Annotated in this window: 46 protein-coding genes and 2 pseudogenes (1 of these 48 running past the window's edge); 28 read left to right on the forward strand and 20 right to left on the reverse strand. The window is 46.9% G+C overall.

Annotated elements, in window-relative coordinates; genetic code table 11:
* Positions 1–277: 277 nt before the first annotated feature.
* Positions 278–943 carry a dual OB domain-containing protein gene (locus AAIG11_RS14020; protein WP_343186859.1) on the reverse strand — a complete coding sequence of 222 codons (666 nt, stop codon included), beginning with the start codon at positions 941–943 and terminating at the stop codon, positions 278–280.
* Between the two features lie 256 nt (positions 944–1,199).
* Between AAIG11_RS14020 and AAIG11_RS14025 the strand changes: the two are divergent.
* Positions 1,200–2,609: pseudogene (locus AAIG11_RS14025) on the forward strand (IS5 family transposase).
* A 77-nt stretch (positions 2,610–2,686) separates the two neighbouring features.
* Here the strand turns inward: AAIG11_RS14025 and AAIG11_RS14030 are convergent.
* Both AAIG11_RS14030 and AAIG11_RS14035 read right to left on the reverse strand, forming a co-directional pair.
* A complete protein-coding gene (locus AAIG11_RS14030) occupies positions 2,687–3,130 on the reverse strand; it encodes a DUF488 domain-containing protein (RefSeq protein WP_343186860.1) in 444 nt (147 codons plus the stop codon).
* Complete coding sequence (locus tag AAIG11_RS14035; RefSeq protein ID WP_343186861.1) at positions 3,127–3,759, reverse strand: DUF488 domain-containing protein; 633 nt, start codon at positions 3,757–3,759, stop codon at positions 3,127–3,129. Before AAIG11_RS14035 ends, AAIG11_RS14030 begins: the two co-directional genes overlap by 4 nt.
* Positions 3,760–3,944: 185 nt before the next feature.
* Between AAIG11_RS14035 and AAIG11_RS14040 the strand changes: the two genes are divergently transcribed.
* Together AAIG11_RS14040 and AAIG11_RS18195 are read left to right on the forward strand one after the other, a co-directional pair.
* Positions 3,945–4,472, forward strand: a complete 528-nt coding sequence (locus tag AAIG11_RS14040) for a transposase (protein WP_484477163.1) — start codon at positions 3,945–3,947, stop codon at positions 4,470–4,472.
* Positions 4,420–4,545: pseudogene (locus AAIG11_RS18195) on the forward strand (hypothetical protein); the annotation flags it as partial. The gene AAIG11_RS14040 and the pseudogene AAIG11_RS18195, both read left to right, overlap by 53 nt.
* 113 nt (positions 4,546–4,658) lie before the next feature.
* Here the strand turns inward: AAIG11_RS18195 and AAIG11_RS14045 are convergent.
* The 5 genes from AAIG11_RS14045 to AAIG11_RS14065 all read right to left on the reverse strand — a co-directional run bounded on the left by AAIG11_RS14045 (position 4,659) and on the right by AAIG11_RS14065 (position 12,202).
* A complete protein-coding gene (locus AAIG11_RS14045) occupies positions 4,659–5,543 on the reverse strand; it encodes a phospholipase D-like domain-containing protein (protein WP_343186863.1) in 885 nt (294 codons plus the stop codon).
* Between the two features lie 236 nt (positions 5,544–5,779).
* Complete coding sequence (locus tag AAIG11_RS14050; protein WP_343186864.1) at positions 5,780–6,589, reverse strand: Shedu anti-phage system protein SduA domain-containing protein; 810 nt, start codon at positions 6,587–6,589, stop codon at positions 5,780–5,782.
* Positions 6,590–6,758: 169 nt separating this feature from the next.
* The gene (locus AAIG11_RS14055) at positions 6,759–8,423 is read right to left on the reverse strand and encodes an IS1634 family transposase (protein WP_343186865.1); all 1,665 of its coding nucleotides are present in this window, start codon (positions 8,421–8,423) and stop codon (positions 6,759–6,761) included.
* Between the two features lie 539 nt (positions 8,424–8,962).
* Positions 8,963–10,552 carry an ABC-F family ATP-binding cassette domain-containing protein gene (locus tag AAIG11_RS14060; protein ID WP_343186866.1) on the reverse strand — a complete coding sequence of 530 codons (1,590 nt, stop codon included), beginning with the start codon at positions 10,550–10,552 and terminating at the stop codon, positions 8,963–8,965.
* A 93-nt stretch (positions 10,553–10,645) separates the two neighbouring features.
* Positions 10,646–12,202 carry an ABC-F family ATP-binding cassette domain-containing protein gene (locus AAIG11_RS14065; protein ID WP_343186867.1) on the reverse strand — a complete coding sequence of 519 codons (1,557 nt, stop codon included), beginning with the start codon at positions 12,200–12,202 and terminating at the stop codon, positions 10,646–10,648.
* A gap of 553 nt (positions 12,203–12,755) precedes the next feature.
* Between AAIG11_RS14065 and AAIG11_RS14070 the strand changes: the two genes are divergently transcribed.
* Together AAIG11_RS14070 and AAIG11_RS14075 are read left to right on the forward strand one after the other, a co-directional pair.
* On the forward strand, positions 12,756–14,360 hold the full coding sequence (locus tag AAIG11_RS14070) for a transporter substrate-binding domain-containing protein (protein WP_343186868.1): 1,605 nt from the start codon (positions 12,756–12,758) through the stop codon (positions 14,358–14,360).
* Positions 14,350–15,693, forward strand: a complete 1,344-nt coding sequence (locus AAIG11_RS14075; protein ID WP_343186869.1) for a sigma-54-dependent transcriptional regulator — start codon at positions 14,350–14,352, stop codon at positions 15,691–15,693. The genes AAIG11_RS14070 and AAIG11_RS14075 overlap by 11 nt, the downstream gene beginning before the upstream one ends.
* Positions 15,694–15,773: 80 nt before the next feature.
* On the opposite strand, the gene AAIG11_RS14080 is transcribed toward AAIG11_RS14075, so the two are convergent.
* Positions 15,774–15,917 (reverse strand): hypothetical protein, encoded by a 144-nt coding sequence (locus AAIG11_RS14080; RefSeq protein ID WP_343186870.1) that lies wholly within the window; start codon positions 15,915–15,917, stop codon positions 15,774–15,776.
* A gap of 198 nt (positions 15,918–16,115) precedes the next feature.
* Between AAIG11_RS14080 and gltS the strand changes: the two genes are divergently transcribed.
* From gltS to AAIG11_RS14100, 4 genes are all read left to right on the forward strand, one after another.
* Entirely contained in the window at positions 16,116–17,354 is a 1,239-nt protein-coding gene (gene gltS / locus AAIG11_RS14085) for a sodium/glutamate symporter (protein WP_343186871.1), read from the forward strand.
* 17 nt (positions 17,355–17,371) lie between these two features.
* Complete coding sequence (gene ftcD, locus AAIG11_RS14090) at positions 17,372–18,271, forward strand: glutamate formimidoyltransferase (RefSeq protein WP_343186872.1); 900 nt, start codon at positions 17,372–17,374, stop codon at positions 18,269–18,271.
* 18 nt (positions 18,272–18,289) lie between these two features.
* Positions 18,290–18,853 carry a cyclodeaminase/cyclohydrolase family protein gene (locus AAIG11_RS14095; protein ID WP_343186873.1) on the forward strand — a complete coding sequence of 188 codons (564 nt, stop codon included), beginning with the start codon at positions 18,290–18,292 and terminating at the stop codon, positions 18,851–18,853.
* 67 nt (positions 18,854–18,920) lie between these two features.
* The gene (locus AAIG11_RS14100) at positions 18,921–19,496 is read left to right on the forward strand and encodes a HutD family protein (protein ID WP_343186874.1); all 576 of its coding nucleotides are present in this window, start codon (positions 18,921–18,923) and stop codon (positions 19,494–19,496) included.
* A gap of 191 nt (positions 19,497–19,687) precedes the next feature.
* Here the strand turns inward: AAIG11_RS14100 and AAIG11_RS14105 are convergent, their stop codons facing one another.
* Positions 19,688–22,468 (reverse strand): bifunctional diguanylate cyclase/phosphodiesterase, encoded by a 2,781-nt coding sequence (locus AAIG11_RS14105; RefSeq protein ID WP_343186875.1) that lies wholly within the window; start codon positions 22,466–22,468, stop codon positions 19,688–19,690.
* A gap of 886 nt (positions 22,469–23,354) precedes the next feature.
* Between AAIG11_RS14105 and AAIG11_RS14110 the strand changes: the two genes are divergently transcribed.
* Entirely contained in the window at positions 23,355–24,389 is a 1,035-nt protein-coding gene (locus tag AAIG11_RS14110; protein WP_343186876.1) for a GGDEF domain-containing protein, read from the forward strand.
* Positions 24,390–24,466: 77 nt separating this feature from the next.
* Here AAIG11_RS14110 and AAIG11_RS14115 read toward each other — a convergent pair whose 3' ends face one another.
* From AAIG11_RS14115 to AAIG11_RS14125, 3 genes are read right to left on the reverse strand one after another with little or no spacing between them, the layout of a single operon-like run.
* Complete coding sequence (locus tag AAIG11_RS14115; RefSeq protein ID WP_343186877.1) at positions 24,467–26,197, reverse strand: ABC transporter ATP-binding protein; 1,731 nt, start codon at positions 26,195–26,197, stop codon at positions 24,467–24,469.
* Positions 26,190–27,923, reverse strand: coding sequence for an ABC transporter ATP-binding protein (locus AAIG11_RS14120; RefSeq protein ID WP_343186878.1), 1,734 nt, complete (start codon positions 27,921–27,923; stop codon positions 26,190–26,192). The genes AAIG11_RS14115 and AAIG11_RS14120 overlap by 8 nt, the downstream gene beginning before the upstream one ends.
* Positions 27,920–28,555: a TetR/AcrR family transcriptional regulator gene (locus tag AAIG11_RS14125; RefSeq protein ID WP_343186879.1), complete on the reverse strand. Its 636-nt coding sequence runs from the start codon at positions 28,553–28,555 to the stop codon at positions 27,920–27,922. Before AAIG11_RS14125 ends, AAIG11_RS14120 begins: the two co-directional genes overlap by 4 nt.
* Before the next feature lie 597 nt (positions 28,556–29,152).
* Between AAIG11_RS14125 and AAIG11_RS14130 the strand changes: the two genes are divergently transcribed.
* From AAIG11_RS14130 to AAIG11_RS14165, 8 genes are all read left to right on the forward strand, one after another.
* A complete protein-coding gene (locus tag AAIG11_RS14130; RefSeq protein WP_343186880.1) occupies positions 29,153–30,601 on the forward strand; it encodes an alanine/glycine:cation symporter family protein in 1,449 nt (482 codons plus the stop codon).
* Between the two features lie 149 nt (positions 30,602–30,750).
* Positions 30,751–32,367 (forward strand): amidohydrolase, encoded by a 1,617-nt coding sequence (locus AAIG11_RS14135; protein WP_343186881.1) that lies wholly within the window; start codon positions 30,751–30,753, stop codon positions 32,365–32,367.
* Positions 32,368–32,787: 420 nt separating this feature from the next.
* The gene (locus AAIG11_RS14140; protein ID WP_343186882.1) at positions 32,788–34,164 is read left to right on the forward strand and encodes a sigma-54-dependent transcriptional regulator; all 1,377 of its coding nucleotides are present in this window, start codon (positions 32,788–32,790) and stop codon (positions 34,162–34,164) included.
* Between the two features lie 108 nt (positions 34,165–34,272).
* Positions 34,273–36,222: an ATP-binding protein gene (locus tag AAIG11_RS14145; protein ID WP_343186883.1), complete on the forward strand. Its 1,950-nt coding sequence runs from the start codon at positions 34,273–34,275 to the stop codon at positions 36,220–36,222.
* A gap of 235 nt (positions 36,223–36,457) precedes the next feature.
* Entirely contained in the window at positions 36,458–37,489 is a 1,032-nt protein-coding gene (locus AAIG11_RS14150; RefSeq protein ID WP_343186884.1) for a TRAP transporter substrate-binding protein, read from the forward strand.
* A 129-nt stretch (positions 37,490–37,618) separates the two neighbouring features.
* A complete protein-coding gene (locus AAIG11_RS14155) occupies positions 37,619–38,119 on the forward strand; it encodes a TRAP transporter small permease (protein WP_343186885.1) in 501 nt (166 codons plus the stop codon).
* The gene (locus AAIG11_RS14160) at positions 38,119–39,435 is read left to right on the forward strand and encodes a TRAP transporter large permease (RefSeq protein WP_343186886.1); all 1,317 of its coding nucleotides are present in this window, start codon (positions 38,119–38,121) and stop codon (positions 39,433–39,435) included. Before AAIG11_RS14155 ends, AAIG11_RS14160 begins: the two co-directional genes overlap by 1 nt.
* Positions 39,436–39,987: 552 nt before the next feature.
* A complete protein-coding gene (locus AAIG11_RS14165) occupies positions 39,988–41,985 on the forward strand; it encodes a methyl-accepting chemotaxis protein (RefSeq protein WP_343186887.1) in 1,998 nt (665 codons plus the stop codon).
* A gap of 162 nt (positions 41,986–42,147) precedes the next feature.
* Here the strand turns inward: AAIG11_RS14165 and AAIG11_RS14170 are convergent, their stop codons facing one another.
* Positions 42,148–42,528 carry a YbaN family protein gene (locus AAIG11_RS14170; protein ID WP_343186888.1) on the reverse strand — a complete coding sequence of 127 codons (381 nt, stop codon included), beginning with the start codon at positions 42,526–42,528 and terminating at the stop codon, positions 42,148–42,150.
* A gap of 423 nt (positions 42,529–42,951) precedes the next feature.
* Between AAIG11_RS14170 and hcp the strand changes: the two genes are divergently transcribed.
* The gene (gene hcp, locus AAIG11_RS14175; RefSeq protein ID WP_343186889.1) at positions 42,952–44,598 is read left to right on the forward strand and encodes a hydroxylamine reductase; all 1,647 of its coding nucleotides are present in this window, start codon (positions 42,952–42,954) and stop codon (positions 44,596–44,598) included.
* A 135-nt stretch (positions 44,599–44,733) separates the two neighbouring features.
* On the opposite strand, the gene AAIG11_RS14180 is transcribed toward hcp, so the two are convergent.
* Together AAIG11_RS14180 and AAIG11_RS14185 are read right to left on the reverse strand one after the other, a co-directional pair.
* Positions 44,734–45,069, reverse strand: coding sequence for a cupin domain-containing protein (locus AAIG11_RS14180; RefSeq protein WP_343186890.1), 336 nt, complete (start codon positions 45,067–45,069; stop codon positions 44,734–44,736).
* 58 nt (positions 45,070–45,127) lie between these two features.
* A complete protein-coding gene (locus AAIG11_RS14185) occupies positions 45,128–45,844 on the reverse strand; it encodes a 4Fe-4S binding protein (protein ID WP_343186891.1) in 717 nt (238 codons plus the stop codon).
* Between the two features lie 88 nt (positions 45,845–45,932).
* On the opposite strand from AAIG11_RS14185, the gene AAIG11_RS14190 reads away from it, so the two are divergent.
* Positions 45,933–46,610 (forward strand): Crp/Fnr family transcriptional regulator, encoded by a 678-nt coding sequence (locus AAIG11_RS14190; RefSeq protein WP_343186892.1) that lies wholly within the window; start codon positions 45,933–45,935, stop codon positions 46,608–46,610.
* A 201-nt stretch (positions 46,611–46,811) separates the two neighbouring features.
* Here AAIG11_RS14190 and AAIG11_RS14195 read toward each other — a convergent pair whose 3' ends face one another.
* Complete coding sequence (locus AAIG11_RS14195) at positions 46,812–48,008, reverse strand: ammonia-forming cytochrome c nitrite reductase subunit c552 (protein WP_343186893.1); 1,197 nt, start codon at positions 48,006–48,008, stop codon at positions 46,812–46,814.
* Between the two features lie 444 nt (positions 48,009–48,452).
* On the opposite strand from AAIG11_RS14195, the gene AAIG11_RS14200 reads away from it, so the two are divergent.
* Positions 48,453–50,153, forward strand: coding sequence for a methyl-accepting chemotaxis protein (locus AAIG11_RS14200; protein WP_343186894.1), 1,701 nt, complete (start codon positions 48,453–48,455; stop codon positions 50,151–50,153).
* 119 nt (positions 50,154–50,272) lie between these two features.
* Here the strand turns inward: AAIG11_RS14200 and AAIG11_RS14205 are convergent, their stop codons facing one another.
* Positions 50,273–50,962 carry a hypothetical protein gene (locus tag AAIG11_RS14205; RefSeq protein WP_343186895.1) on the reverse strand — a complete coding sequence of 230 codons (690 nt, stop codon included), beginning with the start codon at positions 50,960–50,962 and terminating at the stop codon, positions 50,273–50,275.
* Between the two features lie 5 nt (positions 50,963–50,967).
* On the opposite strand from AAIG11_RS14205, the gene AAIG11_RS14210 reads away from it, so the two are divergent.
* Entirely contained in the window at positions 50,968–51,135 is a 168-nt protein-coding gene (locus tag AAIG11_RS14210) for a hypothetical protein (RefSeq protein ID WP_343186896.1), read from the forward strand.
* Between the two features lie 2 nt (positions 51,136–51,137).
* Here AAIG11_RS14210 and AAIG11_RS14215 read toward each other — a convergent pair whose 3' ends face one another.
* Entirely contained in the window at positions 51,138–51,698 is a 561-nt protein-coding gene (locus tag AAIG11_RS14215) for a DUF2703 domain-containing protein (protein WP_343186897.1), read from the reverse strand.
* A 562-nt stretch (positions 51,699–52,260) separates the two neighbouring features.
* Between AAIG11_RS14215 and AAIG11_RS14220 the strand changes: the two genes are divergently transcribed.
* The 6 genes from AAIG11_RS14220 (at position 52,261) to AAIG11_RS14245 (ending at position 56,953) form a co-directional block, all read left to right on the forward strand.
* On the forward strand, positions 52,261–53,163 hold the full coding sequence (locus AAIG11_RS14220; protein WP_343186898.1) for a M23 family metallopeptidase: 903 nt from the start codon (positions 52,261–52,263) through the stop codon (positions 53,161–53,163).
* A 94-nt stretch (positions 53,164–53,257) separates the two neighbouring features.
* The gene (locus tag AAIG11_RS14225; RefSeq protein WP_343186899.1) at positions 53,258–54,034 is read left to right on the forward strand and encodes an AAA family ATPase; all 777 of its coding nucleotides are present in this window, start codon (positions 53,258–53,260) and stop codon (positions 54,032–54,034) included.
* Between the two features lie 319 nt (positions 54,035–54,353).
* Positions 54,354–54,764: a DUF3795 domain-containing protein gene (locus AAIG11_RS14230; RefSeq protein ID WP_343186900.1), complete on the forward strand. Its 411-nt coding sequence runs from the start codon at positions 54,354–54,356 to the stop codon at positions 54,762–54,764.
* 136 nt (positions 54,765–54,900) lie between these two features.
* Positions 54,901–55,620 carry a flavodoxin family protein gene (locus AAIG11_RS14235; protein ID WP_343186901.1) on the forward strand — a complete coding sequence of 240 codons (720 nt, stop codon included), beginning with the start codon at positions 54,901–54,903 and terminating at the stop codon, positions 55,618–55,620.
* Between the two features lie 149 nt (positions 55,621–55,769).
* On the forward strand, positions 55,770–56,402 hold the full coding sequence (locus tag AAIG11_RS14240; RefSeq protein ID WP_343186902.1) for a CPBP family intramembrane glutamic endopeptidase: 633 nt from the start codon (positions 55,770–55,772) through the stop codon (positions 56,400–56,402).
* Between the two features lie 59 nt (positions 56,403–56,461).
* Positions 56,462–56,953, forward strand: coding sequence for a hypothetical protein (locus AAIG11_RS14245; protein WP_343186903.1), 492 nt, complete (start codon positions 56,462–56,464; stop codon positions 56,951–56,953).
* Between the two features lie 139 nt (positions 56,954–57,092).
* Here the strand turns inward: AAIG11_RS14245 and AAIG11_RS14250 are convergent, their stop codons facing one another.
* On the reverse strand, positions 57,093–57,671 hold the 3' end of the coding sequence (locus AAIG11_RS14250; RefSeq protein ID WP_343186904.1) for an S-layer homology domain-containing protein. 3,345 nt of this gene lie beyond the right edge of the window; only the last 579 of its 3,924 coding nucleotides appear in the window; the start codon falls outside the window, past its right edge — the gene reads right to left on this strand; the stop codon is at positions 57,093–57,095.

Here is a 57,671-nt window from a genome sequence, read left to right on the forward strand (position 1 = left end):
AGATTTCGTAACCACTTTCTTCTCTGTAGTATTTAATTGTCTCTAATAGTTTGATGGAATCCTCCCGATCTTCAAATATGATTTGGCCGTTGATTCCCCTTAGCATGACATGGTATATTCCTGTATGCCTTTTCTTTCGTTCTTTTCTTGGCAAAATGATCACCTCATGTTCATCTTAGCATGAAGCGAGAGTTAACTTAACACAAAAGAACCGTCCCCTCGTGTCTTTTTGTCTCATTTTCAATGGGTTTAGTGTTTTTCAGTAGACCCTAATATATTATGTTAATACTGATGCTATCAATTTATAATGACATTTATCTCTCTCGTACATTTCTCCTAAACTCATAATTAATATTGGATTATAATGCAAGGAATAATTTCCATCTATTTTAGTTCTGTGCTGATTGTTGAATATTTCGTCCGTTATAGGTATGTATCTGTATCTATTACTGTTATACTCAAAGTTCATTGTAATTTTCTTTTCTTCATCATGTGACCACTGCTTGACAATTATTTCAACGTTAGTTGGACAAATCAGCATTAATGAATATATATCATCACTATTTATAGTCTTTAAATAATCGCTTGCGACCTTTTTGTTTGTATCATAGAATATAAAATTTCTATTTTCACATGGTTTAATTGCAAGTACATCATTTATAGTTGCTTTCCCAATCTTTTCCCAGTAGTAAGCATTATCAAAAATATAGTTCTCGCTTTGATAATAACTTTTTCTATCTTTTTCGCACTCAATTGCAATAATATCAAATATTTCAGCTTCTTCATTATTTTCATACATTATATCTTCTTGTTTTACAGCATAATGAATATTAGTATCATTAGATACTATTCTAACCCACTCACCGTTATTTATATCTATTCCAGCAATACAATAATTTCTATACTTTTTTGATTTTGTTAACAGAATAATTGATTTTTTCAAATGATTATTCCCCCTTTTTTCGTACTACATCGCACACTCCGCAAAATCAAACAACCATTAATCAATAATCTGAACTTTTCACAAAAGTTACACTAACTTCCCCAACCGCATTATTACTGGGTTTTCTCAAATCGTTAGTGTAACTGAGTTGCACTGATGAAAATGATAGGAACATCTAGTTTCAATGGTTACGGGTTTTTAGTGTAACAAAGGTGCAAAGTTCAGGATGTACCGAAAACCTGACCTATAACATTCCATTTATGAGTTTGTTTCACCCTTCGGCAAAGGACTGGATGAAAACAATCGATGGATCAAATTAGGTAAATTGATTCCCTGGGATACCGTTGAAAAAGAATACGCAGCCAACTTTGGAGAGGAAGGCGCACCAGCCAAGCCATCCCGCATGGCCTTTGGTGCCCTGGTGATCAAAGCACGGCTGAACACCACCGACGAAGAAACCGTCGCACAGATCACCGAAAACCCCTATCTGCAGTGGTTCATCGGATTAAAAGAGTTCCAGACAACACCGCCTTTTGACCCCTCACTGATGACACACTTTCGAAAGCGAATCAACCTGGATCTTGTGGATAGTATCAACGAAGAAACCCTGCGCCCGAAGAAAAAAGACGATGACGAACCACCAGGCAGCGGCACAGGGTCAGCATCAACCAAACCCCCATCAGAAAACAAAGGCCGCCTGATCATGGACGCCACCTGCATCCCTGCCGACATCAAATACCCCACCGATCGAAAGCCGGGACAAACTGGATGAACTCATTGATCACCTCCACAAACCACTGGTTGGAAAAGAGAAACGACCACGCACCTATCGCAACCAGACGAGAAAAGACTTTCGAACATATCAAAGTCCAGGAAACCCGGTAAAAAGAAAGTGCGTAACGGTATTCGCAAACAGTTGGCCTATGTGAAAAGAAACCTGACCGCAGTTGAAAAACTTCAGGAACATCCAGCAGCGCAGCCATTAACCGCCAGACAGGAAACCATCCTTGCAATCATCAGGAAAGTGTACGACCAACAGTACACCATGTACCAAACCAAAAGCCATAGCGTTCCTGACAGAATCGTCAGTATCAGTCAACCCCACGTCAGGCCCATTGTCCGGGGAAAGGTAAACAACCCCTCAGAGTTTGGTGCCAAGCTATCCATCAGCTTGGTGGACGGTTACACCACCATCGAAAGACTCAGCTGGGACAGCTTCAATGAAAGTGCAGATTTGATTCCAGCCATTGAACGATTCAGAGAACGTCACGGTCACTACCCAGAAGCTGTCATTGTTGACAAGATCTACCGCAACCGCACCAACATTGCCTATTGCCAAGCCCGAGGCATCCGCATCAGTGGTCCAAAACTGGGCCGGCCAAGGAAGGCCATCCAGAAAATGCTGTGTCAGGTTGAAAGAGCTGATGCCTCCATTCGAAACGCTGTGGAAGGAAAATTCGGTGAAGGCAAACGAAAATACGGCCTCTCCCGACTCAGGACCAAACTTAAAGAAACCTGTGAAACAAGTATTGGGATTGCTCTCTATGTGATGAACCTGGAGCGCAAGCTCCGGGATCTTTTGCCCTCTTTTTCAAATTGGCTCTGGAAGAGTCTGAAAAAGAGTCTATACAGGTTCTGTTTGTTGAAAGAGTGTTATGTTGTTTGATAACATAGGGGTTTATTCAGCAGACCCTATGTTAGATTTTTAGTGAATTGTGCGGAGTGTGTGCTACATGAAATGTTTTAAATATGAATAATGTTTATATCTAAATCAGGGTAATTTTGTTTAACAAAATTAGCTACTAATGTTCTATGACAATTACTTGGATATGCTTCACTACACAAAAAACACACATTGTCAAGTTTGTTTTTTTCTATTAAAGTATTCTTATTGCTTCTTTCTTTTAATAAGTTAGTAAATTGGCGTTCATATTCACTCCATTCTATTTTTTTATTTTTATAGTCGCTAAGTATTTCTTTTGTTGGTGCCAACTTGACGTTATGCTCATAAGGTATTTTTAGAATCATATCTAAAAAAAATTTTAGGTCATTGCCTTTAGTAAAACCTGCTAACTGTGATGAGTTATTTAATCGGATATCAACCACTCTTTTTACTTCATTCTCTTTTAGTTTGGAAAAAAATTCTTCAGCCGATTTCTTTGTAAATCCTATTGTAAATATTTTCAACTGTTCTCACCTTCTTTCTCGCTATCTCTAATATGTCCAATTTCTTTGTTCCTTAATAAGTATGCTTCATTAATTAAATCCTCCATATCTTTTCTATCACTTATCAACTCAAAAATAGTAACTTGATCTCTATTAGGAAAATATTCATCTAATAATCTTTTTTCTATTTCCTTTTGAGTTTCTACAATCCCATTTGCAAGAATATTGTGAATATCATAACCTAATTTGTAAAACTCTCTAGCAACTAATATATTTCTATGGCAATCAAGTGGATCTTTCTCTGTACACATTAACGCAATAGTATACCCCCTTTCAATTCCTTCTTTTACTCGCTCTAACCCTTTTAAAAACAAGGGATTTTTGCTTGTTTTCTCAAAGTCTAGGTATCCTTCTTTTGTATATAGACTTATATCTTTTCTTCTTGCTCCTAACTCATTACCCATAAAAATATAGTAAATTCCATTCTTATTTAACTCACTCTTGATTTCATTTGAACTAAATTGTGGGGAAAACCTAGAGTATGGAGTACTTCTTACATCAATCACACAATTAATTTGATATTTTCTTAATAATAAAATAAACTCGTCAATTTTATGATTTGAGTGTCCGATTGTGTATAGCTTAGTCATTAATATTGCTCCTTAGTCTGATGAATATATTTACTAAATTTTACTACATGAGTAAATTTCAAATTACTAAAAACCTTGAAAAATGAACAACTTTTTTCATAATCAAAAAGGGGTTCACCCCTCCTCTGTCGAAGTATATAAGTGCGAACCAACACACCTCACAGAGAAAGGAATGAACCCTCACTGTGTATATTCGACAAGAAATCCTATTATCCTTCGAAGAAATTGAAAAATTTTCGCCACCTACGAAGTTGGAACTGATTCTTTCACAGATTGACCTAAGTGATGTCATGTCTAAGCTTGAGTCCCAGGATGTTCGCACTGGGCCAAGAGGTTACTGCAAAAGAGCCATGCTCTACGCTGTCATTGCCCGGATTGTTGAGAAAATCCCTACCATCAAAGCACTCTGTGATCGGTTGCGAGATGATGCAAGGTTTAGGTACAACTGTGGCTTTGATCCTTACCAGCCACCACCTTCCCAAGCGACTTTCACACGATTTATGAAACAACTGGAGGAAGCGGGCATTGCAGAATTATTGTTCCAGCAACAAAGGGATAAAGCCATGGCACTGGGCTTGATTCAAAAAGAAAATGTTTCGGTTGATGCCACTCATGTGAAGGCCTATGAAAAAGCTGTGGCACGGTCAAAGTGTAAGAAGGATGACAGCTCTCCCAGCTGTGAACACCGAGGGCAACAAGTTTTATTGGTATAGCTGGAAAGTACATGTGGTCTGTGATACTTTTTCCGGTTTGCCGGTAGTGATCATGGAAGCACCAGCCCATATCCATGATTCTCAAATGGCCATCCATTTGATCAGTCAGATCCCCTATGACTCCAAAGCTTACATCGCTTCCTGCACCCTTGTGGGAATGGCTTGTTACACGAAGTGTATTTGCTCTCACTTCTTATATTTGAAACGTTTTCCATCCATACTAATTCTGTGCCGCCAATTAAACCGCAAATCGCTTTTTCTGACTTCAAAAAGATATCGACCTCGGTCATCACAGGAAGCCACCGGAAGTATATTCTTTTTTAGATAATCGTATGGGATTGCAATGATTTTGGGATCATTTGCATCTGCATCTCCGACAATAACTATATTGAATTTACCTCTTTGTGAATATTCCTCTAGTCTGGTTTTGTATATCTGATATTGCCATTGATTTGTGTTTACTTTATTTCTCGAAACTATATAGTTTTTCGTATCATCCATCAACTCGTTATAGGATGGCAGTGATGGGTCTTCAATTTCCTGGTCTTCTTTGAAACCAATATCCGTAATCTTTACATTTTTGTTTCTCTTGAGTTCTTTCATCAATGTGTCATCCAGCAATCTCGAATCGAGAGATTGCCATAAACGATTGAATTCATTGATTATATCATCACAATTAAATTCATTTGAATCAAACGACATATTCCATTCTATGCCTTCAATCAGTGCACTACTTGATATGTTCGATGACCCAATTATAACATGTGCAAGTGTATCAGTTCTAAAAATGTACCCCTTTGAATGAAAAACCTTTTCTCCCTGATAACACTTCAACTCTGCACCGATTTCTTGTAGGGCATTAACTGCCTTCCACTCTGTAATGCCAAATCCCGAGCTGAAAAGCACCTTTACTTGCCCTCCTTTTTTAATCATTTCCTCCAAATCATCGATAATAATGTTGACGCCACTATACCTCAAGAAAGCTACTGAAATTAGCACTTCTCTTGATTTTTTAATTAGTATTTTTACTTCATGTGCCATTTTTATTTGATTGTTTTCAACGAACTTCATATTAATTCTCCTTTTTTAAATTTTTCAGTATGCATTTCGCATAACGCTCCGCCTTGCCGAAACTTTTGAGCCGGACAGGAGTATTTCGACCCCAAAGAGGGACTTCCGGGTGTGGTGCCGGGCGACCTCCGGAACCAACCCAAATCGGCCTGAAACCCTTGCTACATAGGCATTGTTAGCTGGTTCCTGGCGGCTTCCAGTTCAGAGCGCGCCATGGAGGGCGCACTCTTCAACAATCAATATGTTGATTTTCCAATAAGCTCTTTTGCGACATCAAACAAGTTGTCGTAATGTAATACGCTGATTTTTTCTCTATCGAATTTGGATCTTTTAATTCTATATGTCTTTTCAGTGAAATCATCTCGTCGACCTGCCACGACGACAAAGTGAATTCTCGTTTTGTCATATTTCAGGAATTCTCCATCCCGTTGAATTTCAGGATGTTTATACTTGGAAAACACTTCATACAAAGACGAATAATTCGAGTCCAACCACGTATCCCAGTCTTGAACTTGATTTAATCCTTTTCGGAATACTTCTCCTAGTTCTCCATCACCATTGGTAATTCGACCTCTTGGTTTTTCAAATTCAACAAATACAAATTCATAACCCCCAGAATTTTTGCCTATTAGCAAATAGTCAACTTTATATGAAACACCTAACATGAATTCAGGTATTATGTATGCATCGTGATGTCCAAAATTGAAATATCCTCTTAGTATCGCACCTACTAAAAAATAGGCCTTTTTCTCTTTTATAAAGTTCAATATTGCTCTTTCATCAGTTTGTGCTCCATCAAGTAGTTCTAAAAAAAGATCCAAAAAGGGAATCAGTTTTTCAGACTCTTCAAGTTCATTGATATCAAGATAATTGTTTGGAAATAATGAAATATAATGTCTTGCTGCTTTTGGATACTCTCTAAAAAGGTTTTTTCTAAAAAGTAATTTCTTCCCGTCTTTTGTAATGCTCTCTTTTTCCTTTATTCGTTCCCATTCATCCAGTTCTTCATCCGTTAAGATGGTATAGTCTCTTTCGTAGATTTTCATATTATCACCTATGTATTTGTTTTTCCGTGCAGGACGCACGGTGTATTTCCGCCATGTTTCACATAACGTCTTATTCCCGCCACTCAGCACACACTCCGCACAATACATTAAAAACCTAACACAATTTAAAGCTACACGTACTCGAAAATCCTTTAAATCTCTGAAAAAGCTATGCTGACCCCCTTGTAAACGTATCTTCCGGGATGCCAAGGTGTTTAAGCACCGTCTTCACATTGTCAAAAAGAGGATGAGCTAACCGTCTTTCAATGCGCCCGTTGTGCTCATACAAGTTCACCCGAACAGAATAGAAAATGGTGTAAATGGCAAACAGGGTGGGGTTGAATACCTCCCGTTTGCCCAGGCCAACAATTTTTTCGCCGGTTTTCTTCATCTCCCGGCGTACCACATACTCAGCCACGGACAGGAGTAAGATGACCATCAGCATCAGATAGGCAAAGGCTTCGATCCGCTGGGGACTGTCCAGGAACATGGCGTTGACAAAATGGGGACTTTTAAGTTGTTGGAACTTTTTCTCCGTTTGGCTCTGGGTTTTGTATTCCTGCAGCAGTTGGGTGGCTGAGAAGTCTGTACGGTTACTGGCCAGGATAAAGGTGCATTCCCGGATCAGATGGGCCGTAATGGCTTTTTCGTCCTCTGTGATGTGGGGCACCAGCTGGTACACCCACTGGGGATCTTTGCCCTTAGCAGGTCGACCGGGCTTTCGTTTGGGAACTTCTTTGATGTCAAACTGCACCTGGTGGAACTTCAGTTTCTGGATGTCTTTGGAAAGCTTCTGGATTTCCAGCCGGGCATCTTCTTCACAGGCAAAGGTGCGTTTTTGGAAGGGGTTAAGTTTTTTTGCCAGTTCTTCCCCCTCTTTGGCAATTTTCTTCTGCTGGCTCTTTTCTTTCTGTTCTTTCATGGAAGCAGAATAGCAGATTCCGCAGGCAAGGGGGTATCCTTTGTACTGGATGATTTCGCTGCGTACCCGGTAGGGTACAACCTGATCTTTGGCATTGGTCAATGTTAAGGGTTCAAGGGTATCAAAGGCTTCCACGGCCAGTTGCAGCAGCTCTTTAGCTTCGGTGACGTTGTCAGGCATCCGAGTGATGAGGGTAATGCCTTTTTGGGCAGCTTTCTTCAGGTTTTCTTCTGAAAAAAGGGCGCTGTCGGCGATGTAGCAGAAGGTATCTTTGTTGATGTGAAGGGAAGACAGGACGTCTTCCACCAGTTCAAGGTTTTCGTTGTTCCAGGTTTTGTCATCTTTGTTGCCGGAGAAGACCTGGCCATCCACCACGATACCTTCAGCGGTGCCAATGCCCAGTTTGATTTGTTTTTTATCGGGTCGCTTTTGTTTGCTGTGGCCAAAGTCGATTTCTATCTCGCCCAGTTTCCCATCCTCGGTTTCGTAGGTGCCCCACATGACTTTGGAGGTAGTGTCATAGTTAATGTGCTGAACCTGTATGTCGTAACGTAAGAAGGCATTGGCGGCCAGACGGCTGAAAATTTCCCGGGGTCCTGCTTCCTGTAACCGGTCTAAAAAGTGACCAAACCGGTCGTCGTTGATCTGTTCATGCCGGATGGGATAGTGGAAGAGTCCCTCCAGGTCTTTCATGGCGTAGTAGTCATCCAATCGCCAAAGGGGATGGTGGTCATCGCACATGTTCACCATCATCATCTGGGCCATGACGCCGTTGGGAATGTCTTCCGGTCTCCCTCGGTCAGAAGACAGCTTCTTGTTAAACAGTTCCACCAGTCCCATTTCTTCTGACAAACCTACGATCAGACCGGCTTTACCAGGGCTGTGCGCGTCGATCATGGTTCCCTGACTCATGGCATCCCACACTCCTTCAATCGAATTTGTGTAGGTATTCGACACCAGCGCTGCAATATCCTTTTTGCAGAATATTGCGACTATATTCAGATTCTTCTCACTTTAATTGTTGGTTAACGGTTGTTTGATTATGCGGAGTCTGCGACTCAGTTCGTTTTACCTCCCATTTCAGTAGGTATTTGCGAACCTTGGTTCGGTAATATCGACTTCTTTCTGTAACAATGCAGAGTCCCTTTTCTTTATTCTTCCAACAACCTATCCAACGGACTCTGAATTTTTCCAAGACTCTTAATGCTCACTTCCTGGACCGTCTTCTTAAACTCTTATGACCACTGCTTTTATTATGCCTTAGTTATACCTGCAAATCCAGCAAATTTTGTATAAAATTCTGCATTTTATCCTACTTATGAGATTTTCTGCTCATTCTTCTCTCCCATCTTTTTTGCCACACACAAAAGCACCCCTTCACGCTGTCTGAATAACACAGATGCGCAGGGGTGCTTGTTGATCGCTGAGGGCTTTTTGAGCCTCTTATTGCTTTATGCGGTTTTGGTTTCCAAATATTCGTCGTAGGTTTTGCGGTAGTCCAGTACGCCGTTGGGGGTGATTTCGATGATACGGTTGGCGATGGTCTGGATGAACTGGTGGTCGTGGGAGGTGAACAGCACGTTGCTGCTGTAGTCTCGCAGGCCGTTGTTCAGGGCGGTGATGGATTCCAGATCAAGGTGGTTGGTGGGCTGATCCAGAAGCAGCACGTTGGCTTCGGTGAGCAGCATGCGGGAAAGCATGCAGCGCACTCGCTCGCCGCCGGAGAGCACGTCCACCTGTTTCAGGGCTTCTTCGCCGGAGAAGAGCATTTTGCCCAGGTATCCCCGAATGTAGATTTCTGACTTTTCTTCAGAGAACTGGCGCAGCCAGTCGATGAGGGTCAGCTTCACATCGTTGAAATAGGTGGAGTTGTCTTTGGGCAGGGAGGCCACAGCAGTGGTGATGCCCCATTTAAAGGTGCCGCTGTCTGGTTCCATTTCGCCTGCCAGAATTTTCATCAGGGTGGAATTGGCCAGCTCGTTTTCTCCCACAAAGGCAATTTTATCGCCTTTGCCCACCATGAAGCTCACTTTGTCCAGCACTTTTTCGCCGTTGATGGTTTTGCTCAGGTCTTCCACCATAAGGATGTCGTTGCCCACTTCCCGATGGGGCTTGAAGCCCACGAAGGGGTAGCGGCGGGTGGAGGGCTGGATGTCGTCCAGGGTGATTTTTTCCAGCACTTTTTTACGGGAGGTGGCCTGTTTTGATTTGGAGGCGTTGGCGCTGAACCGGGCAACGAACTCCTGAAGCTGCTTGATTTTTTCTTCCTTTTTCCGGTTCTGGTCTTTCATCATTTGCAGGGCCAGTTGGCTGGACTCATACCAGAAGTCGTAGTTACCGGTGAAAATTTTAATTTTGCCAAAGTCTACATCCACCATGTGGGTGCAGGTTTTATTGAGAAAGTACCGGTCATGGGAGACGAAGATGACGATGCCGTCGAAGTTCATGAGAAATTCTTCCAGCCAGTGGATGGACTGAATATCCAGATGGTTGGTGGGCTCGTCCAGCACCAGAATATCCGGGTGGCCGAAAAGGGCCTGGGCCAGGAGCACTTTCACTTTTTGGGCGCCTTTCAGGTCGGCCATGCGGTGGCCGTGGAGGCTGGTGCCAATGCCCAGCCCCTGAAGCAGGGATGAAGCTTCGGCTTCGGCTTCCCACCCGTTGAGTTCGCTGAACTCGGCTTCCAGGTCGGCGGCTTTCATGCCGTCTTCATCGCTGAAGTCTTCTTTGGCGTAGAGGGCGTCTTTTTCTTTCATGATTTGGTGAAGCCGGGGGTTGCCCATGATGACGGTTTCCATGACTTCTTCGGCGTCGTACTGAAAATGGTCTTGCTTGAGAACCGACATGCGCAGGTTGGGGCCTACGTGCACTTCTCCTTTGTTGGCTTCCACGTCTCCTGCCAGCACTCTCAAAAAGGTGCTTTTGCCGGCTCCGTTGGCGCCAATGACCCCGTAGCAGTTGCCGGGGGTAAACCGGAGGTTCACATCTTCAAACAGTTTTTGTCCGCCAAAGCTGACGGCCAGATTGGTTACATTAATCACGTTTTCTTCGTTCCCTTCTCTCGATCCTCGCGCATTGATATGTTGACACAAGTTTTGATAGGTGTTGATATATTGACGCTGGTGTTGATATGTTTACACGATTTTGGTGGTCCAGTCTTCGCAGTTCCAGATTTCTGTCACCACTTCCCGGTAGAACTCGGGTTCGTGGCTGATGAGAAGAATGCTTCCCTTGTAGGCTTTCAGGGCTCTTTTCAGCTCTTCTTTGGCGTCCACATCCAGATGGTTGGTGGGTTCGTCCAGCACCAGCAGGTTGGTTTCTTTATTGATGAGCTTGCACAGGCGCACCTTTGCCTGTTCGCCGCCGCTGAGCACCCGCACCTGGCTTTCAATGTGCTTGGTGGTGAGACCGCATTTGGCCAGGATGCCCCGCACTTCTCCCTGGTTCAGGGCGGGGAAGGCTTCCCAGACTTCTTCGATGCAGGTGCGCTGGTTTTCTTCTTTAATCTCCTGTTCAAAGTAGCCGATGTGCAGGTAATCGCCTTCTTCCACCACGCCTTCAATGGGGGTGATTTCTCCCAGCAGGCTGCGGAGCAGGGTGGTTTTGCCCAGGCCGTTGGCTCCCACCAGGGCGATTTTCTGGCCCCGTTCCATTTTCAGGTTCAGGGGACGGGAAAGGGGTTCATCGTAGCCGATGACCAGCTCCTGGGTTTGAAAAATCAGCTTGCCGGAGGTGCGGGCGACTTTGAAATTGAACTCTGGCTTGGGTTTTTCCCTGGCCAGTTCAATGACATCCATTTTATCCAGTTTTTTCTGCCGCGACATGGCCATGTTCCGGGTGGCCACCCGGGCTTTGTTGCGAGCCACGAAATCTTTCAGCTCGCCGATTTCCTGCTGCTGCCGCTTGTAGGCGGATTCCAACTGGGATTTTTTCACTTCGTACACCTGGAGAAAGTTCTCGTATGTGCCGGTGTAGCGATCAAGCTTCTGGTTTTCCATGTGATAAATCACATTCACCACGCTGTCGAGAAAGGGCATGTCGTGGGTGATGAGGATAAAGGCGTTTTCGTAGGCCTGGAAGTACCGGCGCAACCACTCGATGTGGGTTTCGTCCAGGTAGTTGGTGGGTTCGTCCAGCAACAGGATTTCCGGTTTTTCCAGCAGGAGTTTTGCCAGCAGAATTTTGCTGCGCTGGCCGCCGCTGAGGTCGTTGACTTCTTTGTCCAGCCCGATATCTGTCAGCCCCAGGCCCCGGGCCACTTCTTCCACCTTGGCGTCGATGATGTAGAAGTCGTTGTGGTCCAGCATGTCCTGTATCACGCCCACTTCTTCCAGCATGGCGTTCAGCTGGTTTTCATCCACGTCTCCCATTTTTTCGTAAAGGCTGTTCATTTCTGCTTCCATATCAAAGAGGTATTTGAAAGCACTTTTCAGTACGTCCCGAATGGTCATGCCTTTTTCCAGCACGGTGTGCTGGTCCAGGTAGCCCACCCGCACCCGTTTGGACCACTCCACCGTGCCGGCGTCTGGCTCCAGCTTGCCGGTGATGATGTTCATGAAGGTGGATTTGCCTTCGCCGTTGGCACCAATAAGGCCCACGTGCTCTCCCTTCAGCAGCCGGAAAGACACATCGTCGAAGATGGCCCGGTCGCCAAAGCCGTGGCTCAGGTTTTTAACCGTTAACAAACTCATGATTGCTGTTCTCCTTTTTCCCTGGTTCACTGTTGATGACATGTTTCATGCTGTTGTCATGCCGTTGTCAGACTGTGGTTATACTGTTGTCAGACTGTCTTGATCCTGTTATGGTTATCATCTGACGACATGTGAGGATGATCATCTACTCACACGAAAACACGCTGCCTGTGCCGGTGAAGCGCGGCATCCTGCAGCGTGTGCCCGATTCAAATCCCATTTGCCGGCAGCAAAAGAACCTCATGGGTCTTCCTGCCCGGCTCTTGCGAGTTTCCTGTTGGTCTTGTCGATATTTACACAGCGGTTCCTTTGAAACGCTTGCCATTGTCGCGTATATTATAGCACACAATCATCATTCGTTAAAGGTACTTTCTTTTTTATCACCACTGCCGGTGAAAAGACCTTTTCTGAGAGTATACCGCGATCACCTGGTATTGGGGTATAATGAAGTAGCTGAACCAGCCGAATCGACTGAACCGACTGAACCGACTAAAAAATCTTCCTTTAACGGTGGTGCTCATGGAATGGTGATGTTTATGAAATGGTGGTACTTATGAAAAAGCGAATCTATTGGCTGCTCTTGTTCTGTTTGCTCAGTTTGTCTTTTTTGCTCTGTGCCCTTTTTTCCACCCCCGTTTATGCCGCCGCTGAAGTATACCGGGTGGCGGGAGACAGGGATTTCCCCCCCTACGAATATGTGGATGCCGACGGGAATTTCAAAGGCTTTAATGTGGATTTGCTGAAAGCCATCAGCCTTGTCACCGGAATGGAGTTTGAGTTTATCCCCATGAAATGGGAGCATGCGTATGTGTCGGTGCATCAGGGCCAGGCTGATTTAATACAGGGAATGAAGGAATCGGAACAGCGGAAAAGCATTTTCTTGTTTTCAGAATCACTCCTCACCAGTTCTCAGTCCATCTTTGTCTTGGATCAAAACAACACTGTTCGAAATGAAAGTGATTTGAAGGGAAAAACCATCGCTCTGAACAAAGAAGATATCAGTTATCGGGAAATCAGTGAAATTGAAAATGTCATCATCGCTGAGTATGATTCCCTGGGGGAAGCGCTTCAGGGTTTATTGGACGGGGAGGTGGATGCCTTAATCGGCAATACCCTCACTGTCAACTATTTATCCAAAGAAAAAAATGCCATCGACCTTGTGAAGATTGTCGGCAGGTCGATGAACGAACAGAAATACGCCATCGCCGTTCATCGAAGCAACCCGGAGCTGCTGAAGAAGCTGAATGATGGTATTCTGGAGATTCAAAACAACGGCATGTATGATTCATTATATCGAAAATGGTTTGGTGCACCCATTAAAAATGCCACCTCCAATTACGAAGTTCTTTGGAAATATACCCTGGGCATTATCGGCGCACTGGTTGCCTTGGTGACCATGATTAAAAGCGCCAACAACAAGTTGAAACGGATGATCGCCGTCAAAACCGAAGAACAGAAAGCCCTGATGCATGAGCTTCGGCATTATGATAAGCTGCAGTTCATGAACAAAATCATTTCGTCCATCGCTCATGAAATTCGAAATCCGCTGACCTCCATTAAAATATATACCAATCAGATGCCCCAAAAAATCGACAACCGCGCCTTTCTGCTGGCCGCCTCTGAAGATATTCCCCAGGAAATTGACCGGGTTGACCGCCTGCTGAAAGAATTTATGGAGTATGCCTCTCCCAAAAAACCTGTTATTGCCACCATCAACTTATATGATGAGTTGATGAGCGCCATCAAGCTGGCAAAATTTCACATGGATCACATGCGCATTCGGGTGTCGGTGGACAGGCAGCTGTTCGTAACCTTTGATGTCTCCCAGTTTAAACAGGTTGTCTTGAACTTGCTGCTGAACAGTCACGAGGCCCTGCGAAACGCCGATGATGCTGTCGTTGAAATAACGGCCCAGGAAAAGGGCCATGAAATTGTGCTCACTTTTCAGGATAACGGCTGCGGCATGAGCCGGGAAAACCTGCCCCATATCTTTGAACCTTTTTACACCACCAAGGAGTTCGGCAACGGGGTGGGCATGTTTGTGGTGAAACAGATCATTGATGACAACGGCGGCCGGATCACCGCCGAAAGTGACGGTCCCCACCAGGGAATGCGCATTCACATGAGCCTTAAAAGGGGTGATGAAGATGAAGCATAAACTATTGATTGTAGATGACGAACCTAAAATACTCAGATCTCTCACATTTTTGCTGGAGGAGCACTTCGAGGTTTACACCAGCGATAACTCAAAAGATGCCCTTGCCATTTTCAAAAAAGAAGCCATTTTCCTCATGCTCCTGGATTTAAGGCTGAATGACGAAAGCGGCCTGCAGCTCATGAACCAGTGTCTCAATCACCAGCCAAAGGCCTGCATTATCATGATGACGGCCTATTCCACCCTGGAAAACTCCATTAACGCCATTAAATCGGGGGCTTATTATTTCATTCCCAAGCCCATTAACAATGACCAGCTGCTGCTACTGCTGAACACCGCCACTGAAAAGCTGGAAATGTTCAGGAAAATTGACCACCTTGAAGGTCACCTGAAAAAGGAACTCATTGGCAGCTCCCCCTGTATTCAGAAAATCACCGAGATGATCGACAAGGTGAAAGATACCGATGCCACCATTCTCATCACGGGTGAGAGCGGTACGGGAAAAGAACTCATCGCCCATCAGATTCACCGGTCCAGTAATCGCTCTGCCTACCCTTACGTGGCCATTAACTGTGCCGCCATGCCGGGAGAACTGCTGGAAAGCGAGCTTTTCGGCTACCGTAAGGGGGCCTTTACCGGCGCCCAGAGAGATGAAATGGGCATTATCAGAAGGGCCCACAAAGGCACTCTTCTTTTGGATGAAATCGGAGAAATGGATTTGCGCCTGCAGTCTAAACTGCTGCGGTTTCTCCAGGATAAAGAGGTGCGGCACATTGGCGATGCCCAGACACACCAGGTTGATGTGAGAATCATTGGCATCACCAACCGGGACCTGACCAGGGAAGTGGAAAAGGGCACCTTCAGGGAAGACCTCTATTATCGCATCAACGTGATCAACATTGTGTCGCCCCCTTTAAGGGAACGCATTGATGATTTGCCCCACCTGACAACCCATTTCATCGACAAATACAACATTGCCTACAACAAAAACGTTGCAGGCTTTTCAGATGAGGCCTTTGAAACACTTCGAAAAAACCCCTTTAAGGGCAATGTGCGGGAGCTGGAAAACATTGTGCAGCGAGCGGTGCTGCTGAACACAGGGGATTTCATCGAACCCCATGTGCTGCATATCGGCCAGCCCAAAGAAGCCCTGACGGCCAGCCAGGCGTCAGACCCCCATTTGACGATTTTTGAGGGGGAGACCATGAAAGAAATTGAGAAAAAAGTGATTGCCTTTGCCCTGAAGAACAACGATCACAACAGAAAATGGACTGCCGACAGCCTGGGCATCAGCGAAAGAACCCTGCGGTACAAGATAAAAGAGTATCACTTATAGTACAGCCCTGATCCCACGGCCATCGACCGATACAAACAACGCGTGACCGGCAGCACAACCCTCCCCAGACGATCAAACCATCATTCAGCAACCCTGCAGATTTTGCACCGTGCAAATTTTGCAGGGTTGTTTTCTGCCTGAACCGCATTGCCATCTTTTCGCCGCGCCCCGCATGCCTTGCCATTGGGGCGTTGTTTGATGGGGTGATCCTTGGCATGAATCATGCAATAGATCACCTAAGAAGCGGCTGCCATAAAGAGGGAATGAAGGAATACGGGAGGGGGAAGAGAACAGGGAGGGGGAAGAGAACAGGTAGAAAGAACGTATTTGCCGGAAATTGCCGGGATGGGTGACCACAGAAAATGATGCTACCGGCGATGTTAGCAATGATGTTACCAATGATATTACTAAGGAGGATACCGATGAGCTTTGAACTAATTGATGGTCTTTCAATGATCAATGTGAATTCCACTGTTACGTTGGCGTTTGCCGCAATCTTATTACTTTTAGGGTATTATACAAAAGACAAAGTGAAGCTGCTGGACAAATATTGTATCCCTGCACCCGTTATCGGCGGCTTCATCTTCATGTTTGTCACCTGGGTTGGTCACCTGACAGGCTCTTTTGCCTTCACCTTTGACAACATGTTTCAAAACACCTTTATGCTGGCCTTCTTTACCACAGTGGGCCTTGGCGCCAGCTACAAACTGCTTGTAAAAGGCGGCAAGCTCCTGATTGTCTACTGGCTCATCGCCGGCGTGGTTTCCATCTTTCAAAACACCCTGGGCGTTACCCTTGCCAAAATCATTGGACTGGAAACCCCTTATGCTTTGCTGGCCAGTGCCATTTCCATGATCGGCGGCCACGGTGCAGCCCTTTCCTACGGAACCACTTTCGGTGAAATGGGCTATGAAGTGGCCCCCTTGGTGGGAGCAGCTGCCGCCACCTTTGGTCTGATTTCTGCCGTGCTTGTGGGCGGCCCCCTGGGAAGAAGATTGATTGAAAAGCACAATCTGAAACCCGATGAAGATGCAGCGTTCGATACCTCTGTCACTGATATTAACGTGGGTCTGGCTGAAAAACTCAGTTCCCTTGATGTCATTAAGAATGTGTCTGTCATCCTTATCAGCATGGCCCTGGGAACCATTGTTTCCGGCTGGATCAGCAACATCATCAACATGGGCTTTCCTTCCTATGTTGGCGCCATGTTTGTGGCGGTTATACTCCGAAACCTCAATGAAAAGCTTCACTTCTACCGATTTGACTTTGCCCTGGTTGATGAAATTGGCAATGTGATGCTGACCCTGTATCTCTCTTTAGCACTGATGACGCTGAAACTTTGGGAACTCTCCGGCCTGATTGGCGGGGTCTTCATTGTTGTCATGGCCCAGGTGTTATTGGTTTCACTGCTGGCGTACTTTGTCGTATTCAGAATCCTTGGCAAAAATTACGATGCTGCCGTGATGTGCGCCGGTTTATGTGGCCACGGTCTGGGAGCCACTCCCTCAGCCATTGTGAACATGACAGCCGTCAATGAAAAATACGGCATGAGCCGTAAAGCCATGATGATTGTTCCCATCGTCGGCGCCTTTTTAGTGGATGTGATTTACCAGCCCCAAACCATTTGGTTTATTAAAACCTTTGTGCAAAACCTAAAATAGAGGAGGCTTACGTACCAATGAAAAAGCTAATGGAATGTGTTCCCAATTTCAGTGAAGGCAGAGACCTGGCCCTGGTGGAGCAGATTATTGATGAGGTTCGAAAAATTGAAGGCATCACCATTTTAGACTATTCGTCTGACAAAGATCACAACCGCACCGTGCTCACCATGATCGGCTCACCGGAGCAAATCACGAAGGCGGCCATTGATTCCGCCAAAAAAGCCGCTGAACTGATTGACATGACCAAGCACGAGGGGGCTCATCCCCGCATGGGCGCCACCGATGTGATTCCCTTTACGCCGGTTTCCAACGTGACCATTGACGAGTGCATTCAGGTGGCCAAAGAAGTGGGTGCCGCATTGGGAAGCTGGGGAATTCCCGTCTACCTCTATGAAGATGCAGCTTCAAAGCCTGAGCGCACCAACCTGGCCCAGGTACGCAAGGGGCAGTATGAAGGTTTTTTTGAAAAAATCAGTGACGAAGCCTGGAAGCCTGATTTCGGCCCCCAGGAAATGAATGCCAAAAGCGGTTGCACTGCCGTTGGCGCTCGAGTACCACTGGTGGCCTTCAACATTAATCTGGATACCCCCGATGTGGAAATTGCCGATAAGATCGCCAAAAAGGTGCGGCACATTGGCGGCGGCCTGCGCTTTGTGAAGGGCATCGGTTTAAAGCTGGAGGAACGCAACCAGACACAAGTTTCCATGAACCTGGTGAATTTCGAGAAGTCATCCGTCTATCAGGCTTTTGAGATGGTGAGAATCGAAGCAAAAAGATACGGCGTCAATATCGTTGGCAGTGAAGTGATCGGCACCATTCCCATGAAGTCGCTTTTGGATGCCGCTGAGTATTATTTGCAGATTGAGAACTTCAATCTTGATCAGATATTGGAAAAAAGACTACTGGATGAAAAGTAGATCAGACGGAGGTATATCATGAACTATATTGATGTGTTGGATTTGATTTTGGACACCGACGACGTGACTGTGGGAGGCGGCAGTGCTTCTGCTTTGGCAGGCGCAACCGCCTGCGGACTTATTGGCATGGTCTGCAAGCTGTCCACTAAAAAAGATTACGGAGTTGCACCAGAGGCTCAATTGGCATATGCTGTTGAGTTGGAAGAGCTGCGGGAGCAGCTGCTTGCCGGCGTGGTCACCGATGCCAACGCTTACGGTGTTATCAGAGATGCTTATAAGCTGCCCAAGGAAACCGATGAAGAGAAGGCAGCTCGGGCCCAGGCCATTGCCCATGCAGGAATCGTTGGCGCAACCGCCCCCATGGAAAACGCCAGGCTTTGCCACCGAGTGTATCACATCGGTCTTGCACTGGTGAATCAGTCCAACCCCAACTGCCATTCCGACCTGATCATTGGCTGCGAGTTGGCTAAAATTGGCGCCAATGGCTGCGTGATGAACATTGAAGCGAATTTGTCTCTGGTAAAGGATCAAGAAAAAATCAACGCCTTTAACGCGGCCATTACCGAATTAAAAATCAGTTAACATGCGGTGATCCGCCGACAGCGGTCTCCCGAAATTCCAACTTGACTGAAGGGGAAGGTGCTTTCTCATGAAGGAAACCAGTGTTCATCGTGACGCATTCGTCACCACTCAGTGGGCTGGGGGCGAAACCACCCAGCTGGCCATCTATCCTGATAATGCCCTTTTTTCTGAAAGAGATTTTTTATGGCGGATTTCGTCGGCCACCTTCACCACCACCCAGTCTGCTTTCTCTGATTTCAGCGGTTACCAGCGGTACCTGCTGCCTCTGAGGGGAACCCTGCGGCTCTCACATGAAAGATTGTTTGCCCGGGAGCTGGCGGCCTATGAACCGGCGTACTTTGACGGCGCCTGGCCGACGGCTTCGGAGAATACCCCTGACTGCATCGACTACAATTTCATCGTAAAGAATGGCACCACAGCGTTGTTACAAGTGCTGCAGGAGGGAGATACGCACCTGGTTAAAACCGCTGCCATGGTCACCTGCTTTTCAGTTGACGATATGGTCATTCATCTGGAAAAGGCTGGTATTCAAAGGGAAGTCAGCGGATTTTCCCTGTATATGCTGGAAACGGAAGCCGGAGAAAGTGTGTCTGTTGCCAGGGCCAGCGCCCCGGTGATTCTCACCCAGTGTGCCCTGAAATAGCGGTCTCTCCCTTGATCAACCTTTTGAGAGGGGCCTTTCCTGTAATTGGAAGAACAAGAGCGCTGCTATCAAATCTTTGAGTTGATGCAGCGCTCCTTGTAATTGTATTGTAGATGTCAAATTCATACGTCATCGTTGCGGTACCCCCCACCGCCAAATTTTACTGTAAATACATTGCCGACCTGTTGCAGCTAAGTTGAAGAAACCGCTCCTAACAATTCATCGCATTTATCAGCGCTTAAAGGTCTGCTAAAATAATACCCCTGAATAGTATCACAATCGAAATCACAAAGAATATCATATTGTTCCTTTGATTCTACGCCTTCAGCTATAATTTTCAACTCCATCACTTGTTGTGCTATTTCAATAATTTGTTTAAGCAAATGCTTATCTTTAAAATTAAAGGCGATTTGGTCGATAAAGCATTTATCCACTTTCAAATAATCAATTGGCAATTTGTTTAAATAGTTGAAAGACGAATATCCAGTTCCAAAGTCATCAATTGCTATTTCAAAACCCATTTCTCTTAATATCTGCAAATCTGAAATTGTCTGATCCATCGCATTCATCATAACTGATTCTGTTATTTCAAAGCAAATTCCCCGGGGATTTATTCCATATTTTTTAGTAATGCGTTTGACAGCATCAAGAAACCCCTTTTGATTGAGCTGTACACTCGAAACATTAAGAGATATTTTTTCAACAACGTACCCCTTTGCTATCCATTCTACTTGCTTTTTAAAAACATATTCCAACGCCCACTCTCCTAATTCCAATATATCCCCAGTTTCCTCAGCTACATGTATAAAGTCACTTGGTGGAATAAAATGACCATTTTCTAGTTGAATTCTCATTAACGCCTCAAAACCTACGAGTTTTTTGCTCTTTGTTGCATACAAAGGTTGGAAATGCATTGATATCAGGCCATCCTGAACCGCTCTTTTCAAAATGCCTTCTATTTCTGCTTTCTTTACTATTTTTTCAGTCATTAGACTGTCAAAAAAAGAATAATTTGACTTGCCCAGAGACTTTGCATGGTACAATGCTGTATCAGCATTCTGAATCAACTCAGTTGCACTGTTCCCGTTTTCTGGGTATCTACTAATACCGATATAAGCAGAAATTTCAAAAGTTCTATTTTGAATAAGCATCGGAGTATGAATCATACTAAAAATATGGATAATTTCTTTAACAATAAAGTCTTCCTCTGGTTCATCCACAATCAAAACTGCAAACTCATCACCTGAAAGATGATAACAATCTGAATATTGACTGTGTAATCGATTGGCTAATTCTTTTAAAATTTGATCGCCAACATCATGCCCAAATAAATTATTTATTTGCTTAAGGTTATATATATCAATAATTAAAACCAAGAATTTTTTAAGTGACCCATTTGAATCCGATTTAATTGACTCAATTCGTTCTATAAACGCAAGTTTGTTTGGAACATTCGTAATTTGATTGGTGTATGCCAAACGCCATATTTTTTCTTCTGATTGTTTTTTTAATGTATTGTCAACGAGAGTTCCAGATATCTTGATAGTTTCCCCCTTTTCTTTTAGAATGCTCGCTTTAATTGTAAACCATTTTTTTTGGCCATTATCCATTTGATATTCAAAATCCATTATTAGTAACTCTATTTCATCTTTGAGCAACTGGTTGACCAGTTGGCTAATTCTTTTTTTATCTAAATCTGTTAAGATCTCTTCGAACACAATTTGATCAACTTCTTCTTTAAAAGATTTCTTTCCTGTTAGTTTAGTCCAATTTTCAGATGCAAAAAAATGATTTTTTGAGTAATCCCACTCCCAAATAATGTCTCTTGAATTATTAATGGCCAAGCTATACTTTTCCTGAATATCTTTCAATTCATTTTGACTTGTTTCTAATTTGTTCAACATAAAATTTAAATCCATTGACAACTGTCCTAATTCATTCGAACTTATATATGTTGATCGTGCTGATAAATCTCCATTTGTAGCACTTTTCATTACATCCGCTAACTGAGTTAACGGACGTGTTATCCCATAAGTAAAGCGAATCGCAACCGTAAAAGCAATTGTTAGCAGCACAAGACTTAAAACAACCATATACCCAAGCGATCTATATGCCGAAGCAGTAATGATGCCCATATCTTGTTCAATCACCAGTTTCCAATCTGTATTATTAATGCTTTTATAGGTGAAAAACATTTTCTGAGTGCCTTCACTAATTAACATAGAACCCTCAGATGTTTTCATCCCGTCAGAAAGAAAATATTCTCTTATACCATCGTTGCTTGGCAAGCTTCCTATAAGGTTCTTATCTGTATGAAAAACAATTTCACTCTTATTATTGATCAAATATGCATCACCAATGCCGGGATCAATCAGTTGTCTTAGTTGATCTGATTTGATTTTCATATCAATGATTTCGGCCATAACGCCAATGACTTCATCGGACTCAGTACGCTTAACAGGAGTTGCAATAAAAATAACACTTTCGTTGCGAATTCGATCTACAAGCAAATTGCTAATTGTGGTTATACCATTCATTGCATCTAAAAAATATTGTCGGTCTGACAAATCAATCCACAGACTCTCCGGAGCTGTGCTAGATAAAACCATGCCATACGGAGATAACACAAACAAATCTCTAATATACTGTTGATTTTCATTTACTTCATTAAAGAATGCATTCAATTGCACGTTGTCCATCCTGAAGTTTATGCTATCATTCTCTTCTAATAGATCGTATCGATAAAAAAGTTCTTGTACCAGTTCATTTTTTGACAAATAAACAACTTCCTGCTTTCGTTCAGCAAAGAATGACTCGTAGTTGGAAACTGTAATGTCTAGTACTTGCTTCATTCTCTCTTTATTTGAATTAATCAATTCATCCGAAATGTACAAATAATACAATGTCGTTAGAAAAAAAACAGGCAGTGATACAAGCAACAATACAATTATTGGCATTTTTTTTCTTATCATCTCATCGTCCTCCAAATGTTATATTGAAGCTTAGCGGAGACGCTTCAATATGGAACTCGATGTATCGAAATGTGCCACATTAGTACTTGGATTATCCGTATTAATGCTGTGCCAAATCTCAAATTCTAAAAACAACACTTGCCAATTTCTTAATCCTGTTTACCATGGGAAGAAGAGATCCTCAGCTTCTATGGCAAACATCGGGATATTGAAGTATTCTTATTATTATACTGTACACCAGGCTGGAAATGCAGGTCAGGTAAACCAAGGATCACAGAAATGTGTACACGCTGTTTCATCAGCTAAAAAGAAGAAAAGAAAGACCTTGTTTTATTGCAATCCCTGCTACGCAGTTAATGCGAAAGTCAAGATAATATTGTGAATATACCCTGTTAGTCAGCATCGCAACACTATTTCTCAGTCATTCTACAAGCCACAGTAATTGTTGTGTCAGATATTTCACCTTGGATGAACTTTATATCATTTATCAGCACAGCTGTAGCCATTTTTCATTCATTCCCTGAAAAGAAAATTTTTCAAACAATTTCATAATGACAAACCGATCTGTTTTGATAATCTTCTTAGCGAGAAATCTCCATTTCAAGAGCCTTGATACATTTTCAGGCTTTTTATAATAATAACCGGTTCTGTGATGGGAACCATAAAAAGCACTGCCTCAGTCCATAGGGATGAAGCAGTGCTTTTTTTGTGGCTTAGGATACAGTAACGCTAAGAAGCTGTGGATCATGTAATTGAAGCTGAAATGCAGCCAAAATCGGCTTTGCGCGGAATTTTTTATTGAACGTTTTTACATATTTTTGGTACGCTTCCCTAGGTCTGGGGTATTAACTAATAGCTGGACACTCATTCGGGAGGCGATGCAGCCATGGGGTTTCGATGGCACCACACACATAACAATCAGCTGGAGGAAATGAAAAACAGCATCGTTGCGGCGGTACTGGGCATTAGTGTACTGGTGTTCGCCGCAACAGTGATCATTAATCTGATGAATCATCGCCCCTGGGAAAATGTGGTGTTTCCCCTGGTGGCATCTGTCATCATGGGGGGGATTTACCGCCTCTACCGGCAAAACCGGTATCGCCGTTCCATCAAGACTTTTTTTCTGGCTTTTCTTTGCTTTCTCTATCTTCCCGTGGCCTGGCTTACTTCTCCCGGTTCATACAGCGCCATGTCTTTTTACGGCATGACCATTCTTTTTATCAGTATCATCGTGGCCAGCGAGTGGTGGGAGTACTTGTTCCCCCTGGGAACCGCCCTGATCACCGTTCTTCTTCTTGTCTATGAACCCACCCGGCCCCATCAGTACACCCTGTATGCCGACCCTTCCCTCCGGGCCATTGATCTATCCATCAATTATCTCATTGCCGCCGCCACTTTTTTTGTGGTGATCATGGTGATGAACCGGTCTTTCACCAGTGAGCACCAACGTATTTTTGATGCCTCCATTACCGACACGCTGACAGGACTCTACAACCGGCGTTACCTGTATCACTTACTGGGAACCCTTACTAGTGAAAATGTCGCTCCACACTCAGCCTTTACCCTGCTGATGATGGATCTGAATCATTTTAAAAAAATCAACGACACCTTCGGCCATTCAGAGGGAGATGTCGTCTTAAAGGCCTTTGGGGAGGTGCTGCGCCAGGCTTCCCGTAAAAGCGACATTGCCATTCGTTATGGTGGTGATGAGTTTATTTTGCTGCTCATGGGCACCGCCGATACCGACGCCGCTCAGGTGGAAGAACGGGTTGCCCAGCTTTTTCAGCCCATCTGTGACCAGTACCCTGCCATCGGTCTTTCTGTCAGTTTTGGCCGGGCGGGCAGCGAAGCGGGAACAGCCGATGAGATTATCAAGCTGGCGGATGACCTGCTTTATCAGCATAAAAGCAGCAGGTCGTAGAGGCCAATGGCATTGTCAATGTTATCTTTTCATGCCCGCCTGCCAGCTGGCATCCGTTCCGTACCATGTGATGCGCCTTAAGCAATCACCCATTCCTTCGCCTGAATCATGGAGCGGTACATATGCTCGTAGGTACCCTGCTGTTTCATCAACTCTTCGTGGGAACCCTTCTCCAAAATTTCTCCTTCATCAAAAACAATAATCTGCTCGGCGTCCTGTATGGTGTGAAGTCGATGGGCGATGACCACCACGGTTTTGTTGCTGGTGAGGGCCCGAATGGCCTGTTGTATTTCGTGCTCGTTGTCGGCATCCAGAGATGCCGTGGCTTCGTCCAGCAGAATAATGGGAGCATCTTTCAGCAAGGCTCGGGCAATGGAAACCCGCTGCTTTTCACCGCCGGAAAGGGTGCTTCCCCCTTCGTGAATCACCGTGTTGTAGCCATCAGGCAGGGCCTGTATGAAGGTGTGGCAGTGAGCCAGCCGGGCCGCCCGATACACATCTTCTTCGGTGGCCCGGGGATTGCCCATGCGAATGTTTTCGTAAATGGTGTCCCGAATCAGATACACATCCTGAAACACCATGCTGATTTGCCCCATGAGGCTGTCGGGAGCCACTTGGCGAATGTCGGTGCCGCCAATGGTGATGCGGCCTGCCCCTGGGTCCCAGAACCGGGCAATGAGATTCATCACGGTGGATTTTCCACTGCCGCTGGCACCCACCAGGGCTGTCATTTCATGGCGCCTGGCGGTGAAGGAGATATTTTTCAGCACTTCCTTGTCGTCCCCATAGGCGAAGGTAACACCCTGAAAATGAATGTCATGATGGGCCGGCTGAAAATCGTCAATGGTATAGGTCATGGGCTGGGCGTCCACCACCGCCAGCAGCTTGTCAATGGAAAGGGTGTAATACCGGGTTTCCACATACAGCTGGGAAAAGCCCTTGCCCACTGTGGTGAGGGCCAGGGAAACCACCACCAGCATCACCAGTCGCTGGGCGTCGATGGCTCCGGCGGCATGCTCCAGATAGCTGAGGTACAGCACCACCGGCAGCGACAGACCAATGAGAATTTGCATGGGGGCAATAAAAGGCACCCCGGCCAGCTCCACCCGAATGGATTCCCGCTTCAGTTCATCCACCGACCGGCGCATTTTGGGGAAGCGGCCTCCCAGCATATGGTAGGATTTGAACACTTCAATGCCGGCGGCATATTCGATGATGCGGGAAAGCATCTGCGCCCGAATGGTTTTGGCTTTTCGGCCTGCAGCCTTCACCCGTTTACCGGCAAAATAGCCCAGTGGAATGCAGGACAGCAGCAAAATTACCTGAATCAGCCCGATGCGGGGGTACAGGGACACCATCACCACAGAGAGGTACACGCTGAGAATGGCGTGCTTGGCAATGCCGGGAATCATGTGGGTGATCAGCTGTTCAAAATCTCTGAGATCGTTGGTCATGATGTTGGTGAGTTCGCCTATGTTGTTCTGGTTGAAGTAGCCCATGTGGAGGGTGCGCACCTTGTCACCCATGCGAATGCGCAGGTCGGCAATGATCTTGGCTCCTTCCACTTGAAGACCGGTGTAGCCTTTGTTCAACACCAGAAAACGAATCACACTGGCGACCACCATGATGAGGGTGTAGTTCCGCAGCTTTTCAAAGGTGACGGCATCTGTCACCAGGTCCAGCAGGGCGAAAAACAGCATGCTATACACAAAGGCATGGAACACGGCATCCAACAGCACCTGGTATACGTGGGTACGAAACTTTCGATAATGTTCAGGACTTGTCAATCGCTGTACTTTTTTAAGCACTGCGCACCCCTCCTTCTCCCCTGTGCCACAGGGCGTGGTATTTGCGTCGTTTGGCCAGCAGAAGCTCATGGGTGCCTGTTTCCATTACCCGGCCTTCTTCCAGCACCACAATTTGATCCACATTTTTAATGGTGTACAGGCGGTGGGCGATGATCACTGCCGTCCGGTTTTTCAGCAGTGTCTGCATGGCTTGCTGAATGCGGGCCTCGTTGTCGATGTCGGAGTATGAGGTGATTTCATCCAGCACCACAATGGGAGCGTCTTTCAAAAACACCCGGGCGATGGAGATTCGCTGTTTTTCACCACCGGAAAGCTTAATGCCGGTGCCTTCCCCCAGCACGGTGTCATACCCCTGCTCCAGCGACATGATGAAGTCGTGAATCTGGGCTTTGCGGGCGGCGGCTTCCACTTCTTCCCGGCTTTTTTCCATGCCCAGCTTGATGTTGTTGTAAATGGTGTCATTGAGCATGAACACATCCTGAAAAACAAAGGCGGTTTGATCCATCAGGGTTTTCACCGGAATCTTTTCAATGGGAATGCCATCAATGGTGATGGCGCCGGGAGGCGCATCGTAAAAACGTCCCAGCAGCAGTCCCAGGGTGGTTTTACCGGAGCCGGAGGGCCCCACCAGGGCCGCGGAGGAACCGGCGGGAATTTGCAGGTTGACCTGCTGCAGCACGTCTTCTTCCTGGTAGGCAAAGCTGAGATCGTTGATGACAATGTCCCCCTTCAGCTGGTGTACACCCCCCTGAAGCAGGTCTGCCTGGGGTTCTGTTTCCAGAATGCCTCTGATCTGATCTGCCCCTGCCAATAGCATGGACAGGTTCATTCCCAGCTCCAGCAGCTTTTTAAAGGACTGGAGAAACACAGATGACAGGAGGAGAAACATCACATACCCGGCACTGCTGAGGCTCCCTCTTAGGAAGAGAATGCCCCCGGCGGGAATGGTGAAAATCAGGCCGGAATCAATGAGAATCAGGCTGACGGTGTAATAGGACATGGTGTCGTAGGTGCAGTTGATCCAGAACTCCAGGTATTTTTTGGTGGTTTCGGTGTATTGGTGAAAAGATCTGGCAGTTAAGTTAAATGCCTTAAAGACGGCAATGCCCCGTATGTATTCCACAATGGTGCTGTGCAGCCTTCCCTGCAGGGTGGTGTACTGCCGCATCATTTCCGCTCGTCCCTGGTACATCCACGCTTGGGTTAAAAAGCTGAAGATGAGGGGCACCAGCAAAAACAGGGCCATGGGCCAGTGGAGGGAGATGAGGTAGACAATCACCACCAGGGGGGTCACCACCGCCTCTGCCAGGTCTGGCACCTGATGGGCAATGAAGAGCTCCAGTTTCTCCACGTCTTCGTCAATGGCTTTTTTGATGTGGCCGGTGCTGTGCTTGCGGAAAAACCCCAGGGGCAGCTTTCCCAGATGGTCCATGGCCTTCACCCTGATTTCGTGGAGAATGGAAAAGGCCGCCATATGGGAAAAGGCCAGGGATAGAATAAGAAAGACCATGTGGAACACTGCCGCCAGTGCAGTGAAAACCACCAGGCGACCCACTTGGCCATTGGCACCGCCCCCGGCCATGAGGGTTTCCAGTATTTTGTAAATGAGCATGAAGGGCACCAGATTCATCAGCGCTGTGAGCACGCTGAACACCACCGAGGCATACATTTTGTACTTCTGCCGGCCAGCGTGGGATAAGATAAAGGATAAGTTGGATGATTTCATAAGTCGCTCCTTTCATCACTTGCTGTGGTGACAGCTGATTCTAATCCAGAAAACAATACCTGCAGCTGCTGTCTAATAAGCTGACGCACCACCTCCCGGCGCTCAGAAAGCAGTTCTGGGTGGGGCAGCAGGTTTTGAAACAGGGTAAAGCCATTGATGGTGCGGCTGATAAAGCAAAGCTGCGGATATTCCCGGGGGTCCCCCTGAATCCCCAGCCGGTGGCACAGCCCCTTTAAAAAATAATCCTCCAGCTTGAGAAACACCGCTTCCATTTCCGGGTCATGTGCCATTTGCGCCATGAAGATGGCGAAGAGCTTTCGATCGGGAGTGGTGGTGCACATTTTTTCCACAATGGTATCCAGCATCAGCTCTTGTTGTTCCTCGGGGGTCACCTCCTTTTCAAAAATGCCTTGTTCGATATTGATGGCCAGGTAGGTTTCGTTATGGAACCAAAGAATGTCAAAAAGGATATCTTTGGTGCGGCTGTAATAGTGGTACATGCCCCCCTTCGAAAGACTGGTTCTGGCAATGATGTCTTCCATGGTGGCTTTTTCGTATCCTTTTTCCAGAAAAACCCCTTTGGCCGCCTGCCAGATTTCTTTTTTGCGTTCTTCACTGCTTTTTCGCGGCATTGAACCCCTCCTTTTCTGCTTTTGGCCTGCCAACGGGCGGTGCTTAAACCGACGCATGCGTCGGTTTAAGCTTAAATAAAAAGGCCTTTCGGCTGCTGGTTTGAGAATGAATCTCATGTTCATTCTATTTCCTCTTTTGATGGTTGTCAATCTTTTTTTCCTGCCCCTGATAGCAGCTACGAGTCTCCTTCGGCAGATTACTCTTCCAGCGATCCATCTCCCGTATTTTTTCAGTCTATTCAGTTATTTGGTTTTAATCGACACTCATGTTTCGTTTTAGGTCGTACTCGTCAGCTACTCTTCCACTTCTCTTTCATGATCTAATCTTGAATGCCACATTCTTTTTGGTGATTTTTAAAAATATGATTGAAAATTCGATATGATGCTTCTGATACTGTATCAACAGTGCTATACAGCTTTTTTTATGCCTGTGCTTGAATTGCACCCGATTCAAAATATTGTTGATTCTGCACACAATTTTTTCATTTCGGATAATTCCGGGAATATTTTCCACTCTTTACAACCATCTCTTTTGGGATTACTGTTGAAGTGTTAAGCTGTCAGAAGATTTTAACTCATTTAAAGGAGGCATCATCAATGGAATTCTTGGAAAAGTTGGTTGGGTGGTTGTGGGGCCTACCCCTCATCGTCACGATTCTCGGCACAGGGATTTATTTCACAGTGGCAACCGGTTTTTTTCAATTTCTCAAGTTTGGACACATCTGGCAGCAAACCTTCGGAAAGCTGTTGAAGCGACATGAAGGCGAAGGAACAGATGGACTTTTATCTCCTTTTGAAGCGGTATCCACCGCCATCGGCGGTTCAGTGGGCGTAGGGAACATAGGCGGCGTCGCCACTGCCATTGCTGTTGGAGGCCCTGGCGCTGTTTTTTGGATGTGGATCGCCGCACTGGTGGGCATGGTCATTAAAATGGCGGAAGTCACCCTGGCCGTTTACTACCGCTCCAAGGATGAAGTGGGCAACCCTTACGGCGGCCCCACTTTCTATATGGAAAAAGGCCTGGGTATTGAAAAACATTTCAAGGGCTGGCCTATTCTTGCCTTCATCTTCGGCGCCGGCATTTTTTCCACCTTTTTCATCACCATGCAAAACTACACCGTTTCTGAAGCCGTCGGAAACACCTTCGGCATTCCCCTGCTGGCGGTTTCAGTCGCCTACATTGCCCTGGTGTATCTGATCATCAGCGGCGGCATTCCCAGCCTGGGCAAGGTGGCAGGCCGGCTGGTGCCTTTCATGACAGTCTTTTATGTTCTCGCGGGCCTCTTTATCATCATTAAAGACATTGCCAACCTTCCTGGCGCTCTGGCTCAAATTGTCACCGGCGCCTTCACCGGTACCGCCGCCGTGGGCGGCTTTGCCGGGGCTGCCATGGCCAGGGCCATTCAGATGGGCATGGCCAGAAGCGTCTATTCCAATGAGGCCGGCTGGGGTACTTCTCCCATGATCCATTCCACCGCCCGCACCGACCACCCGGTTCGTCAGGGATTGTGGGGCGCCTTCGAGGTATTCGTAGATACCATCATTGTATGTACCATCACTTCGCTGGTAATCGTTATGACCGGTGCATGGACATCCGGCGCTTCCGGTGCCACCCTGACCCTTACAGCATTTGAGATGGAAATTGGCACCCTGGGCCGTTATCTCATTGCGGTTTCCGTCTTCCTGTTTGGTCTCACCACCACCACCGGCTGGTATGCTTACTACGAGATTCTGCTGCGCCACCTGTTCCGTAACAATGTGAGCGCCAAGGACAACATCCTGAAGATCTACCGCTGGACTTATCCGGTTCCCGGTATTATCATGGTGTTGTTGGCAGTTTACGGCGAGCTTCCCGGCGCCACCCTCTGGCTGTTTGCTGATTTAACCTCAGCCATTCCCACCTTTATCAACGTGCTGGTGATCCTCGTACTCAGCCCCACTTTCATTCATCTGGTGAAGGATTACCGGGGCCGACACCTGGGTGATGGTGATTTTGACCGCAACTTCCACGTTTTTTATGAAGATGACCCGGCCAAACGTTCTTAACACCATTCCATAAACATTCCATTCCGACGCTTTGATGCTGTCAAGGTGCATCATCAGAATGCTCTGACTCACCATTCGTATTGTCAATGCGGCCAGAAGGGTTCAACACGTCTGGCCGCTCTCATTTATTATTTACAGGAGGTGTTTTCATGGACTTGCTATTGATCAACGGACGCATTCATACCATGAACCCCCGGCAGCCACAGGTGGAAGCACTGGGGATTCGCGGGCAGCGCATCGCCGCCCTGGGCAGCACAGCAGCACTTCTGGCTGAAAAAACCAGCCAGACCCAGGTAATTGATCTGAAGGGTCAGGCAGTTTTTCCCGGTTTCAATGACAGCCACATGCACCTGCTCAGCTACGGCTATTCCCTCACCATGGCCAACCTTGCCGGCACCGATTCCCTGAACGCCCTGCTGAACCGGGTGCGGGATTTCATGGATCAGCAGGTGATTTCTCCCGGCACTTGGGTGCGGGGCCGGGGATGGAATCAGGATCATTTTTCCGACGAGAAGGTCTTTCCCACCCGTTACGACCTTGACCACATTTCTACCCAGCACCCCATTTGCCTCACCCGCACCTGCGGGCATGTGCTGGTGGTGAACTCCAAAGCCCTGGAAATTCTGGGCATCACCCGGGAAACGCCCCAGTTTTCAGGCGGCCACTTTGATGTGGATGCCAACGGAGAACCTCTGGGGATTTTTCGGGAAGACGCCATGCGGGTGGTGTACAATGCCATTCCCGCTCCCTCCATGGAAGAAATCAAGGCCATGCTTGTGACGGCCTCCAAAGCACTGAATGCCTGCGGCATCACCTCGGTGGGCAGTGATGACTTTGAAGCCCTTCCCCAAAGCGACTATGAAAAAGTGATTGCCGCTTACCAAGAACTGGCAGCCGACGGCCAGTGCACTCTTCGGGTGTATGAGCAGTGCCTGCTTTCCGAGAAAAGCCGACTGCAAGGTTTCATCGACAAGGGTTATGTCACCGGTTGGGGAGACGCTTATTTTAAAATAGGCCCGTTGAAACTGCTCATTGACGGCTCTCTGGGAGCGCGAACCGCAGCACTTCACCAGCCCTATAGCGACGACCCCGACAACCGGGGCATTACCACCGCCAGCCAGGAAACCCTGAATGAACTGGTGGCCATGGCCCATGATGCCGGCTTTCAGACAGCCATTCACGGCATCGGCGACCGGGGCATGTCAATGGCCTTCGAAGCCATCGAAAAAGCTCTCACGGAGAATCCCCGGGCCGACCACCGTCACGGCATTGTGCATGCCCAGATCACCAACGAAACCCTGCTGGATCAGTTTGTTTCTCTGAAGGCTTTGGCTTATATTCAACCGATTTTTCTGGATTATGACTGGACCATCGTGCGGGACCGGGTGGGAGAAGAACGGGAACAGACCTCCTACAACTGGAAGGAAATGGTGCGCCGGGGCATCCATGCGCCCTGCGGCTCCGACGCCCCCGTGGAAACCTTCAATGTGATACAGGGAATTTACGAAGCTGTCACACGAAAAGACCTGCAGGGAAACCCGGCAGGCGGATGGCTGCCCCAACAGGCGTTGACACCTCAAGAGGCTGTTTATGGCTATACCATGGAAGGGGCCTTCGCCACCTTCGAGGAGTCTGAAAAGGGCTCTTTGGAGGTGGGCAAACTGGCAGACATGGCAGTGGTTGACCAAGATCCCTTTGAAGTGGCCCCCGACGAAATCAAGGACATTCAGGTGGTCATGACCATTTTTGACGGCAGGGTATTGTAATGAAAAGGAGGCGCCCTTATGGGTACCTCCTGAAGTTGAAGACAAAGGGATTTAGCCAGGGTAGCTGACTCCAATCTTGTGTGTTTTTAGTCGAAAGTCTCGAAAACAGCGCCTGAACTCGCTGCGCTCAAACAGCAGGCGCTGGCGGTTTTCTCATCTTTTCGAAAAAACACTGACAAGATTTCCAAGGCTCCCCTTTACCAAATCCCTTGTCTTCATCATATTTTGTCTACAGTCTGAGGAGGCACCCCAACGGGTGCCTCCTTCTCTTATGCTGCCGCTTCAGCCCCTGTCAGTTCAACCGCCCACGGCTTTTCTTTGTTGGACAGATATGAAGCTATCGTGTATTCTAAGGTAGTGAGCCTGTCTCACAAGATTCAGCCAATACATCCCTACTTAAGGGCCGCAGGGAGTGATCCGATGAAAAATTTATACAAAATCCTCATCGTCGATGATGAAGTTGAATATCAGCATGTGCTGTCTCTGATTCTGTCGGATGTGGGCTATAAAACAGCCACCTGCTCCAACGGCCAGGACGCTTTGAATTACATGGAGGAACAGGCTGTTAATCTGGTGATCACCGATCTGAAAATGCCTGTCATGGACGGGATGACATTGATTCGCGAAATCAAAAAGAAACATCCTGCCGTTGATGTGATTGTGATGACCGCTTTTGGAAGCATTGAAAGCGCCGTTGATGCCATCAAATATGGGGCGGTTGATTATTATGTCAAGAGCGGCGACATGGATGATCTGGTGATAAAAGTGAACCGTTTGGCAAAACTCAACAGGCTGGAGTTCAAAAATACCGTTCTGCTGAAAAACCAGAACGATCAGTCTTTCTTTCTCGAGTCACTAAGCCCTCTTTACCTGCATCTTCTTGAACTCTGCCAGCGTGCTGCCGATACAGGGATCAGCATTCTCCTACTGGGTGAATCAGGTGTTGGCAAAGAGGTCATTGCCAACTATATTCACCGTTTAAGCAGCCGGCAGCATGAACCCTTTGTTCCCATTAATTGCCAGGTTTTTCCCGAAGGTGTTATCGATTCAGAACTTTTTGGTCATGAAAAGGGATCTTTTACCGGTGCCATTGATTGCAGGGCCGGGAAGTTTGAACAGGCTAATCTGGGAACCCTGTTTATGGATGAAATTGGTGATTTACCCCTCTCAACTCAGGGAAAACTTCTCAGGGCCATCGAAAGCAGAAAAATCCAGCGTTTGGGCAGTAACAAGTCCTTGTCACTGGATATACGCTTCATCTCAGCCACCAATAAACACCTGAATCAATTAATTGCCGAAGGCACTTTTCGAGAAGATCTGCTTCACCGCATCAATACCTTAACCCTCACCATTCCACCTTTGCGGGAACGAAAAGAAGATTTGCCCAGTCTGATCCAGTTTTTCATTCAAAAGATTGAACAGGAACAGAAAAAGAAAGTGTCTCATGTGGATCAAAATGTGATGGATTTTTTACTTTCATATGACTACCCCGGAAACATAAGGGAACTGAAGAACATCATTGAAAGAATGATTGCCCTCAGTAAAGACGGTCGCCTCACCTCCAGTGAAATCCTTCTCCCTGCCGGCAATAGCTGTGCTTCCCCTGTTCAGCAGGATGACATCTTGCACCCATTGAAAGAAGCCCGGGCATTTTTCGAGAAAAACTATATCCGAAAGGCACTTGAACGTCATGGGGGAAATGTGGCCAAAACATCCAAAACTCTTGATATCAGCACTCGTCAGCTATGGAACAAACTGAACCAGTACCACCTCCACGAAAACACCCGGGACAAATAGCTCCCATCAAGCCTCGTCTGCCATTCGGCAGCCTTCATGAAGTTTGGAGCTTTTGGGTCACTAATCATTGTCCGGGGTATATCCTGCCCCAGAGAAAAGGAGGATCTGATGAAGCACTTAAAGCGCTTGGTCATCCTTATGCTGTTAATCCTGTTGTTTTTGATCCTTCGAACCATCGATTTGCACTTTCGTTATAATATGAACCTGAGGGATTACTACACCATTCAACACAGTGCCATCCCAAGGGATGCCTGGCCCGGCGAAAGACCTCTCATTGTGGGCATCAGCAATCATCCACCCCTTGCCTATCTTAATGAAAATAATAACACCAGCACTGGCATTGGTGTGGATTATCTTTCTCAGCTGGCTATTGAAATGGGAACCCCCCTTCATCTGAAAATTTTATCAGCAGACCATTTGGAGCAAGCCCTTCATGATCAGGAAGTGGACATGGTCTTCATCGAAAGAAAACCTGTTTCAGAGAAGCTGATAGCTTACAGCCAGCCCCTCTGCGTGCTTCATGGAAGAGTGTTGGTGACGCGTCGCTCACAGATTCAACAACTGGACCAGCTCTGTGACGCGTTGCTGGTAACACTGGAAAAGGACCATATTAAAGCACCCTTTTCATTCCTGCTGGAAAGTTGTCATGCGCCGCCGCCAATGGAAGTGGAGAATCTTTATCAGGCATTTGCATTGCTTCGAAACAGTCAGGCCGTCGGACTCATTGGAAATGACATGGAAATTGCCCATTTCCTTCACGTTACCAACAGAGGTTCGGCGTATACTTTTCTGGATCAACACCTTTACGAAAAGGAAATCTGCATTGGGGTGCTTCCCGGCAATGAAGCTCTTCTGATGGCCGTTGACAAAGGCATTCTGGAGATGAAGAAAAAAGACCTGATCTCCCTGACTCAGCAAAAGTGGCTGGGTGATTTTAAGAGCAGCCGGTTTGATAAAAAGCAGATTGAAAGAGCCTACCAAGTCATCATTGGAGCCACCATTCTCATTGCTTTCTTTTCAATCTGGAACTACACCATTTCTCAGAAAGTCAGCTCACGCACCCGGGAGTTAAGCCAAAGTAAATCAGAGTTGCGCCTCATCATCGACTCTCTGCAACGGGGAATTATGCTGATTGATGCCAACGATCTCATTGTGGAATGCAATGACGCCATCACTGAACTGATTAACACCAGTAAAGAAAACCTCCTGGGCCATTCTTACCTTCAAGTGCCTTCGTTGCGCCTTTTTCTTCAAAAGTCCCAGCAACAGCATGTTTTCCAGCTTGGAAAAAAGCACTTTACCATGACCAGTCAATTGCTTCCAAATAAGCGGAAGCTGATAATTCTGGAAGACTATACCGAAAAGTTCGTTTCCGAGAGAAGGGCACGCCAGGAATCCAAAATGATTGCCATCGGCCAGCTATCAGCCGGCCTGGCCCACGAAATCCGAAATCCGCTGGGGCTGATCAAGAGCTATGTGTATGTGCTTGAAAAACAGAGCGCCGCCTCTGTCAAGAATCATGCCCTGTCCGTGATCAATGATTCTGTCACTCGCATTAATACACTGATTCAAAATCTGTTGCGGTTTTCCAGGCTGTCCAGTGATGATAAGCGCCCCGTCAATATTCAGGGGCTTGTCGATATGATTCTTGCCCTTGAAGAGAACAGGCTTGCCGAGAAAAATGTTGACGTCACCCTGGAACTGCCGCCACCTTCTGCTCCCGTCATCATGAATGAAGATGTGCTGAAACTCATTTTTCATAATTTGCTCAGTAACAGCACTGATGCGTTTATTGATTCGCAACAGCAAAACCAGATTCACATCCATGCCGTACTGCAGGGGGGCAACCTGGTGATCAAGTTCAGAGATAATGGTCAGGGCATCGATGCTTCCTGCCTGGAATCTGTCTTTAACCCTTTTTTTTCCACCAAAGAGAGCGGCACTGGGCTGGGATTATATATTCTAAGTACCGAAATCTCCAAATGCGAAGGCAGCATTTCAGTGGACAGCTCTCCTGACGCAGGAACTGAGTTCACCATTATTCTTCCTGTTGATTAGAATGCCACTAATGAACTCAGCCCGCTGAGTGAAATTTATTTCACAGCAAAGCACCAAAACCGCGAACTAAAATGCACGCTTTTGGTGCTTTTTTGCGTTCTTTTCTCATCCGAATCTGGACCTCCGTCATTTCAACCCTTTCAAGAACCGAAGAGCTTGGCATGGTTATTGCTATTAATATAGCTGGCTGGAGCTGTTGCTTCGCCAAAATACATCATGTGGAAGGAATGGTATTGTGAAAAAAGCAACATTAGCCTTACTTTTAATCCTGGTACTTCTGGCAGGTTCACTGGCAGGATGCGGCACCAGCTCGACAGACTCATCAGCAGGCAGTTCCGATGATGGTCCCATCAAAATCAACATTGGCCACACTGATTCTTCTCAACGCTCCACTCACTTATGGAGTGAAGCCCTGGCTGAGTATCTGGAAGAAAATGCTCCCGGGCGTTTTGAGGTAGTTGTATTTCCCGACGGACAGCTTGGCGATACACCTGACCTGGTTTCAGGCATCAAAACCGGAAATGTCACCATGATGTTTGACCTGTCATCCGTGATCACTTCTGCCTCTGGTCCAGCGTCAACCAGTATCGATCTGCCTTACCTCTACCCTTCATTTGATGCTTGGGAAAAAGGCATGTTTGAAAACGGCGGCTTGGAATTGTTCAATGAAACCATTGCCGATGCTGGTTACTACTGCATTGATATGTACTATAACGGCATGCGCCAGGTGATCAGCCGGGACAAAATCTATGATTCTTCTGATGCCTTGAGCGGCCAACGTGTACGCATTGCACAAAACGATCTTAATATCGAAATCTGGCGTGCCATGGGTGCCAATCCCACCCCCATGGCCTGGGGAGAAGTTGTCACCTCTCTTTCTCAGGGCCAAATCAATGCACTGGATCATTCTCTGGGTGTTTTCAATGACTTTAACCTCCATGAAATTGCTCCTTATGTTACCTTAACCAATCATGCCAGTTCTCCCTTCCCCATCATTTGCTCAAAAGAGTGGATCGAAGCCCTTGATCCTGCTGACAGAGAAGTGTTGGAAGCAGGGGTGAAAATGGTGGCCGCTGAACAGCGCGCGGAAGAGTATGCCAAAGAACAGACCTACATTGATCGCTTTGTTGCAGAAGGTGCCACCGTGTACGAGTTGACTTCTGAGGAAATCGCCGCTTTCGAAGCATCTGTTCAACCCGTTTACGACTATCAAAGAGGCATTGTCGGCGACGAAATGGTGCAGCGGTGGTTAGATACCAGACCTTAATCAAATTTTAGCAGTCAGCGATGAGAGGGTGCTACAGTGTCCTCTCATCACTGACTTCAAAGAGTATTTCCCTTGCAAGTAATCGATTGAGAGGAGGTCATTACTTCTGTCAGAGAAGTAATGAATGCCATGATCAAACACGGAATTCGAAAGTTGGAAAAAATGGAGGATATTGTTCTAATGCTTATGTTTGCAGTGATGGTAGGGGTTATTTTCATGCAGATCATCATGCGCTATGTGTTCAACAACTCTTTATCATGGTCTGAAGAACTGGGAAAATTTCTTTTTGTCTGGCTATCCTGGCTGGGAATCAGCATTGGTCATCGGCGCAGAGAGCATATTCGGATCACCCTGCTGGTGGACCGGCTGCCTCTTCAGTGGAATAAAATAGCAGAAGCCGTTTCCGAACTCATTCTTGTCATCATCTGCGGAATTACTCTCTTCTACAGCATTAAAATGATGCAGCTGCAAGTCAACATCCCCTACGCAGGTATCAAAATCAGCACTGCCTGGGGGTACTTATCCGTCGCTTTAGGTTGTTTCTTTATGATGCTTCGCGCTGCCTTCTATCTATACGAAGCCCTTATGGTGATCTTCAAGGGTCGACTTCATGCAAAGGAGGGGCTGTAGTGGCTGTACCCATTCTTTTTGCTGCCTTATTTGTCTTTTTGATGATTGGTGTTCCTGTGGGATTTGCCATCGGCGGCGCCACCATGCTTTCAATGGCAATGGCTTCAAATCTTAAAATGATCATTAATGCACAGTACTGCTACAGTGGCATCTTCTCCTTCACCGTCATGGCCATCCCCTTCTTTATGCTTGCGGGCATTATCATGTCCACCGGGGGCATTGCCAGAAGAATTGTGAATTTCGCATCAGCTCTTATCAGTTTTGTCAACGGTGCCATCGGGTGTGTCACCATTATTGCCTGCATGTTTTTTGGCGCCCTCTCTGGTTCTGGCATGGCAACCACTTCTGCCATTGGCGGCATGATGATTCCTGAAATGAAAAAGCGGGGATATGATCCCGCTTATGCTGCAACCATCGTTTGCTTTGGCGGAATCGTCGGCCCCATCATTCCTCCCAGCTTATCTTTTGTACTATATGGGGCGGCAACAGGAGTCTCCATCTCCCGCCTTTTTCTGGCTGGAATCATTCCAGGTATTATCATGGGACTGCTGTTTTTAGTTGCTAATATCGTTATTTGCACCATGAAAGGTGTCGACCTGAAACACAACAGTCACAATGATTCAGATGAAAAAGTGCCTTTGCGGGAAGCCATGGCTTATCGCTTTTCTGAAATTCTGAAAAGCATCAAAGATGGATTTTGGGCACTCTTATCACCGGTCATTATTCTTGGCGGCATCTACTCAGGTGTTTTTACGCCCACCGAAGCAGCCTGTGTTTCTGTGGTCTACTCCATCATTATCAGCATGTTTGTCTATCAAGACCTTGACTTTGCCGGACTGAAGCAGGTGTTCCTTGATACTGCGGTTCTCAATGGCATCACTTCATTCTTATTGGGCTTTTCGACGGTCTTTTCCACCTTTATGACCTATGAACGGGTTCCTCAAATGATTACACAGTTTCTAACAACCGTTTCTGACAACCCCGCTGTTGTGCTCATTTTTATTAACCTGATTCTGCTGTGTGTGGGATTGTTTCTGGACACTGTCCCCGCCATCATCGTGATGGCTCCCATGCTGATGCCCACTGTAAATGCCCTGGGAATCAACCCCATTCATTTTGGCGTGGTCATGGCGGTTAATCTGGCCCTGGGATTATGCACACCGCCTTATGGTTGTAATCTGTTTGTCGGCGCTGCTGTTGCTAAAGTAAAAATGGAAGATATGTTTCCCTATATTTTACCACTCTTCATGGTGGGGCTTGTTGGGCTGGCGCTCATATCCTTCGTGCCCTGGTTCTCTTTGGTCTTCATCAACTGAATGAACCAGGCTTTTGATTCTCTGCTGCCAAAAATCTCCCCGGAGAACCCGTGTGCACCTGTGCGGGTTCTCTTTTTGTGCGGGTTCTTTGTCATGTAAGTGCCCGTTCTTATTTTTCAGTAACACTTCCGCTTTCCTCGACAACTCATGGCCTTCCTTTTGCAATGCCAGAATTTTGAACCCTCATGCTCAACCGCTGTCAACTCGAGACTAATTATCAATCTCATCCATGACATTTCGTGAGCTTTTGTCATATTATGTGAAGTTTTGGGTATTATCACTGATAACACGCACTATTCCTCCATAAGTATCCGAAGAACATGGCCTGCAGTCACAGATGGATGCCTTACCCTTCTGTGATCCAGTGGTGTAACAGGCAGCTTTTTTACGTCCAGTCCGCTGCCTTTCTTTAGCATCTCTATGACTCTCTCCCACATAGGCTTTTCCTGTTTCCAATACTCTTCTGAAAGGAGTCGATAGCCCTCTTCTGATTCAAAGAATCACGTTCTTGCCAGCGTGGTTCCCGCCTTAGTCAAGTGAAGGAGGTATTTTATGTCGATTAAACAAAAAATTCCCTTGATCGTCATTGGTATTCTGTTGGCAAGTTTTCTAACCCTAGGGTTACTGACCGCTTCTCTGGTTCGCACCATGGTGACTGAAAGACAGTTTTCCAGCACTGAAGGTCTGGCTTCCTCCATCACCATTGACATCAATGATTTTATTGCTCAGCAGATGGTGTTCATGGATGAAACTGCTCAAACAGCACTCATCCTTGAACAGAACGACCTTAATTTGCTTCCATACATGGAACAACAGACCAACCGCAATCCCCATATGAAGACGGTCTATTTTGGCTATGATAATAAATCTGCCTTTCTCTCCGGTGACGGATGGGTACCCGACGCAACCTGGGACTGGACCGGTCGTCCCTGGTACATTGCTGCCACCCAAACTGAGGAAACCATCTTCACCTCACCCTATATCGATGCTCAAACAGGCGATATGGTCATCAGCGCCGCCAGGGCGGTTCGCACGCCTCAAGGCAGCCTGTTGGGTGTCGTCGGCTCTGACATCACCATTAATACCGTCACCGATATTATTCAGGAAGCCAACACTTCTGATTTTATGACAGTCTTTCTGTCAGAAAGCAACGGTCAGCTGGTGGCCCACCCCGATGCCACTCTCATCACCGAAGACCATGTGGCCAATGTCTCTGACATCTATGGCGGTGAGCTGAATGAAATCATCAGCAGTGATGCCCAATTAACTTTCGTTGAAGAAGACGGTGACCGCCGCTTTGTCATCGCCAACCCAATCAACCACATTGACTGGCAGGTGGTCACCACCGTCAGTCAGTCCATCATAGGCCAGGCAGTTACCCGCGCTTTGACCTCCCTCGTCATGGTGTTGGTTGTCATTTTTCTGGTTGCCGCCATCATCGCTTTCTTCCTCGGCAAATCCATCGCCACTCCCGTCGTGGCTTTGTCAGACACGATTCAGCGATTATCGCAGTATGACCTGACCACCCAGGAGAGTGATCTTGCCAGTCGATATGTGAATCGAAAAGATGAAATTGGCATTATTTCCCGGTCGCTTTCAACAATGCAAGAGAACTTTATACGCTTAATCCGGAGCATTTCCGACAGTTCTCAACAGGTTGCCGCTTCATCGGAAGAGTTGACTGCCACCACAGAACAGTCTGCCACCGCCGCCATGGAAGTGGCCAAAACCATTGAAGAAATTGCCCGGGGTGCCTCTGACCAGGCACAGGACACAGAATCCGGCGTCAATCTTATTACTGATTTGGGTAAGATCATTGAACAGGATCAGCAGCATATGAATTCGCTGAATGATTCAACCAATCATGTGGTCATTCTCAAAGAAGAAGGCCTTGAAAACCTGAATCTTGTGGTAACAAAATCACGTCAAAATCAGGAAGCCTCAAAGGAAGTAACGGAGATTGTCAAAACCACCAACGAAAGCGCCCATCAAATTCAGTCTGCCAGTGCCATGATCAAAAGCATCGCTGAGCAAACCAACCTGCTGGCCCTGAATGCTGCCATAGAGTCTGCCCGGGCAGGGGAAGCAGGCAGAGGCTTTGCCGTCGTGGCAGACGAAATTCGCAAGCTGGCAGAGCAGTCCAGCGCATTCACCAAAGAAATTGACACCATCATCAACGTCCTCACCGACAAAACTGCCCACGCCGTCACCACCATGCAAGAGGTGGAATCCATGGCAAATGAGCAGAATGACAGTGTTCGAAAAACCCACGAGAAGTTCCTTGGCATTAGTGATGCCATCGCTCATATGCAGCAAGTCATTGGCGATCTCAACAACGCCAGTCATCAGATGGCCGACAAGAAAGATGAGATCATTGCCGTCATGGAAAACCTGTCGGCAATTTCTGAAGAGAATGCTGCAGGAACCCAGGAAGCTTCGGCATCCGTTGAAGAACAGACTGCTGCCATGGACGATATTTCACGGGCCAGCGAAACCCTGGCTGAACTTGCTGAAGAAATGCAGCATCATATCAAACAGTTCAGGTTATAGGCAATCCGTAAACCTTCCAAAACACTCCACCATCACGCTTATGAAAAGAACCGGGTTATGTTCCCGGTTCTTTTATTGGAATCAGCTGTCCTTTACCAAACCCCTTGTCTTCATCTTATTCTGGCTACAGTCTGAGAACCGGGTTATGTTCCCGGTTCTTTTTCAGCAACTCTCCCTGTAAGTTTTCAACGAAAGAATGTGCCAGGTGACGGCACTGCCGATGATCACCAGCATGACGGCCACCCAGGGTTTGCCCACAATATACATGGAAAACAGCAGCGACGGCCATAGCAATGCAATGGCCGTTATTTTGGCGCTTTTTTTCACCGCCCGGTACTTCAGGTAATGGTAAATGTAACGACCAAAGAGGGGATGATGCAGCAGCCAGTGGTGAAGCCGTTCCGAGCTGCGGAGAAAGCAGTAAGAGGACAGCAGTAAAAACGGCGTGGTGGGCAGCACCGGCACTAAAATGCCAATGGTACCCAGCGCCAGCGAAAGAAGGCCCGCCGCAATGAGCAGGCCCCTTTTAAATCCAGTCATCATGTTGAGTTTTCGTCCTTTCCAACAATGCACGCATTCATGCCATTTTATCATTTTTCACCCGTTCATGGGTTATTGAAGCATTTCGTTACTATTATACCTTTTTTAGGACTTTTTAACCAGATTCTTTTCTGATGCAGATGGTATTTAACTCTATTATCATTGATCACGCACCACTTTCTTCCAGCGAACCCCATCTGTGCCTCGCTGTGTTGTCAGCATATTATTCTATATTCATCTTATTGGTGTTGTTTTTTTCCTGTGCTGGGTATGATGTGAATGTATTTAAGTATTTGAGTGATGATTTGCTGTATCGCTTTCAATTATGTACAGGAGGTGGGTTCAGGCAGACGAAAGACACCCGTGAACAAAACACACACGTAACGGTACCCTTTTCACGAGAACCGAAAAAGGAGGATTTCATTCATGAGTATGTTCTGTTATCAGTGTCAGGAAACCGTCAACAATACCGGATGTACCAAGGTGGGGGTCTGTGGAAAAAAACCGGATGTGGCCAACATTCAGGACCTAATGATCCACACCATCAAAGGCATTTCCCTCTACAGCAACGAGTTGAACAAGCTGGGCCACCGGTCTGAAGAAGTGGACCACTTTGTTCTCTATGGCCTTTTTGCCACCATCACCAATGCCAACTTTGACAAGTTCGTCTTTATGGACAAAATCCGCAAGGGGCTGACCATGCGGGACAACCTGAAGCAACAACTGGCGAAAGTGGCTCCTGACATTCAGGTGCCTCAACGGGATGAGGCCACCTGGTTCGCCGATACCGAAGACGCCATGGAAGCCAAGGCAGTCACGGTGGGCGTGCTGGCCATGGAGCCGGAAGACATCCGGTCCCTGAAACAGATGATCATTTACGGTTTAAAGGGAATGGCCGCCTATACCCACCATGCCAACAATTTGAATTATGAAGATCCCCAGGTGGATGACTTCATGCAGGAGACCCTGGCCAAACTGACAGATAACACCCTGACAGTGGATGATCTGGTGGCCCTCACCCTGGAGACAGGACGCGTGGGCGTGCAGGCCATGAAACTGCTGGATGATGCCAATACCGGTTCTTACGGTCATCCCGAGATCACCAAAGTCAACCTGGGCGTTCGAGATAACCCGGGAATTCTCATCAGCGGCCATGATTTGAAAGACATGGAAGAACTGCTGGCGCAGACCAAGGGCACCGGAGTAGATGTGTACACCCACAGCGAAATGCTGCCAGCCAACTCCTACCCTGCTTTTAAGAAGTATGACCATTTTGTGGGTAACTACGGCGGTTCCTGGTGGCATCAGAATGTGGAGTTTGAAAAGTTTAACGGCCCCATTCTGTTGACATCCAACTGCCTGGTACCACCCCGTGACAGCTACAAAGACCGGGTTTACAATACCAATGCCGTGGGCTTCCCCGGTTGCGCCTTTATCCCCGACAGAGTGGACGGCCAGCCCAAGGATTTCTCAGCCCTCATTGAACACGCGAAAAAATGTGACCCGCCGGAAGAGCTGGAAACCGGGGAAATCTACGGCGGCTTTGCCCATCATCAGGTGCTGCAGCTGGCAGACAAAGTGATTGACGCCGTGAAGAGCGGTGCCATCAAGCGTTTCTTTGTCATGGGGGGCTGCGATGCCCGCCAGAATCCCCGTAAATACTATACTGACTTTGCTGCGGCTCTTCCGAAGGATACTGTGATCCTCACCGCCGGCTGTGCCAAGTACCGTTACAACAAGCTGGATCTGGGCGACATTGGTGGTATTCCACGTGTACTGGATGCCGGCCAGTGCAACGATTCTTACTCTCTGGTGCAAATTGCTTTGGCGCTGAAAGATGCCTTTGGGCTGGAAGATGTCAATGACCTGCCCATTTCCTACAACATCGCCTGGTATGAGCAGAAGGCGGTGCTGGTGTTGCTGGCCCTGCTGTCTCTGGGCATCAAAAACATTCACCTGGGACCCACCCTGCCCGGCTTCCTGTCACCCAATGTGGCGCAGGTGATCGTGGACAACTTCGACCTGGCACCCATCGGTACTGTTGATGAAGATTTGCAAGCCTTCATGCAGTAAGGCCGTCTATGGCTCAGCACATTGCTACGGTAGCCGGTGAAAACCTGGCACGATTTTTGGCACTGGCTTCAGCGACTATCTCATTAAAAAACTGCCCGACATGGGCAGTTTTTTAGTGGCACTTTCATAAATTGGTTAGATCTGCTTCACCGGCGGCATGTCTTTTGGATTGGGAGACTTCACCACGTAGAACTCCAACACCTCTTCATGCTGGTTGGTCACTTCCATCTTGGTGTTGAAGGGAATGGCTAAAATTTCGCCTGCCTGGTACAGGTTGGCGGGTTCATCGTCCAGGCCAATGGTCATGGCACCTCTAACAATCACCATATATACGTTGGAATTGGATACATGCACAGGCAAGCCTGTGTCTTTGATCAGCACCATGTGATTGATGTTCACATGCTCGTCATCTACAATCTTTTCGATGATTTTATCATTAGTGACAGTATACCGGTACACTTTTTCTATCACTGATCATCACCTCTCTTTCCTCTTTTGACATTGCTTCTTAAGTAAATTCTACCAGAATCTACAACACTCTGTAATCAATCGCCTCAGGTGGACAAATGCGTGCACAGGCGGTACAGGCAAGGCACTGAGAATCTTTGATAACCGCTTTGCCGCTTTCTGCTTCGACAGCAACTGCCTCTGCCGGGCAGATTCTCACACATGCACCACACCCTGTACAGGACTCAGGGATTACCTGCCATTTTTTCCGTGCCCAAGTTCCCGGCAGGCTGAGCAGTGTTCCATATGGGCAGAGATACCGGTGCCAGAATGCCGGCACAAAACGCAGAGACAACAGCACCCCCATCAGTGTTAATACCGGCAAGAGGGGTAACCGCCGCCCGGTGCGAAGCATTGTCACCAGCACAAGAAGAAATACCACCAGAACTCCAAACCGAACCACTGGTTTTTTAGCCCAGGAAGGCACTGGCTTCCGCCGGATTTTTTTCTTCCTGAAGAGGTTGTCTGTCAATGTTGTCACCGTATTTATAGGACAAATCCAGCCACAATAAAAGCGACTCAGCAGCAGTGTTCCCACCATGCTTCCCAAAAAGACCAGCATCCATATTTGAACACGGCCACTGGCTATCACCGCTAAAAAAAGTAACAGAAACAAACCCTGAACCCACCGCTGCCATTTCACTTTTTTTCCCCCTTGCTCTGATTTCCAGCTCTTGTCAGCACTTGGCACCTTGATGGTCACGTACATCGTTAGCAGATTCTCCTGCAGGGCCGCCATCTTTTACTCCTTGACTTTCCACCCTCATCATATTATGGTGGAGCCGAGAAGTCGGTAACGTACGTTACCAAATAACCGGAGGAAGGAAATGATGAAAATGATGATGGTTCTTTCCCAATGCCCCCTCTTTCAGGACTTAGATGCTGCAGCCATCCATGAGATGCTCCAACAGGTTTCCCATCAGGTGGCTTCTTTTCAAAAGGATCAACTGATTGCCGTTGAAGGTGACCCCTGCCGCCACGTTTCGGTACTTCTGTCTGGCCAGGTGGCTGTTCAGAAGGTTTATGGCTCTGGAAGGGCAGTCACGGTGGCCACTTTTTCCACTGGTGACATCTTCGGAGAAGTGATGGTCTACGCAGATCATCCCCTGCCTTCCACCATCATGGCCCTGACTCAGGTATCGCTCCTTCAACTCCCCCGGGAATCTGTACTGACCCTGTGCCAAATGAGCCCTGCTTTTCTGGAAAACTTCATGAGGCTTCTCTCCAACAAAGTGTGGCTGCTGAATGAAAAGCTGAAGTTGCTTTCCTACGCCAGTATTCGCCAAAAAATCACTGGTACCTTGCTGGCCCTTTATCAGCAACAACAGTCCACCGAGCTGGCCTTGGGAATTTCCCGCCAGGAACTGGCAGACCGGCTGGGCATTCCACGTCCCTCTCTTTCCCGGGAGTTGGCTTTGATGAAAGCTGATGGTCTTATTGATTACCGGAAGCAGTCTGTACGGCTTTTGGCACCGGAATCGTTGGAAGAGATCATGCTTCAATGATGCTTTCATCCTCTTGCAAGCCCCATAACCTGATGACCACTGCCAAACTTCCAAAAACCAACAACCGCCGGAGAAAGAGATTTCACCCCTTTTTCCGGCGGTTGTCGCTTTGTCATCACTCTCTGGCCAATGAGCAGTACACATCATTTGTTGCCTTTCTCCGGTTCGCTGACAGTAATGGTGCATGCAGCTCAGAAACTATCAGGGCATCAGGCTCATGGCTTCTGCGATCATAGCCTCCGCCTCATTCAGGTAGCTCATGGCTTTATCATAGTGATGGAATCCCTGGCTGTTTTCCACGAAGACAAAGTCCCAGCGAAGCTGGGCGCTGCGGTGGAGCTGATGAACTTCTTCCAGGGTGGCTTCCGGCAGAGTGTCTTTGGCATCGGCAATGGCTTCGATGAGGGTCACCAGCTGTCGGCTCACTTCCACGGTTTTGTTCTCCACAGCGCCCTGAAGACGTTCCACTTCTGCCACCAGCTCAGCCTCTGATTCGCCGTGGCATCCCAGACAGGAGGCCTCCACCGTTTTCAGCGGACTTGTCCAGTGATGAGAGGGGAACCGCTCGCCGGCGTCATTGGTGATGCGGGGCATGTGACAGTCCACGCAGCTGATCCCCAACTGCTGGTGGGTGCTGCCCAGGTAGGTTTCAAATTCAGGATGCTGGATCTTGTAAAGCCCGCCACCGGTTTGGGGATGCACCCAGTCGATGTAGTTCCATTCCACAAAAGCGGCTTCAACATCGGCCACATCGGTGCCATATTTCCAGGGGACGGTGACCTCCTTGGTTTCCGGGTCGAGGAAGTATTCGATGTGACACTGGGCACAGACCAGGTTTTTCATCTGATATTCTTCTTCCAGATGGGAGAGACCCTTTTCCAAATGGCCACGAGTGATATGCAGCACACCAGGTTCGTTGCGGTGGCAGTCATAGCAGCTGACGCCGCTGTGGGCCTGGGCTGCCATTTCGTTAAAATCCATGGCATAAAGGCTGCTGCCATGGGTGACCTCCATGGCCACATAATCAGGTGTTTTACAGGCCAGGCAGCTGGCACCGGGTTTACCCCGCTCTGTGTGAATCACATCTTCCAGGGCGTAGACGTGCCCCCGGGCGCGCAGGTACTCAATGCTGAACCCCACGCCATCATAGATGGTGAGCAGCTCCGGGTATTTTTCCAGGTAGTCGATGGGTTCTGAACCGCCAAAGGTGGTGCGCACCATTTCTTCATTTTGCAGGTAGGTACGATACTGGTCGGGATACTGCTCAGCCCAGGCTTCCGCGCGAATGATCTCCAGTTCCACTGCTCGGTCCTGCTGCACCGCGATGGCAAAAATAGCAACAATGGTGGCCATGGCCAGTATAATGATGCTGGTTTTGCGGTTAATTTTTCCCGTCAAGATTTTCCCCCTCCTTCATCTCCGGTTGATTCGTTAAACCATTCACATTTCAACTTAAAAAAACACCGTTCATCGTTTACCGGAGTATTACCCGGAATTTCATCACCAAAACACCTGATTGATGCCCTCTTTCCAAAATGCCTCCATTAAGCCGTGCTTCCTGAAGTAATAATCCATTAAAAAACATCAATTTTTCATCCGATGTTCACATCAACTTCATTTAAGGGCGGTATACTTTGCAGCATCAATCTTTCTCTGGTGGTCAACCCTCGCTGCTGCAAGCTTTATGGGCGCTCTTTCAGTAAGCTATCACAGACGGCCAGAAGGGATGTTTTGAAAAAAGATCATCAGAAGCTGAAACATAATGGCAAGACCCACGTATATTAAGAACGGTTCTCAATTATCATTGACAGATGATCATTTATTAACTGGAGGTTGTTCATCATGGAAAAGAAAGTCCCCAAAGTATCGATTCAACGAAAGCTGATTGTGATCCCTTTACTGGTGATCCTGCTTTCAATGGCGCTTCTCAGCGCCACGTCAGTTCGCACTTCAAGAATCAGCCTCATCAGTCAAATGCAGGAAAATGGACTGGAAATAGCAGCACTGGCAACCAGGTATATTCAACTGGAAGCCACCACCCAGACCCAGCGAGCCGGCGCTGCCAACGATTCCTCCGATTTCTCTGAGCTGCAGGCCTTCATGGACGATTTGGCCAGCGATGACAGCATTGTTTTCGCCACCTTTATCGACTCCAGCCTGACGGCTGTTGCCCACTCTGATCATGACCGCATCGGCCTGACATTATCGGACGAGGGCAGCTATGCAGGTGCCGTGGCGGGAGAGACCTATACTGCTGAATATGATTATCCCGTGGGGAATGTACGGGTTTATGAAGTGGTGTATCCGGTATTCATCGAAGGCCAGCATATCGGTGCCATCAACCTGGGCTTCTCCATGGAACGGGTACACGCCACTGCAGCCGCCACCCTGATGCAGATTGCCCTCACCAGTGCAGTGATCTTTTTGGTATTGGGCGCCATTTTATACTTCATCTCCAGATACATTATGAAGGCTGTCAGAAGCACCCAACAGCAGCTGAACACCATCGCCCAGGGAAACCTCACCATGGAAACTGACCCTTTTCTATTGGCTTCCTCAGATGAGTTTGGCGACATGGCCCATTCCATTGAAAACATGCGCAAAACCCTGTTGACCATGGTGGGGCAAATAGCCGAGTATGCCGGTTCTCTCACTGCCGCTTCCCAGGAGCTGAGCGCCACCAGCCAGCAGTCTTCTGCCGCTGCGGAGGCTGTCAGCCGCACCATTGAAGAAATCGCCGAAAGCGCTGTGCGTCAAGCCAAGGATACCGAAACCGGTGCCGTTCACGGACACGATTTAGGTGCTCTCATCGAAAAAAATCAACAGGACGTGACTCACCTCAGTCAGTCTGCCCAACAGGTGAACCGCCTGCGGGAAGAAAGCGTCATCACCTTCCAGGAGCTGGTGAGCAGCAATCATACCAACCAGAAGGCCTCCAAAGAGATCGGCGCAATGATTTACACCACCAATGAAAGTGCTGAAAAAATCCAGGCTGCCAGCGGCATGATTCGCAACATCGCCAGTCAAACCAACTTATTGGCGCTGAATGCCACCATTGAAGCAGCTCGGGCCGGGGAAGCCGGCAGCGGCTTTGCCGTGGTCGCCGATGAAATTCGCAAGCTGGCGGAGGATTCCAGCCGCTTTACCGAAGAAATCACCACCATTATTCAGGAGCTGTCTGCCAAAACCAGCGCTGCTGTTGACACGGTGAAGGTCATGGAAACTTCTGTGACTTCCCAGGCCCACCACCTGGAATCCACCTCCCACAATTTTGCAGGCATTGGTGACGCCATTGAAAAAATCAATGCAGCGGTGACTGACATTGATGCCTCCAGTAAAACCATGGGCATTCAGAAGGATGAAATGATTCGGGTGGTGGAAAGCCTGGCAGCCATTTCCCAGGAAAATGCCGCCGGCACCGAAGAAGCTTCCGCTTCTGTGGAAGAGCAGACGGCCTCACTGGAAGAGATTTCCAATGCCAGCGAATCATTGGCCTCACTGGCGTTAGACCTTCAGAAAAGCATTCAGTTCTTTCAGGTGTAGCGATTGACCACCCAAGTCTAAAGTAGCACGCTGTCAATTTCAAGCAGCAGCCCCGAGCCAGGCCCTTCAAGGCATCGGTTCAGGGCTGCTGTTTCTTTTCGTCAGCTTGCTTCAGCCATCTATTCAAAGGTGGCAGTGAGCACATAGGCGACATCATAAAGGGCCAGAGGATTGTCAACTTCGACTTCTTCTCCGCCAAAAATCGCCCCCGGCGACCGCATTGATCCGCTGCGGGTACCCACCACCGCCGCCAGCATCACCGGCTCTCCGGGAGTAACATCTGTTATTCGATCCATCTGGGTCCATGACCACCCCATGACCTCTTGGTGATTTTCATGATGCACCTTATGGGAGCCACCAGCAAAAGACACTCCCCACACTTCTTCACCCGGCTTCCCCGCACCCATCTGGCTCCAAATCAGCCGTTGGGTGTTTTTTTCCAGGAAACCACTCATCCCGAGATCCATGACGGTGTTCACCAACTCACCGCCTTCATAAACCTGCACCTGAAAAGCCACCTTTTCTGAAGGCAGTTGGTCCAAACGTACATCGAAGACAAAGCAACGCTCAACCCCCACTGCCTGCAACAGTGTTTTTTCTGAGTCAGTCAGCGACACCTCCTGAATCGCAGGAACTGACAATACCTCAGGAACGGTGGCGCAGCCTGTCAGCAGACCGAAGAGTAAAATAACTGCCAGCAGACAAGCCACAGCGCAAACCCTACTGCTGCGCCGCTTGATCTTTTGGCTGCCCTGCCTGCTCTTATGGCTGCCCTGCTCTCCGCTTCTTTTTTTCTGGCACCGATGCATCAGCTGTGAAGGCTGTGAAGCTTGCGGCTCCACCAATTGATGTAGTTGGTTTGGCTGATATGATTGATTTTGCTGGTTTGGCTGGTTTGATTGATTTGTTTGGCTTGGGTAATGTGGTGGCTGAAGCACGACTTGTGAGTCACTTTGGTGCTGAACTGGCTGCATGTGATTGATCTCACCTTTCAGATGGTTGTTGGTGTGCCATGGCATGATAAAAACGTTTCAGGTTTTCCGGCAACTCATAGGGTTTTTCCGGCATTGCCGCTGCAGGTGCTCCGCAACAGCCGCCCCCCAGGTACACCTGGTTCAGCAGTGCTTCCATCATCATGGCCCGTGGTGGTGCCTCATAGATCTGGCCCCTATAGAGCCATACCCGGCAGTCCACCTGATCCCCGCACAGGTCGCCGCAGCTGTGGCACTGGCTTTCCTTCACCAGCTGCTGAATGTCATTGCCATTGATCCGAATGGTGGGTGAGCTGACAAACCGGTATTGCCTGGCCAGGGCTTCCGTGTTCACATGAACCCGGTTCACCTTCACCTGAATGCCCGCCGTTTTCAGAGTTTCGCCCACTTGCTCCAGCGCTTCTTCAAGATGACGCTCTGCATCCTGGCAACGGTTACAGGTGGTGACATCCAGGTAAAGAAAATCGATTTGAAAACAGCGCCCCTCTGAACTGGCTGCTGCTTGCCCTGAATCAATTCCTTGTTCTTTCATTGGTCGCTCCGCGTTGGTCATTTTTTCACTCCTTCACAATAATGCCTGGTCTCTTCTCAATTCACTGTATTTCTGTTGATGTTGTTTCAGTTGATGTTGCTCACTTTTTGTGGCACATTTTCCTATCTAATCTGATTCTATGGTAAGCCTCTTTTCATTAAAATGCAAGACCGTTAGTGGATTACCAGACCTTGCCGATGACAATGTATTCTCCCGAAATAAAGATGATGCCGAAACCATCCCTTTTATGTTTTTAGCTGTCTTTTGCACTTTTATCAGACATTTTTGCTAATTTGCAGTATCAATTAAGAGAGCGTGAATCGACAGCAATATTTTACCCCGCCAGAGCGAATCAAGTGAATTCATCGTATAACCATCCCTGAGAAAAGCATTCATCAGTGTTTTTGATGATTTCATGGGCCCTGTAGACCTGTATAAAGATTTAGGTTTTGATTTTCTGAATGCGACCGATCATAAATTCGTTATGCGAAAAAATTGTAGTCATTTTTGATCAATGAGCCGCGCACTTCCAAGCAGATTTTACCGAAGAGAAAGGACAGGCATAACCATGTGGAAACCACGATTGTATTATTTTACCAAGTATGCAAAGTATATCGGCATCGCCGCTGTCATTTTGGGACGCTTTAGTGATGTCTTGATTTTTAGCTGGCTGAGTCTTTTCGCCTTCACCATTTTCATTGAAATGGCTTTTGATTTTTCCACCTACAAAGGTTCTTTCCTGCAAATCGTTGGCCTCCTAAGAATCAGAAAAAAATACGGAAAAGACCTGCCAGATCGCCATGGTTTTCACAGCACCGTCGTCTACGATTTGCCTTTTGAAGGTGCATGGACAGTGGTAAACGGCTGCTTCACCGAAGAATTTTCGCATTCCTGGGGCATTCCAACACAGCGCTATGCCTATGACTTCTTAATGCTTGATCAAAATGGCCAGTCTTACAGTGGTGACCCGAAAAATGTCGAGAGCTACTATTGCTACGCTCAGACGATTCTGGCACCGGCCGACGGAGAAGTGGTGGAGGTGGCGGCCCATGAAGCGGAAACCATCTTGCTGGGAAAAGGCCGGTTTTTTAATCAGGCAAGTCAAATCGCCGGAAACTACGTTGTGATTAAGCATGGTGAAGCTGAGTACAGCACCCTGGCGCATTTGAAAAAAGACAGCATCCTGGTGAAGGTTGGTGCCACAGTCTTAAGAGGAGAGAAGATTGCAGCTTGCGGAAACACGGGAAATTCCACTGAACCACATTTGCATTTTCAGCTTCAGGATGGCCCCAGCTTTTATGATAGCGCCGGGCTTCCCATCAGGTTCTCCCATGTGAAGCTGGAAACCCCTGCCAATTACCAGCAGATTGACCCTCGTCCACAGATGCCGGTTGATCAGATCCCTGAAGGCTACATCACCAGAGGCTTCAATGTATCCAACGATAACGATCCATCCACATTTCCAGTATCCATTGAGAAGCGCTGAAGACCTCCTCTTTTGAACCCTTTGATCCAAAATCCAGATCTGAAGTTTCAACAGGAAACACAGTATACTTGACGCACCTTGTTCCCCAGCAGCAATGATGCATCATGAAGGAGAAGAAAACTTGATCGACAATCAATTGTATCAGTATATCCGAAGTGTTGAACTAAATATTGAGGGTGTAGAAGATTTGGATAGGTATCCATTTTGTTTGGATGCAGTACTAAGATTGCAAAAATTAGTACTGCATCCAAATGTCACCTTTATTATTGGTGAGAACGGAAGCGGAAAATCAACATTATTGGAAGCAATTGCCGTAGCTGCTGGTTTTAACCCCGAAGGTGGGAGTAAGCATTTCAACTTCTCTACGAAAGACACCCATTCCGTATTAGCCAACTACGTAAAAATGACTAAGGGTGTCAAAATGCCGCAAGATGGTTTTTTCTTAAGAGCAGAAAGCTTTTATAACGTTGCCTCCCATGTGGATGATCTCGATGAAGGTACGACTAGCTTACTTGATGCATATGGCGGCAAATCTCTCCATGAACAATCCCATGGGGAATCATTTATGTCGTTGATGATTAATCGATTTAGAGGTAACGGTCTATATATTCTAGATGAGCCCGAAGCTGCATTGTCTCCGACACGTCAGTTTGCTTTGCTCACAAGATTACACGCTCTTGTTAAAGCTGATTCTCAGTTCATTATTTCAACACATTCACCCATATTATTGGCTTATCCACATTCGATAATCTATCATATTGATAATGCTTATCACGAAACAGCTTATGTGGATTCAGAGTATTATCAGCTGTACAAGATGTTTCTTGAAAATCCTGAAAGAATGTTGACACATTTGCTGGAAGAAGAATAGTCTTTAACTAAGTTGAAAGCGCTTCCTTCCAGTGCTACCCTTCAACAGCGACCAGCACAGCTATGGGCCAAAGGAATGACCTGTCCCACGGTAATGCCTCAATCTTTCGACTTAGCTTTCTGATTGATAGTTGAGCAGGGTGGCCTCTGACAACGATCCTGTCGATGAAGGTTTCAACCCGCATCGTCTTGAAGGCATAGGAAAAACAGAACTCCCTCTACCAGCATCTTTGTAGGAGGTACTGGCTGGTACGCCAGTGATTTCGTACTTGGTTCTCAGTATCTGGGCAAACATTTATCTGTTTTCGGGAGGTTAGCTGATGAATGAAAAAGTGAATTTAATCGCCCCTTGTGGAATGAACTGCAGCATCTGCATGGCATATCTGAGAAAAAAGAACAAGTGCAATGGGTGCCGGGCCGTCAACACATGGAACCCCAAAACAAGAGTGGAATGCAAAATCAAGAACTGCCAAACCCTGACTTCCGAAGGCTTCGAATACTGTTATCCCTGTTCTCGCTATCCATGCATTCTGATCAGCAAGATGGACAAGCGCTATAGAACCCGGTACAAAATGAGCCTGATGGAAAACCTGAATGTGCTTGAGAGAGATGGTGTTGAAGCGTTTAGAAGTGCTGAGAATGAAAAGTGGAAATGCAAATACTGTGGTGGTGTCATCAATGTGCATAAAGCAGTCTGTAGTCATTGTGAAAAAGCACATGAACCGCAATAGGAGTTGAAAGGTCAAAAAAGATGGGGAAGGCCTGGCTTCCACTTATGCATGGGAAGCCAAGTATTGTGAAGTGAACATTTGAATCGAGCATCACAGTATTTTTTTGAAAGATACGATTTGAGGAGAGCGAGATGCTATGAAAATCACCGTCATTTATGGAACGCCCCGAAAAGCAAAGTCCAGCACCTATCAGATCGCACAGGATTTTATCAACCTTTTATCTGACGGGGATCATGTCAAAGAATTTTTCCTGCCCAAAAGCATGCCTCATTTTTGTCGTGGATGTTGGGAATGCTTTACTGATCATACTAAATGTCCTGATTTTGAATATGTAAGTCCTATCATTGAGGCCATATTGGAAGCTGACTTGCTGATTTTAACAGCACCTGTTTATGTTTATCACGTGCCAGGTCAGGTGAAAGCACTTCTTGATCATTTTGGATACCAGTGGATGGCTCATCAGCCACGAAAGGAAATGTTCCATAAACAGGCTCTGCTCATTTCGACGGCAGCAGGTGCGGGGACCAGGTCAACCATAAAAGATTTGAAGGACAGTATGAATTTTTGGGGAATCGCCCGCACCTATGCCTTCGGAAGAAATACGCATGCCGTAGATTGGGATAGTGTCGATGAAAAAAGGAAGCTGTTGTTCAGGAAAGATATTATTCGAATTGCCAGGAAAATAAAAGCTGCCAGTATCCATGTCACTCCCTGTTTAAAAGTAAAAGGGCTCTTTTACATGATGCGGTTGATGCATCATAAATTCAGGTTCAATCAGGCTGATGTTGTGTACTGGGAGTCACATGGCTGGCTTGAGAAAAAAAGACCATGGGATCGTGACAGACAGGCCATTTGATCAGAGGATATCTGAATATGTCAAAAGCAGGATTAAAGCACAAGCCGACAGGATTGGACGTGTAAAGAATGGATCATGTGAGCAAGAAATTCAGAGCAGCTTCATTTTCAAAACCACTGGTACTTAGCATATGCCTCATGTGCACCGCCATGGTCTTCAGACTATTGGATATTTTTGTTTTCAGGCTGGATGATTTATTGGGTGAGATTATCTTTTCCAAAATCATTGGATTTGTGATGGTGCTTCTGTTTGTGAAAGCAATGGGAGCTCCTCTCAGCAGTATTGGCTTCAATGTGCACAACAAGTTGTCCATTTTCCTGTTGGGCGTCGTCGTTACAAGCACTTTGATGGTTCTGGGATATGCGGGAGAATTACTCATACTTGCCTCCGATTCGCCACAGTTGATCATTGCTGCCATTGATCCCAAAGCAGGGGTTACCGGCGGGATGGGCTTTGCAGTGTTTCTTCTCCTCGGGAATATCATTAACTGTTTTATGGAGGAAGGCTTGTTCAGAGGGATTATGATTCCGCTTTTAAACAGAAAGTATACGCTTCGAGTGACTCTATTTTTACAGGCATTATTGTTTGGCATCTGGCATATTCCCTGGGCTTTCAAGTGGTACCTTAGTGGAATTGTCAGTGGCCCAGGCGGGCTGATGATGGCGCTGCTGATAATTTTTCTTCCCATGGTGTTGATTGGCATTTTTTTGGTACGATGTACCATTATACAGGTTCTGTCTGAACACCATGGATATCTCATTTTATCATCAACTCAATTCTAAACCTGGTTCCTATTAATACCAAAGGTGCATTAAAAAATTATTTTGAGGGGGAAAAGACATTGGAAATAACACAAGCGGTAATCGACGAGTGGAAACTTATTTTTGCAGAGTATCGGTTGCTTTTACATCCCAATAAAAAGGGGGTTGAAGAAGTTGTTGGATATTTAAAGCAGCGTTATCGATTACATGAGGATCCCTCTGAAGAGGCCAAGCAGGTAGTTGTCAATAACATCGTGATGAATGAAGCCTTTTCGGCAAAGGTTCCCCATGGCAAAGAACTGATACCTGTTGTATTGAAAGTGCTTCGTGAAGAAAATGGTAACCAGCTTTATGAAAAACAGGAAGAAATGTTTGAAAATTGTCCCATCATCATCGGCATGGAGTTTGAGACAGGGTGTATTTTTGTTGAAGGCAGCAGCGCGTTGGCAGATGAAATAACTGCTTTTCAAGGATTGGATCAAGATGATCTTGAAAACTATTATCTCGTTGCAAATTACATCAGGTGCTTAAAGAAGCGCGGCCTTTTAGAGACTGTTGTTCAACAAGCCTGATAGGGAGCCCGCGCACCCTTAAGAAGCACAACTCGAAAGCGTTCAAAGAGCTGATGGGCGTTTTCCAACTCAAATAGGCATAAAAAAGTCCTATTCACAAACATTGAGCTTGTGAATAGGACTTTTATGCATCACGCGATTATTCTTCTGTCCGCTCAATAAATCTTCTGAGCATGGAGCTCACTTCTGCCCTTGTTGCGCTTCCTTTTGGATCAAACGTATTGTCTGGTTTTCCTGAGAGAATACCCATCATTTGAATTTCTTTTACTGCTTCTTTCGCCCATGTACTCATTTCGTCTTCATCATCAAACAGCTTTTCTTCCCTGAGTTTTGCGATGTCGATGTTCATTGCCTTGATATATTTAAGCAGCATAACGGCCATTTGCTCTCTAGATATTGGCATATCTGGTGCAAACTCATCGGATGATACTCCCTTTACGATTCCAGCAGTATTTGCCCATTGGATATATGGCAGGTAGTAAGCATCTGATTTGACATCTTTAAATGAGCTGGATGTAAGATTAGCAGCGTCCACTTTAGCTAATTTCCCTAGAACTGTTACAAACATTCCTCGAGTCATCAGCATATCTGGAGAAAATTTGCCATCTCCCGTGCCACTAAACAGACCTCTCTTGGTTACAAAATCTATATCTGATTTTGCCCAGTGATTTTCAGTATCTGTAAATACTGAAGCGGCACTACTACTTTCCCCAGTCGT

The sequence above is a fragment of the Anoxynatronum sibiricum genome, from assembly GCF_039414295.1.
Taxonomy (GTDB): domain Bacteria; phylum Bacillota; class Clostridia; order Peptostreptococcales; family Tindalliaceae; genus Anoxynatronum; species Anoxynatronum sibiricum.

Coding starts and splice junctions, on each gene's coding strand:
- AAIG11_RS14035 (WP_343186861.1), bottom strand. CDS start 3,759: ATGACTAAGCTATACACAATCGGACACTCAAATCATAAAATTGACGAG.
- AAIG11_RS14045 (WP_343186863.1), bottom strand. CDS start 5,543: ATGAAGTTCGTTGAAAACAATCAAATAAAAATGGCACATGAAGTAAAA.
- AAIG11_RS14050 (WP_343186864.1), bottom strand. CDS start 6,589: ATGAAAATCTACGAAAGAGACTATACCATCTTAACGGATGAAGAACTG.
- AAIG11_RS14055 (WP_343186865.1), bottom strand. CDS start 8,423: ATGAGTCAGGGAACCATGATCGACGCGCACAGCCCTGGTAAAGCCGGT.
- AAIG11_RS14065 (WP_343186867.1), bottom strand. CDS start 12,202: ATGAGTTTGTTAACGGTTAAAAACCTGAGCCACGGCTTTGGCGACCGG.
- AAIG11_RS14070 (WP_343186868.1), top strand. CDS start 12,756: ATGAAAAAGCGAATCTATTGGCTGCTCTTGTTCTGTTTGCTCAGTTTG.
- AAIG11_RS14075 (WP_343186869.1), top strand. CDS start 14,350: ATGAAGCATAAACTATTGATTGTAGATGACGAACCTAAAATACTCAGA.
- AAIG11_RS14080 (WP_343186870.1), bottom strand. CDS start 15,917: ATGATTCATGCCAAGGATCACCCCATCAAACAACGCCCCAATGGCAAG.
- gltS (WP_343186871.1), top strand. CDS start 16,116: ATGAGCTTTGAACTAATTGATGGTCTTTCAATGATCAATGTGAATTCC.
- ftcD (WP_343186872.1), top strand. CDS start 17,372: ATGAAAAAGCTAATGGAATGTGTTCCCAATTTCAGTGAAGGCAGAGAC.
- AAIG11_RS14095 (WP_343186873.1), top strand. CDS start 18,290: ATGAACTATATTGATGTGTTGGATTTGATTTTGGACACCGACGACGTG.
- AAIG11_RS14100 (WP_343186874.1), top strand. CDS start 18,921: ATGAAGGAAACCAGTGTTCATCGTGACGCATTCGTCACCACTCAGTGG.
- AAIG11_RS14105 (WP_343186875.1), bottom strand. CDS start 22,468: ATGATAAGAAAAAAAATGCCAATAATTGTATTGTTGCTTGTATCACTG.
- AAIG11_RS14110 (WP_343186876.1), top strand. CDS start 23,355: ATGGGGTTTCGATGGCACCACACACATAACAATCAGCTGGAGGAAATG.
- AAIG11_RS14120 (WP_343186878.1), bottom strand. CDS start 27,923: ATGAAATCATCCAACTTATCCTTTATCTTATCCCACGCTGGCCGGCAG.
- AAIG11_RS14125 (WP_343186879.1), bottom strand. CDS start 28,555: ATGCCGCGAAAAAGCAGTGAAGAACGCAAAAAAGAAATCTGGCAGGCG.
- AAIG11_RS14130 (WP_343186880.1), top strand. CDS start 29,153: ATGGAATTCTTGGAAAAGTTGGTTGGGTGGTTGTGGGGCCTACCCCTC.
- AAIG11_RS14135 (WP_343186881.1), top strand. CDS start 30,751: ATGGACTTGCTATTGATCAACGGACGCATTCATACCATGAACCCCCGG.
- AAIG11_RS14140 (WP_343186882.1), top strand. CDS start 32,788: ATGAAAAATTTATACAAAATCCTCATCGTCGATGATGAAGTTGAATAT.
- AAIG11_RS14145 (WP_343186883.1), top strand. CDS start 34,273: ATGAAGCACTTAAAGCGCTTGGTCATCCTTATGCTGTTAATCCTGTTG.
- AAIG11_RS14155 (WP_343186885.1), top strand. CDS start 37,619: ATGATCAAACACGGAATTCGAAAGTTGGAAAAAATGGAGGATATTGTT.
- AAIG11_RS14165 (WP_343186887.1), top strand. CDS start 39,988: ATGTCGATTAAACAAAAAATTCCCTTGATCGTCATTGGTATTCTGTTG.
- AAIG11_RS14170 (WP_343186888.1), bottom strand. CDS start 42,528: ATGATGACTGGATTTAAAAGGGGCCTGCTCATTGCGGCGGGCCTTCTT.
- hcp (WP_343186889.1), top strand. CDS start 42,952: ATGAGTATGTTCTGTTATCAGTGTCAGGAAACCGTCAACAATACCGGA.
- AAIG11_RS14185 (WP_343186891.1), bottom strand. CDS start 45,844: ATGGCGGCCCTGCAGGAGAATCTGCTAACGATGTACGTGACCATCAAG.
- AAIG11_RS14190 (WP_343186892.1), top strand. CDS start 45,933: ATGATGAAAATGATGATGGTTCTTTCCCAATGCCCCCTCTTTCAGGAC.
- AAIG11_RS14200 (WP_343186894.1), top strand. CDS start 48,453: ATGGAAAAGAAAGTCCCCAAAGTATCGATTCAACGAAAGCTGATTGTG.
- AAIG11_RS14205 (WP_343186895.1), bottom strand. CDS start 50,962: ATGCATCGGTGCCAGAAAAAAAGAAGCGGAGAGCAGGGCAGCCATAAG.
- AAIG11_RS14215 (WP_343186897.1), bottom strand. CDS start 51,698: ATGACCAACGCGGAGCGACCAATGAAAGAACAAGGAATTGATTCAGGG.
- AAIG11_RS14225 (WP_343186899.1), top strand. CDS start 53,258: ATGATGCATCATGAAGGAGAAGAAAACTTGATCGACAATCAATTGTAT.
- AAIG11_RS14230 (WP_343186900.1), top strand. CDS start 54,354: ATGAATGAAAAAGTGAATTTAATCGCCCCTTGTGGAATGAACTGCAGC.
- AAIG11_RS14235 (WP_343186901.1), top strand. CDS start 54,901: ATGAAAATCACCGTCATTTATGGAACGCCCCGAAAAGCAAAGTCCAGC.
- AAIG11_RS14240 (WP_343186902.1), top strand. CDS start 55,770: ATGGTCTTCAGACTATTGGATATTTTTGTTTTCAGGCTGGATGATTTA.